The organism is Ructibacterium gallinarum, from assembly GCF_014982785.1.
GTDB lineage: Bacteria > Bacillota > Clostridia > Monoglobales > Monoglobaceae > Ructibacterium > Ructibacterium gallinarum.
This window is the reverse complement of record NZ_JADCKB010000016.1, coordinates 1-57,671: the sequence shown is the minus strand read 5'-3', so window position 1 is coordinate 57,671 and position 57,671 is coordinate 1. Positions and strand designations below refer to the sequence as shown.

The following is a 57,671-nucleotide window of genomic DNA, read 5'->3' as shown; positions in this document are numbered from 1 at the left end:
ATGCGTTGGAAAAACAAATAATCCGCCATTGCTCATAGATACCAGCATCATCATAACATAATCATACGACATAGCACCTTCTTCTGTTCCGTCTTCCTGATGCCGTTGTTTCCTATATGTTAGCGCAGTTTCGTAACGATGGTGTCCATCTGCAATGAAAATCTGCTTTTTTTCAAATAAAGCCGAAAGCTCAGCATTCACCGATTCATCCTTAATTACCCAAATATTCTGAGTAATATTTTCGCTGGATACAAAAGTAATATCCGGCTCGCCGTCGCTTTGGCTCTCAATCAACTCAGCAATCGTCTTATCTTCATCCATATACAAAGAATATACTTGACTCAAATTTGCCGCCGTAGCCTGCATCAATTTCAATCTGTCTTCCTTTGCACTGCTAATTGTTTCTTCATGCGGTAAAATAATATTTTTTGAAAACTCCTCCAATTGTACCAGACCAATAACTCCCTTTAAAGAATGGGACGGATCTTCAGAACCCAAGGAAAAAATCTGCTCATAAATATAAAAAGCAGGCTTATCCTCAAACACCAATGTCTGATCTTCTATCCATTTATTTAAATATGCAGCGCTTCGGGTATAGCGATTGTTGGTGTCATCATCACTCACAAAATCCATACCATAATCCAAGCGTATTACATTATATTCATCTTTATTGTACAATTCCTGCTGCTGCGCAGGAGAGATAATGTCGTAAGGAGGCGCTGTTACTGCGTCTAAATCCTTAAACTTATCAGGGTTATAGCGGAGTCCTCGAAACGGGATTACCTTTGCCATAATAACCTTCCTTTCAATCTTTTTCAATTTTCAACATTTATAAAAGGTAAAATATGTAAATTGTTTGATACTAACCACCACAATTAGCGTATCATGAATTATCATACACCAAAAAAAGTCCCGCGTCAAGGCGTTTTTCTCCAGTTTGATGTAAATAATTGTTAGTAAAAACGCTGAATTTTTATCACGGTTTTACAAATAATAGTTTTGATATTAAAAAAGGAGGCAAAACACTATGGGAAAATTTTCAACAGGACTGCTTGCAGGTACCATGCTAGGGATTGGTATGATGATGATGGATAAGCGCACCATCAAAAAAGCAAAAAAAATGATGCATAAGCTTCCACATCATGCCGCCTGGCTTTAAAAAATTTTTTGGACACAGTTTTTACTGTGTCCTTTTCGTTATCTACATAAAGAAAGAAGATTGACTTTTTTCATCACCCAGGTATAATATATAGTAACAAAACTTGTTTTCAAGGGGGAATCTTTATGTTTCAACAATTGAATTTGGGAATGCGCGGTCATGATATTGCCTGCACCTCCCCGGAACAGTTGGCCGATACTCTAGCCCAAGCTGGCGCTTCCCATGTCCAACTTGCACTAAAAAAATCTTTTCCATGGATTACTGGGCCTTCCAGCCTTACACCAGCTTTCGGAAGATACTTAAATAAACTATTTGACAGCCGCGGGATTCATGTTTCTGTCCTGGGTTGTTATATCAACCCAGTAGACGCGGATGAACAAAACCGTCGTGGTCAATTGGAATGGTTCAAGGCCAATCTGGAATTTTCAAAATATTTGGGAGCGGATATGGTAGGAACAGAAACCGGCTGTTATATTGACCAAGGCCACACACATACAGAAGAAAATTACCAACGTTTTCTTTCCTCTATGAAGGAACTGACCACATATGCTGAAGCTACTGGAACGGTTTTGGGTGTGGAATCAGTGACTGTACATACCCTGTCTAATGCTTCAATGATGCACCGTTTTTTACAGGATATCGATTCTCCCAGTATTTCTGTTATTTTTGACCCAGTCAATATGCTGCCCAGCACCGACCTTGCAATCCAGCATAAATTAATTGACGATATGTATGCACTTTGCGGAGAACGTATCCGTGTACTTCACCTAAAAGACTACCGCATGGAAGGCGAGAAACGTTTTTCCCTGCTTTCCTGCGCTCCTAACGGGTATCTGGATCACGCATATCTTTTTGACACTGTGCTACGCCACAGTCCCTGCATCGATGCCATCACCGAAGAAACCTCTGAAACTGACTTTCCCAATATTTCCTCTAAGCTCCGCCGGCATTGGACGGAAGCGGTACAGCGGTATGAAACAAAATAAAACTTTTTTACGTCATTTATCTCATATTAATATTCGCCCCAAAAGCTAAATATTTGGGGCGAATATTAATATACTCTTTACATTTGATGAATTTAAAAGATATTACACATTCTATGCTCTAAAATTATATCCACAATTATGGCAATAATAGATTTTTTTCTTGCCAGAAAACCATTTCTTTGATTGCCACACATGCCCTTTATTATTTACCTTATGTACGATTGCCATCCACCAATGAAAATTAAAAATGCGAATATATCATCTTTGATTTAATTCCCCGGCGGAAATGATGCGACGTAGTGCCTGTCAACTTTTTGAAAGCACGAATATAGATATTTACGTTATGATATCCAATCATACCTGCAATTACTTCCAAAGATAAAGTTTGCAAAAGCAGTTTCTTTGATGCATTAATACGACGCCGAGTCAAAAATTCATGGGGCATCTCCCCGGTTCCTTGTTTAGAAATACGAATAAAATGATACTGGCTAAAATTCATAGATGCAGCCAGCTTGGCTACGGAAACATCTTCCTTGTAATGGTCAGCAAAGTACTGCGCCGCCTACCGCACCGCCGCATTAGCAACTTCCTGCCTCTCTTCTATAGCCGCTTTGGCAACAACATCCAGAAACTCATGAATAAAAAGGATAAGTTTCAGTTCATGCGCCACACTGTATTCCGGACGCATCGCAAACAAACGGTCAAAAATCTCTTTCAATCCATCACCTCCAAATAAAACAAAAAATCTTGATTCAAACATGGTCCGGTAATAAAGCAAAACACCGCTTCCATTAAGATGCACCCAATAAAATTTCCATCTTCCACCTGTCCCGGTTCGATAAATCTGATACTGGCTACAGTGAATCATCGCAGCAGTACCAGACCGCAATAAAAAGCGCTTGCCTTCATAATCCAGTTCTCCTTCGCAGGCCACAGTATACAAAATAAGAAAATTATCCATAATCGTTCCGTATAATATTTCCTTCCCGCCTTAAAATAGGAATACCAAAGCAGGCAAAACGGCAAGCTTGTTTCAAACTCTGATGGCACCCGCTCCCTTCCTCCGACTGGAGCCGCATCCATAACGCCATCTCCATTTTTATATATTTTTATTTCTTTCAAAGAGGTTTATTATGACCAACAGAGAACGTATTTCTGCTATTTTGTATTATCAGCCCTATGATAAATGCCAATTGTACATTTTATTTTCTGGGCGGAAACCATTGACAGATGGGTTCAGGAAGGATATGTATTGCCCGAGCCGGGAAAGTACATAACTGACGATTTCCCAAATGAAACAGCAATCGCAAAAAATTGTGTTTTGACATGAACTGGAATAGCAGTATTGCATCCGAAAATGCACTTTTCCCTAAATTAAAAACGAAAAATACTGGAAACACGAGAGGGCGGGTCTCCTATTGTACGCATTCAATATGGCGTGATGGAATTAGAAAAACCAGCATAGTCTCTATCCCTTCCGCAATTGGCCACACCTTGGTAGACCGAACATCCCGGGAAAAAGAATATGGAGTTGATATTGTTTCTTTGGACTGTGATGGCCTGATCAATACATTGATCCCAACTTGGATTGAAAACGGTGTTAATACCATGTTCCCCATCGTAGCCGGCACTGGAATGCCAGCATCGCACCCTGGAGAGAAAAATACGGACAAGAACTGCGGGGCGTGGTTGGTATGAACGAAGGCATTCGCTCGGGATTATGCCGTCATTGACCAGAAAATTGAACGATGAAAGCCTTTAATTGCACTGGTGGTTACATTCCCTGCCCGGATCATCGAATTGCGCCGGATGCAAAATGGGAAAATGTACAGTATTACCGTGAACAAATTTACAAGCTCTGCGACTAGCCTAAAAAGGGACTGCCATAAAAAGCAGCCCCTTTCAGACTGTCGAAAAAGTCGTTATACCGCAAGCGTAATGAAAAATAATATACCCTTCTTTTTCATCAAAACTTATACTTTGACAAAAAAATGACGCCTGATTCATCGAGAAACCGGCGTCATTACTTGCTTTTTCCGCAATCGCTCTCTGCCGTACCTTTGTACGCCGACGAAAGCGATTACGAAAAATATAACTTCCTTTTTCAACATCTGTCAGCGTGTCGATACTTTATCGACACGCTGAAAGGAACTGCCATAAAAAGTAGTCCCTTTTTTACCTGTTTCTTTTAAAAACCGTAAATATTAAAATCCATTTTTTAACACTTTATCTCAGCCGAACCAGGTCATTGCTTTCACAAAGCGTGCTTATTCCATACAGCATCAAAACACGGTCATAGTTCTGTTGTTGTTCCAGTTCGCTTACCGAATCCGTATAATATCTCAAATCCACCATATCGATCTGAGAAAAATGCTGTGCCAGAAATGGTACAAGGCAGTGCGCATAAGAATCCTTGAGCACCAACAACTTCCCCATCTCTGCTTTGGGATTGACAATACGCACCAAGCTGTGATTGCCATCTAAAAAAACAGAATACATATCCTCCGTTTCTAAATGCTCTTTAAAAAACATACTGTCCTGTTTTCGGCTTTCCTTATATGCACTGTCTATGATTTCTGTTTGCGCATCCGCAGGCGGGAAATAAATTTCAAGCGTATCCGGTGGCATTTCCCACAGCCCGCTTTTCGCATATCCCGTTCCATAAAATCCCGGATAAGAGGTCACAGAAAATACACTTTCGGGTAATGGATTCTGACCAAAAGACGCCATATAAACACAATATGCTAGATAGGCTCCAAACGAAGTCCAATGATGGTCAGTTTTATAAAAAACTGGTTTTTCTGCATCTTTCAGCGTATCGGACAATGGAACCATAGTAAGTACTGGATTTAGATATGCTTCAAACTCTGTCTGAATCACTTCTTCGTCTTGATACGCATCGTGATTATAGGGTAATTTATCTGAAAGAATACTGCCCGCGCTGGGAACAATCATCATCGTACAAGGAATATCTAAATCTTTTGCAAAGTGATAAATAGCCTCCCGATTGGCCGCAATCTTTTTTAAATCCTGTTTTACCGGAACCGGGATCAAATATCCGTCCTTTCCTGCATACACGCCTTTAGCCCCATTGTTTCCGGTATAGAGCTGTGCATGCGCTTCCAAAGAAACAAACTGTTTCCGAAACGGGAAATGATCTGCAAGGTAATTTTCCGTCTGCTTTTCAAAGCTTCCGTTCCAAACCGTTTCCAGAGAAAACTGCGGCAGTTTTGCTAACACTCTTTTTTCTGTCACTGACATTTCCGCCTTTGGAAAAATAAGAAAACCCAATAATAGTAAAAAAAGAAAGGAACAAAAAAAGATGATTAAAATCCAGTTTACTTTTGTATTTTTCTTCATTTTATATGTATTATATCATTATTCTAAAGGTATGCATAATGATATGTATTCTCCTTTTTTAAATACTACTTCTATTAATTTAACTTTACTAAATAAAAACTATCCGTCGCTTGTTATCCATTTTTTCAACTATCATTTTACAATTCTAATTTTTTTCGGTTCACCTCCCCAAACTTTCCAATCTGGACACACCCCTGTAAGTGTGTCATCAAAGATACCTACAGTCTAACTTAAACATAAATTCTTCCCTACGGCTTAATTTACAAATTAATTTTTCTGTCTTTATTATACTGCAATTCATCTTGGATTTTTCACGTTCCAACCTCAACTGCTCTTATCATTAGTTTTCCTGCCTCAATTTTATTTTTCCGCGTTTTTTTATTTTATTACATTTTTTCAATTTCGTCAATGACAAATATATGAAATCTATAAAACAAGGGATTCATGCACAACCGATGCAAAATCAGTTGATTCATGAACCCCTTGCATGCATCTGCGGTTGTTCCCGCAGAAGGAGATTGGAGGATTTGTGTTATTGTCTTAATCTTTGATTTTAATTTTAAAAATTGCCTTTTTTACCTTTACCGGTCCATTCACTTGTACTGCCGTACGGTGTGCATCCACTGGATAACATAGTAGAAAATCACCTTGATTCAAAACCGCATGCCCATTCGCTTCTCCATCCAAAGGCAGAAAATCATCTTTTTCAACAAACTCCTTCTGTTCCATGCGGTCTATAAATCCGGTATCAATTCGCTCTGTTCCAGACAGCATCAAATGAAGATCCAAATAATAGCGATGTGCCTCCCAGAACCGGTTTTCCGGCGTTGTTGTCTCATATTCCACAATATTAACAAACAACTGATCGCCGTCAATGGTATGCGTCCCTTTCTCCAAGGTTACCAGATCATGCTCCTTGGCATAATTAAAACACTGCTGCACTTCTTCTTCCAAATTATCATAATATTTCATGTCTTTGATATTTCCAAATACCATAAGCTTCTTCCTTTCCTCTGCTGTGTTTTTGCCACATCATTAAAATTCCTCCATCAGCATTATCCGGCTTCCATATTTTTGCAATTGAACCTGCTTTTGAAACAAAAGCCAAATTGATGTGTCAGCTCTTATAAATCGTTGTATTGGGATCTGGTACATTTTTCACGCCTTTTACCTTACTCCAAATAATGCTGGCCGGAATACCTACTACCAACGAAACCACAATCGATATGATGGAATACGACCAAATTGAAACCGCATCGGCGGGAACAAAATATTTCACATACACCATCACGCAGGAAGCCGCAATAAAAGCAAGGGTTGCGCCGAAAGTATTGGCTACTTTAGTAAATACACCTAAAATGAAGGTTCCAATTAAAATACCCAAAACCAGACCCATAAATCCGTTAAACCACTCATAAGCAGATTTTACGCCACCGTTTGCCAATACCATGGCAACAACGATGGAAAAAATTCCAACAATTAAAGATACATACTGCCCAATTTTTGTCTGCGTTTCAAAACTCAGCTTCTTTTTAGACAATCTCTCCTGGATATCCAGCGTCCAGCTGGAAGCAACCGAATTTAACCCAGTGGACAGCGTAGACTGTGCCGCCGCATAAATAGCCGCTAACAGCAATCCGGTAATACCCACAGGCAGTTCAAACGCAATCCAGGATGCAAAAATCTGATCCTGCTGTGCCGCAGGCGGCAAAGGATGGCCCTGTACTTGGTAAAATACATACAAGCCGGTACCAATTAAATAAAATACTGTAGCAATAAAAATAGAAAGGCAGCCGTTAGTCAGCATCATTTTATTCAGCTTTTTGGTATCGGTTGTCGTAGTAAACCGCTGCACAATATCCTGACTGGAAACATAGGAGCCCATGGTATTAAAGCCGGCGCCCACAATCAAAAGAAATACACTATTATGCAGCAGATTGGGGTCAAAAATAGGCTCATTATCAGCCAGGAATTTCCCTCCATTGGTAAACTCATTAAAAATAGAACCAATTCCGCCATCCAAATTGGAAAGTAAGAAAATTAATCCAAAAGTCACACCAAGCAACAAAACAGACCCTTGGATAAAATCAGTCCAAAGCACTGATTTTAAACCTCCGGTATAGGAGTAAATAATCGCAATCACTCCCATAATAATAATCAAAATATTAACATTGACATTCATCAGCGAGGACAATACCATACAAGGAAGATACATGATAATTGACATTCGTCCAACCTGATAAATAATAAACATTACAGCTCCCAAAACCCGCAGACCTTTGCTGTGAAACCGCAATTCAAGATAATGATATGCGGTATCAATATCCAGCTTACTGTAAATGGGCAGGAAAAACCGTATGGTCAACGGAATTCCCAAAAGCATTCCCAACTGCGCAAACCACATAATCCATGTTCCGGCATAGGAGTTTCCAGCCAGTGACAGAAAAGAGATGGGGCTAAGCAGTGTGGCAAAAATCGAAACAGAAGTAACCCACCACGGGACCGTGCCGTCTCCTTTAAAATATTCCTTTCCCTTCATTTCTTTTTTTGCAAAATGCAGCCCGGCAAACAAAACTGCAAGCAGATATACGATCAAAACGGCTAGATCAATGTAGGTAAAACCTTGCATAACTATCTCTCCTTTATCTTATATTACATAGGATATTTAAAGATACTTGTCCTGCGCTTTACGAATCATTTCCGCAGCCTGGGCAGCAATTGCCTTATCTTCTTCATGAAGATTTTCAAGAGGCTCTCGAACGCCTCCGATATCCAAGTTCTCATTGATCCTCAAAATTTCCTTTGCAACGGCATACATATTCCCTTTACCTGCACACATCTGATAGATAATTGCATTAATATCATACTGCAATTCCATAGCCCGTTCGCATTCCCCGGATATAATCAGCGCATTCAGCTTTAAAAACAATTCCGGCATTACGCCATAGGTTCCACCAATCCCGCCGTCTGCACCGATTGCCCTACCTGCTACAAACTGCTCATCCGGGCCGTTAAATACCAAAAATTCGCCCCTTGCGGCAATACCATCTGCTTTAAACATCTGGATATCCTGCGTAGGCATAGAAGAATTTTTAACGGCTATCACTCTCGGATTTTTCAGCATTTCATGGAACAAACTCATAGTCAGCGCTGTCCCCGCCAGCTGTGGAATATTATAAATTACAAAATTCAGTTCCGGAGCAGCAGCACTGATTGCATTCCAGTAACCCGCAATGGAATATTCAGGAAGATGAAAATAAATGGGAGGAATAGATGCAATTGCATCAACCCCAACCTGTTGGGAATGCCGCGCCAATTCTACGCTATCACGTGTATTATTACATGCCACATGATTGATAACCGTCAATTTACCTTTTGCCTCTGCCATAACATTTTCAATTACCGTTTTCCGTTCTTCCACTCCCTGATAAATGCATTCACCGGAAGAACCATTAACATAAACGCCTTTTACGCCTTTCTTGACAAAATATCTGGTGAAGGCCCGTACACGTTCAGGACTGATCTCCCCTTTCTCATCATAACACGCATAAAATGCAGGTATGATTCCTTTGTACTTACTTAAATCACGCATTATAAAACACCTCCTGAAATTATTTGACCTTGATGCTCCTAAGGAACAGTCGGTCGATTCATATTTTTTATTTCTTTAAAATTTCATTCAGCATACGGTCCGTCATAATCAATGCACGCGGCACATGAAACGGCCCCTTAAAAGTACAGCCCTTACAGGGCGGCATAGTTGGTTTGCCATCACGCCTTAGATAGCCATACCATTCGCCGTATTCAGGATCCGCGAAATAGGTTTTGCAATATTGTGCCACCTTAAAAAACCACTCCAGATACTTTTCTCCGCCACCCACTTTGTACATCATTAGACTGGCGATCAATGCTTCATTATGCGGCCACCAAAGTTTCATATCATGCTCATAGGCCTCCGGCGGATAGCCCATACAGTCTATAAAATATAAAATTCCCTCATATTCTTTATCCCATCCATTCGCAATTGCCATATCAAAAATTTCCATTGCTTTTTTTTCAAGCTCCGTATTTTTTTCATATGCTGCTTCTTCCATAATAAACCAGGAACATTCAATATCATGACCAGGATTTACAAAACGCCCGGCAGAAATCTCAGACATAAACTCTCCATTCGGTCCAACCGTTTCCAGCGTACATCCGAGCTCTGGTTTATGATGATACTCAAAAATATCATGAACACATGCCTTCGCGCGTTCATCATACAAATCTTTTTGTTCGGGATCACATCGGCGCATTACCGCAGTAATATTAAGATAAATCATTGGATCCGCCAATGCCCGTCCAGTACGGGTTTCCGGAATTGTTTTGGCCCCCAGTCCTGTGGGATCTACAATTAAGCCATGATTTAACTGCCAGATCAACTCATAAGCTTCCCTGGCGCGCAAGAGACAATCTCTATCTCCGGTTACACCATAGTATTCCGCATTTGCTAATACATAAAAACCTTCCGAAAAACAATATCTGCGCTGCCGCAACGGCTTCCCGTCACCAGTCACCGTAAAATACATCCGGTTTCCAGCCTCACGATTAATACAATATTTCTCCATAAAGTCAAGGCAGCTTTTACTAGCCGCCAGCCATTCCTGTCTTGTACCGTAAACATGGCAAAGGTATGCATAGATCCATCCACAGCGTCCTTGCATCCAAACACTCTTATCTGTTGAAAATATCTTTCCTTCCCTCGTCAAACAAGTGTATACGCCGCCGTATTCAGGATCCATACCATATTTTAGCCAAAAATCTACACTGCGGGCTAATTCTTCCTGTATCCAGCTATGCACTTTTGATAATTTTTCACGGTCCATATAATATCAGCTCCTCTGTTTTATACTCTCCATATTTTAAATCATCAAACCATTTGTGCTATCTCACAGTATTTTTCCATATTTTACATCCTTTTTTGTTCTATTATACCATACTTTTATTAAATTGCAATACATATTTTAAGCAAATTAAACATAATTACATACCATATTTTAGAAGAAAACATGGTAATTATTCTAATGTGTATTCAAATATAAAACAGTTTTAAAAAACGGCCGTCTTAATTCAAAGACGGCCGCAATTCCTTCTTAAAGCAAAATGAGATCAGAAAATAAAATTGGCAGGCTGCATTATTCCAAAAACTTTGTCACAGCCACCGAACCCGCTGATTCTATTACCCGGCGGGGCAAATGGTGCTGCAAACATCAGGAAAGAACTTCCTCACTCTTTGCAGCAGACTCTTCCTCCAGCACCTCCTGATATTTTTTCAGAATGCTGCTGTGCAGAAGTTCACGAGTGTCTGCATTGATAGGATGCGCAATATCCTTAAACTCGCCTTCAGGCGTCTTCCGGCTGGGCATCGCGATAAATAACTTATCTTGACCTTCAATGACCTTGATGTCATGCACCACAAATGCATCATCAAAAGTAACCGACACTACTGCCTTCATCCTTCCCTCCGTGTTAATCTTTCTGACTCGAATGTCTGTAATCTGCATACGATTACCCTCCCTTTCACCAGTTGTCCGTTCTGGCTCGTTTGTATATAAATATAAATTCTTTTGCAAATATCAGGAAACCATTGAAAACTATTTCCATTTATGCTAAAATACAAGTAAACTCTATGAAAGAAGGTTTTTCGATGCATCAATTCAGCATGTCCCAACTTAAACCCGGGGCGCATATTCACATGATCGGTATCGGCGGCATCAGCATGAGTGCTCTTGCACACATGCTTCTGGATTTCGGCTACCAAATTTCCGGCTCTGATTCCAAGGCATCTGCTTTAACCGACAGTCTTTCCGCATTGGGTGCCTCCATTCAAATCGGTCAGTCTGCTGAAAATATCCAGAATCCGGATCTCGTATGCTATACTGCCGCTATTTCAGAATCCAATCCGGAACTTCGCAAGGCGCGCACCTTAAACATCCCCGTTATTGAACGGGCCGAACTTCTGGGTGCCCTAATGGAACTTTACAAGTACCCCATCGCAGTAGCAGGGACTCATGGGAAAACCACTACTACGTCCATGCTGTCTCTTGTACTTCTGGCAGCAGACACAGACCCCACCATTCTTGTTGGCGGTGAACTTCCGCAAATCGGAGGAAACTTCCGCTTGGGCAGCAAAAACTATCTCCCCTTTGAAGCCTGTGAATATGTAGAAAGTTTCTTGCACTTCAAGCCATTTTTGTCTATCATCACAAATGTTGAAGAAGACCATTTAGACTATTTTAGTGATATTAACCATATTATATCATCTTTTCAGAAATTTGCAAGACTTACTTCACCCAATGGATGCATAATTGTTTGTTCTGACGATAAAAACCTGCAAAAAGTTGTGCAAAATGTAGACAAAAAAATTATTTTTTACGGTCTTGACGACAAAAACACAGATTTTACTGCCCAAAATATTAAAATAAATCAGGACGGCTTTCCTGAATTTACAATTATAAAGCAAGGCCTGCCTCTGGTTGACATATCCCTTCGGGTAGCAGGTGAACATAACATTCTCAATTCCCTGGCGGTGACCGCCGCTGCAGATTTTCTTGGTCTCCCGATTTCTGCCGTCAAAGAAGGGCTGGAATCCTTTACAGGAACAAAACGCCGATTTGAACATATTGGTACTGTAAACGGCTGTGATATTGTAGATGACTATGCCCATCACCCTACCGAAATCAAAGTCACACTTCATGCCGCACAACAAATGCACTATAATGATATCTGGGTGGTATTTCAACCCCACACCTACAGCCGCACCAAAAGTCTTCTTCATGAATTTGCAGAAGCACTTCCTATAGCAGATCATGTGATAATTACGGACGTTTATCCCGCACGGGAGACTTATGACGGAACCATCCACGCTTGTGACTTAGCCGCTTTGATTCCCGGATCGATTTATATGAACGATATGGATGCTATTACACGGTATCTAAAACAAAATCTACAAAAAGGTGATCTAATCATTACCATGGGCGCAGGTGACGTCAATAAAATTGCCCAAAAACTAAAAGAAACTGAATTGCAATAGAAAAAGCAGCCGCAAAAAAGCGGCTGCTTCAAAATGTCGAAAAAGTCATTATACCGCAAGCAAAATGAAATAACAAAATGCTTTTCTTTTTCATAAACCTTAAATTTTTTACAGTAAATACGCCGAGTTCATCGAGAATTCGGCGTCATTTATTGCATTTTCAACATTAAAGAACTTTACGAAGAAATTCTCTGGTTCGTTCATTCTGTGGATGTTCAAAAATTTCCTCAGGTGTGCCCTCTTCCACAATGTGTCCACCATCCATAAACAACACACGATTCGCAACTTCACGGGCAAAACCCATTTCATGCGTTACTACAACCATGGTCATACCTGCTTTGGCCAAATCCGTCATAACTTCAAGGACTTCTCCTACCATCTCCGGATCCAATGCTGAAGTAGGCTCATCGAACAGCATAATCTCTGGTTCCATGGCCAAAGCCCGGGCAATAGCAATTCTTTGCTTCTGTCCGCCGGATAGCTGAGCAGGATAAGCATCCGCCTTTTCTAGTAACCCCACTCGCTTAAGTAATTCTTCCGCCTTTTTCTCCGCCTCAGCTTTACTCAGTTTTTTCAGAGTCATGGGTGCCATAGTAATATTACCCATAACTGTTTTATGCGGGAAAAGATTAAACTGTTGAAATACCATCCCCATTTTCTGCCGTATTCGATTCAAATCAATACCATGCTGGGTAATTTCTTCCCCATCTACCGTGATTTTACCCTTTGTTGGAATCTCAAGCATATTTAAACACCGCAAAAATGTACTTTTCCCAGAACCGGAGGGACCAATCACCGCCAGTTTCTCTCCCCGTGCAATGTGCTGATCAATTCCTTTCAGTACTTGAAGATCACCAAAATATTTATGTAGATTTTCAACGTATATCACTCTTACGCAGCCTCCTCTCCAACCGTCCAAAAATCTTGGACAAAGTAAATGTCATGGTAAAGTAAATCAAAGCTGCTGTAAGAAGAGGGAACCATGCATTAAAGGTACGGCTCGTGATCATGCTCGCCACTTTAGTTAAATCCTCCATTGCAATATAACCTGCAATAGATGTTTCTTTCAGCAAAACAATAAACTCGCTGGTATAGGTGGGCAGCGCAATCTTAACCGCCTGCGGAAGTACAATTTTCATCGTCGTCTGTAATTTTGAAAACCCCAAAGAGCGTCCGGCTTCCACCTGGCCATGATCAACCGATTCTACACCGCCGCGTACAATTTCCGCCACATACGCCGCACTGTTTAACCCAAAGGCCAAACCGGCAATGATCCACTTCGGCGCAGATACCGTTGCAAATACCCCCATATACATGATCAACAATTGCACTGTTGTCGGAGTTCCACGAATAATTTCAATGTATGCCTTCGCCGGAATGCTTAACCATTTCCAGTCAGACATTTTCATAAAAGCCAAAATAATCCCAAGCACAGTACCAATTACTATGGCCGCCAGCGTCAGCTGCAATGTAACCCCCAAACCACCGATAAGCTGTTTCCAGCGGTCAGCATAAATTAAGTTGGTATAAAAATCATTGCAGAAATTCGCCCAATGGGAGGATATCCATTCCATAATCAACACACCACCTATTTTCAACGGTTTAAAAATGTAAAACAGCTTGGCAGATTAGCATAGGATTCATAAGAACTCCAGTTAAATATTTGTTTTACCAGCGTCTGTCATTCCTTCTTTCCCTAAAATATGAAAGAAAGCGAGAGGAGTTTGACCTCTCGCTCCGCTTTTCTGCCGCAAGCTGTCGGAAAAACTATTCCTTCACAATAATTACCTGGGCGGCTTTATAATAACTGTCAGAGAAATCCACCTGCTGTTTTCTTTCCTCATCCACCGTCATGCCGGCAATAACCATATCCACTTTACCGCTGGAGAGCGCCGCAATCAAACTGTCAAAATTCATATTCTCAATTACCAGCTCGCGTCCCATTTTCCGCGCAATTTCCTTAGCAATCTCCACATCATAACCGGCAATTTCATTATTATCATCCATATATTCAAAAGGTGCAAATTCAGCATTGGTTCCCATAACCAACTTTTCATCCCCTGCAGGTGCCTCTTTGGCCTGCAGTTCCTGCATTGCAGCATCATCTTTATCAATAAATGCCTTACGAATAGTATCAATGGTACCATTTTCATTCATTTCCTTAATAGAGGAATTAATTCCGGCAAGCAGTTCTTCACTTCCTTTTTTTACCGCAATGGCATATTCCTCTTCGGTCAGATTACCAGGCAGGATTTTCAATCCATCAATCTCTGCTACCAAATCCTTTGCCACCTGGTCATCCACAACAACAGCATCGACCTTACCATTCTTCAAGTCCATACCGGCATCAACAACCCGTTTAAAACGAGAAATTTCTGCACCCTCAACTTCATCCGTCACATAGTTATCGCCTGTGGTTCCTTCCTGAACCGCAATCTTTGCTCCTGCCAGATCCGCAGCACTCGTAATCGTTTTTCCCTGCTCAGCAGAACTGGCACTGCTTCCGCTTTCTGCCGAATTCGTATTTCCGCAGCCGGACAGAGCACCTGCAGCAAGCACTACAGATACCGCTAAAGCAATCATTTTTTTAATCATTCTATTCCCTCCTAAAAATAAAAACTTTTACAGTTTAACGCCTTTTATTGTACACCACCAACCAGCGTTTGTCAACAAAAAAATCCCGGTTCAGACAAGTCCCGGGATTCCTTCACACAGAAAAATTTAACGATGCTTCACAAACGCCTCAATCCGCTCTAAAGCCAGATTGATACTCTCCACAGAATACGCGTAGGAACAGCGGATAAACCCTTCCCCGCTGTCTCCAAATGCAGTACCAGGCACCACTGCAACTTTTTTATCATACAGCAAAGCTTCACAAAACGCATTCGAATCCATTCCTGTACTCTTGATACATGGGAAGGTATAAAAAGCACCTTCTGGATTAAAGCAGGCAAGCCCCATATCATTAAATCCCTTCACCATCACCCTGCGGCGTCGGTCATATTCGTCGCGCATCATGGCAATATCGTCATCGCCATTTTGCAAGGCCTCAATAGCCGCATACTGCGCTGTTGTAGGCGCCGACATAATGGCAAACTGATGCACTTTGGTCATTGCTTTTATCAATTCAGGGTGTCCGCAAGCATACCCAAGTCTCCATCCAGTCATGGCATAAGCTTTGGAAAATCCACTTACCAAAACCGTTCGTTCATACATTCCGTCAATCGCTGCAATGGAAATATGCTTTTCATTTCCATAAGTAAGCTCAGCATAGATTTCATCTGCAAGAACTAAAATATCTGTTTCTTTTAAAACATCAGCCAGCGCTTCCAGATGTTCTTTCCGCATTACCGCACCCGTTGGATTATTGGGGAACGGAAGAACCAAAACCTTGGTTCTGGGCGTTATTGCAGCCCGCAGTTCATCCGGTGTCAGTCGAAAATGATTCTCCGCTTTTGTAACAATAGGAACAGGCACTCCGCCTGCCAAAGCGGCGATTGGCCGATAACACACAAAACTAGGCTCTGGAATGAGCACTTCATCTCCAGGCTTTATCACCGAACGCACGAATAAATCAATTGCTTCACTGCCTCCTACTGTTACCAAGGTCTGAGACAAAGGATCATATTTCAGGCCAAATCTACGTTCCAGATATGCACAAATGGCAACGCGCAATTCTTTCAAACCGGCATTGGAAGTATAGTAAGTCTTTCCTTTTTCCAAAGAATAAATTCCTTCATTGCGGATATGCCATGGCGTAACAAAATCCGGCTCGCCCACTCCCAGAGAAATCGCGTCCTCCATTTCTGCGGCAATATCAAAAAAGCGACGGATACCCGACGGCGGAATTTCCCGCACAACAGGGTTCAGCAAAGCACGCATATCCATACTCATAGGGAAATGACCTCCCTTTCATCTTTTTCCGGACGGGCACAGACTACACCATCGTATTTATAACGTTTTAGCACGAAATGCGTTGCCGTTCCAATAACGGATTCCATGGGGGCCAAATGTTCTGATACAAACCGTGCCACTTCACGAATATCTTTTCCCTCTACGGTAATTCCGAAATCATAGCTGCCACTCATCAAACTAACTGCCTTAACTTCCGGATATTGATAAATCCGCTCCGCAATCCTGTCATAACCCAAATCCCTCTGAGGCGTTACACGAAGTTCTATGTATGCAGTCACAACATCGCTTCCGTTTGCCTCATCCCAATTGATACGGGCACCATATCCTAAAATAACATTTTTCTTCTCCAGTTCATCAATAATACCCGCCACTTCGTCCACAGGGAGATTCAGCATAGTAGCCATTTGTTCCAGAGAACAGCGGCAGTCACGGTGCAGAAGTTCCAAAATCATTGCGGCCTTATCATCACGGCTTGACATCATATATTCCTCCTTATTCAGCGCTGTCGACTGCGCCTCTTTCCTAATATCATATCATTTTCTTTTCCGCAAGTCAACCTTTGTACTGTCATCTCAAAGCATTTGTGCAAAAAAAGCCGCAGTCATATCATCAAAATCCGGAAGATTTTCATGCCCGAAATCTGGGTAAAGAACCATTTTCTTTTCAGAAACAATTTTGTTATATATAGCAAATTGGGTAGAAGGCGGACAAACATTATCCATCAGCCCAGTCCCAAATAAGATTTTTGCTTGAATCCGGGGTGCCAGATGCTGTAAATCAATATATCCAAGCCGTGTAAAAACTTCTTCTTCCCGTTCATGTCTGGGATCAAAACGCCGGAAATAATCCTTCAGCTCCCCATACGCCCGCTCTGCCATATCCATTTCCCAAACACGCTTATAATCACTTAAAAACGGATAATACGGAGCCGCCATTTTCAGCTGTGGTGTCAAAGCAGCGCAGGCCACCGTAAGAGCTCCACCCTGAGAACCGCCGAATGCCACTACCCGTTCTTCATCAACTTCCTCTAAGTTCATCACAATCTTGGCCAAAAGTGCTGTATCCAAAAAGACCTGCCTAAAATACATATTATCCGGATCCGGATCATCCAGCCCACGTATAATATGCCCATTTAAGGTATTTCCCTCCACAGGATTTTTATCAATGGATTTTCCGCCTTGCCCGCGCGCATCCATCGCTGCAACCACAAACCCCATATTGATATATCCCATGTAGTTCATCCAGTCTCCCACAGAAGCAGAATATCCGTGAAAATACAGTGCGGCCGGTGCTTTTTCTCTGATTGTAGCAGGCTTTAATAATTTAGCATATACACGTCCGCCTCTGGTACCCGTAAAATACATATCAAAACATTCTACATTTGGTAACTGAAAAGAGCTTCTTGTGATTTCAACCTCAACATTTAAAGCCTCCATTTCCGCAAGAGCTCTGCCCCAGTATTCCTCAAAATCAGCAGGTCGCGGATTCCTTCCTTTGTAATTCTTGAGTTCCTCAACAGGCATATCTAAAATAGGCATATTTTCCCCTCCATATATAAAATAAATTTATTATACTCTTTTTTTATAAAAAGTCAATGCTAAAACATAAATTGTAAGTAATTCGTTAATAACTATAAAAATCCCGAAACCGCCTTTTCTTGACAGTTTCGGGATTTCCACTGCATAAGTTTATTCCGCATCATCTTTATGGGTAACATAGAAAGTGACCAGTTCTTCCAGAATTTCATCCCGCTCCAACTTGCGGATCAAACTTCTTGCACCGTTATACGAAGTAATATATGACGGATCGCCGGACAGAATATAACCAACAAGCTGGTTAATCGGATTATATCCTTTCTCCATTAAGGCATCGTGTACTTTTAAAAGAATTTCCCGCGGAGGCATAGGCCGCTCTGTCTTTACGTCAAATTTCATCGTATTCATCATATTGCTGTTGTTATCCATTCCGACCATCCTTTCTGAATATAATAGCTCATGGCAAATTGCCATTGTTTTCTTTTTATTTTGACGGTTTTTGTCAAAAATTTGTTCCGCAGAATTTTATCTAAGCTGCGCATTCAGTTCCTGTTTCAAATCTTTCAGAATCTGTTCCACCACCGCATTGACTTCCTGATCTGTCAGCGTCCTGTCTGCAGCCCGGAAGGTCAAAGCATAAGCGACACTCTTTTTCCCTTTTTCCACCTGCTCACCCTCATACACATCAAACAGCTGATAACTTTCCAAAATACTTTTACACTGTTTTTCGATAATCCGGTCAATATCACCTACGCAAATCCCGTTATCCACAAGAATCGCAAGGTCTCGGCTGGTAGCCGGGAATTTTGGTAATGCCGTATAGTGCTTATCTTCTGTGTAATGCAGGAGCAGTGTATTGAAATCCAGCATAGCCGCATAAACCTCTGCGTTTATTTTAAAGTTTCCTGCAACAGCAGGATACACCTGACCCAATACACCAATTTCTTCTCCGTGCACCAGCACCTTGGCACATCTTCCCGGATGGAAAGAAGGATTATCTAAGCACGGAGCAAAAGAATATTTCTTAATTTCCAAACGCTCCAGCAACTGTTCCGTAATACCCTTTATATCGTAGAAATCTCCGCTGCCATACATTCCCATTGCCACAATCTGCTTTTCTTCCGGCAGAACCTGGTCTTTTACAGGAAGATACACGGTTCCAATCTCAAACACAGCCGCTTCTGGATTTCTCCGGGTATAGTTAGTACGCAGCGTTTTCAAAATAGAAGAAAGCATATCCGTACGCATAACGCTGTTTTCTTCCCCCAGAGGATTGGATATTCGAACCATATTCCTTCTTTGGTCACTTTCCGGAATCCGAACCCAGTCATTTTCCTTTGGGTCTATAAAGGAATAGGTCATGGTCTCATACAAACCAGCCGAAGTCAATTCACTGCGAATAGCATCCTCCATCTTCTGTTTCCGGTTCTTTCCACCAACCACCACTTCGCTCTTCATCATAGTTGACGGAATTTTGTCATATCCGTAAATTCTCACAATTTCCTCGGCAATATCAGCCATGCCCTCCACATCGCCACGGAAAGTAGGCACATATACCTTTCCATCCTTTACTTGGAACTCCAACCGCTCCAAAATTTCAATCATCTCATTTTCCGGAATTTCCATTCCTAAAAACCGATTCATTTTCTGTGGTTCAAAAGGAAGTACAAGCTGTTTTTTCGGCACAGGATATAAATCAATCACACCCCCAACGACCTCACCTGCCCCAAGCTCCGCCATAAGCTGACAGGCGCGGTTAACCGCAGCCAAACAATTCTCCGGATCCAATCCTTTTTCAAACAAGGCTGACGCATCTGTGCGCATTCCCAATGCTTTGGCGCCGCGGCGCACCGCAACCGCCTGGAAATTGGCAGATTCAAACAACACCGTTACCGTATCTTCTGTTACTTCCGAGTTGGCGCCGCCCATAACGCCGGCCACCCCGATTGCCCGTTTTTCATCACTGATTGCAATCATAGAGGACTGCAGGGTTCTGGGCTGGTCGTCCAAAGTTTCAAGCTGTTCACCTTCGCCTGCATTACGAACAATAATTTTTCTGCCTTCTACATGATCCAAATCATAAGCATGCATGGGCTGTCCATATTCCAGTAAAATATAATTGGTAATGTCTACCACATTATTAATCGCACGAATTCCACAGGCCTTTAAGCGTTTTTGCATCCATTCCGGCGATGGCGCAATCCTAACATTTTTCACCACACGTGCAGTAAACCTGGCACAAAGTTCTGGATTCTGTATTTCCACTGTTGCATAGTCATTTACGTTTTCCTGATTTTCAGGCACCGTAACCTCTGGCACTGTAAAAGGCCGCTGAAACGTAGCAGCTGTTTCCCGGGCCAGTCCAATAATACTCATACAGTCCGGACGGTTGGAAGTAATTTCAAACTCTGCTACACTTTCATTCAAGCCTAAAACGTCAACGATATCTTTCCCAATTTCGGTTTCCTCCGGCAAAATCAAAATACCGGTAGCCCGTTCTTCGGAAATGCCCAGCTCATCTGTAGAACACATCATGCCCCAGCTTTCTACACCCCGAAGCTTTCCTTTCGTAATCTTGACACCGCCGGGCAGACAGCTCTTATGCTTGGCGACCGGTACAACAGCTCCTTCAAACACATTTTTTGCTCCAGTCACAATTTGAATAGGGGCGCCTTCTCCCACATCTACCTGACAAACCACCAGTTTGTCCGCATCCGGATGCGGCGAAATGCTGCATATTTTACCAGTAACAACATTTTTAAATTCCCTGGCAGGGTTTTCAATCCCCTCCACAATGGAACCAGACATGGTCATCATATGGGTATAAAGTTCCTCATCAATTCCATCTATATTGGTATAATCTTTCAGCCATGATAATGGTAATTTCATCCTATTTTCATCCTTTCCTGTCAGTTAAACTCAGAACTGCTGCAAAAACCGAACATCGTTTTCAAAATACAAACGCAGGTCATCAATATCATATCGGAACATGGTAATACGTTCCAGCCCTATTCCAAAAGCAAAGCCTGAATATTTGTCCGGATCAATCCCACAGTTACGCAGCACTCTCGGATGCACCATACCGCAGCCCAAAATCTCAATCCAACCTTCACCTTTGCAGATTCTGCATCCTTTTCCACCACAATTAAAACAGGAAATATCTACCTCCGCACTGGGTTCTGTGAAAGGGAAATGATGCGGCCGAAACCGAAGGCGGGTATCATCCCCGTACAACTTCTTGACAAAAACCTCAAGTGTTCCCTTCAAATCTGCCATGGTAATATTTTTATCTACCACCAATCCTTCTATCTGATGAAACACAGGGGAATGGGTAGCATCTACCGCATCGCTCCGATAAACCCGTCCCGGCGCAATAATCCGGATCGGAGGCTTTTGCTGTTCCATCGTTCGCACCTGTACCGGTGAAGTTTGTGACCGAAGCACCACATTATCATTAATATAAAAGGTATCCTGCGTATCCCGTGCGGGATGGTCTTTTGGTATGTTCAGCGCTTCAAAATTATAATAATCAAGCTCTACATCTGGGCCTTCTGCAATGGAAAAACCCATCCCGATAAATATGTCTTTTAAATCATCAAGCACTGTGGTAAGCGGGTGCTTTTTTCCCTTGGGCCGCCTTCTTCCAGGCATGGTAACATCAATGGTTTCTTGCTGGAGTTTCGCCGCCTCTGCCTCTGCTTCCAGAACTGACTTTCTCTCCTCCAAAGCCTGCTCAATTTCACTGCGCACTTCATTTGCAAGCTGGCCGATTACCGGCCGCTCTTCCGAAGAGAGTTTTCCCATTCCCTTCATAACCGCAGTCAATTCTCCTTTTTTCCCAAGGTATTGGATCCGCAGTTCTTCCAGCTGCGCCAATGTCTCGGCATGGTTTAATGCCTCTGCCGCAGCAGAACGAATTGCTGTTAATTGCTCTTTCATGATATGAAACCTCCAAACATCTTCTGCCAATTTCGTCATTTAAATTTATCATAACACAAATGTAACGGACTGGCAAGAAAAAACACAGATTTTTTTCATAATTTACCGTATATTTTCGATAAACCCATCAAAATTACTTATCTTCCAAGGTGCTTTCTTCTATAATATATCGAGGTCTTCGTTTGACTTCCTTATAAATTTTACCGATATATTCTCCTATCACACCCACCGATACTAACTGCACACCGCCCAGAAACCAGATAGAAATCATCAAAGAGGACCATCCTGTCACACTGACACCAAAGGCACGGGCACACAAAGTATAAACAGCGGCTGCCACTGCCAAGACGCAGACAAAAACACCCAGTCCCCAAACTAATCGGATGGGTTGAATACTAAATGAAGTAATTCCGTCAAACGCAAAAGATAACATTTTTTTTAGTGGGTATTTGCTTTCACCTGCAAAACGCTCCATCCGTTCATAATGTACTGTTCCGGTACGAAAGCCTACCAACCGCACCATACCCCGTAAAAACAAATTGACCTCAGGGAACTGTGCCAAAGCTTCAATAGCCCTCCGGCTCATAAGACGGTAGTCTGCGTGATTCTCTACCACATCCGCTCCCAAAAGTTTCATCAACTTGTAAAAGGCACGGGCGGTAAATCGTTTGAACCAACTGTCTGTTTCTCGTTTGCTCCGCACCCCGTAAACAATATCGCAGCCTTCATAAAATTTGGCCACAAATTCAGGAATTTTTTCAATATCATCCTGCAAATCTGCATCTACGGAAATACAACAGTCACAATATTCACAGATGCTCAGCAATCCGGCAAGTAACGCATTCTGATGCCCCGTATTCCGTGCAAGCTTGATTCCTTGAAAAAGCGGGTTTTTACGGGACAATTCTGCAATCATGCTCCAAGTCTTGTCCTTACTGCCATCATCCACAAAAACCGTTCGACTTTCTCTACTAACCATGCCTTTTTGTATCATACCAGAAAGCAAAGACTCTAAACGCTTTGCCGTTTCCGGGAGTACAGCCTCTTCATTATAACACGGAATCACAATATAAAGCTTTGCATCACGCATGGCTTTTCTCCTTTCCTGCCTTCTGTATCAATAGAAAAAAAGGGCGAACCACCGTCCGCCCTTCCTGTTTTTTGTGTCTTATTCTGCTGTCGCACTGGCTGCCGGAGCTGCACTGGCATCTGCTGCAGCACTTGCCTCAGGCGCCTCCGCATTGGCATCTGCACCTGCATCGGCTTCAGAAGCCGTATCAGCGTCAGCCGCTGTACCTGTTTCTGCATTTTCAGCCTCTGCCTGCTGCTGCGCAATCTGATCTGCAGTCATAATAATATTACCCTCAGCATCTACCATATTTCCGTTTTCATCCATGGTCAGCTGGGAAGTGGCATCTATTCCAGCAGCATCTGTTCCAGTTTCTTCAGTGGTTTGGGCCGCCTCATTTTCCGCATTGGTCTGATTATACACATTAATCGCCATTGCCGCAAAGGTAATAGAAGACACAATAAATAAAATTGCAACAACAGCTGTAAATTTCTTCAGCATAGCATCCACGGTTCTTCCCTTGTTTTTTCCAAAAAAGGTTTCTGCACCGCCTGCAATTGCACCGGATAATCCCTGCTGTTTACCGTGCTGCAAGAGCACAACTACAATAAGTGCCAGGGAAATAATTACATGGATAATGGTCAAAGCTATCATCATTTTTAAAAACTTCCTCCTCGTTTTCTGTATCAATCTCGAACCGTTCCTTAAAACATCTTACGTCCAGTATGTGCTATTGTATCATACACAAGAATATTTTTCAAGTATTTTTTTCAAAAAACTCAAAGTTTTTCAAAAAAACGTCCCAAAACCTAAACTCACGCTTTTTTTACCATCCCATCTTATGCTAAGTCCTGTATTAAAAAACCTGTTCGTAAGTTCACAAACTATTCACATATCTTTCACAAAATATTCACCCACATTTTTTTGAATCTGTTATACTATATTTGTAGCGGGAGAGAAACCGCTACAGAATGCAAATACATAACTCCCTCCCTTTGAAGACCGTTCCCCCAAGCGGTCTTCTTTTTTTGGCTGTACGAGTTCACAAACTATTCACATATCTTTCACAAAATATTCACCCACATTCTTCTGAATCTGTTATACTATACTTGTAGCGGGAGAGAAACCGCTGCAAAATGCAAATACATAACTCCCTCCCTTTGAAGACCGTTCCCCCAAGCGGTCTTCTTTCTTGTTTTTAGATAAACGGAAACATTTACCGTAACAGCTTTGTAAGTTGAAATTTTATGAAAGATATGCTATACTATTTTCTTGAGTTCTTTCATATAAATATATAAGCAATGAGGACAAAGTCTTCTATCTGTAAAAAGATTTTTTAAACTACCGCCAAACGGCGGACTGAAGGAGTGTTTACTTATGAAAAAGTATACGTTTTCCCTGCGCATGCTCATATTGTTTCTTTGTGCAGCGATTTCGATCCAGTTCTTCTGTGGACCGGACGGCGAAAATCAAGCGCAGGCCAAATGGAGTGAGATGCGCGGAGTGTGGGTCTCAACCGTAGCAAATATTGATTACCCTTCACAACAAACCACGGATGCAAACGTTTTAAGAAACGACCTGATTACCCTACTTGACAACTGTCAGGCAATGGGATTTAATACTATTTTCTTTCAGGTGCGTCCCGCCAGTGATGCATTATATGCGTCCTCCATTTTCCCTTGGTCACGGTATTTAACTGGTACCCAGGGAACTGCGCCGGATCAAAATTTTGATCCGCTGGCGTTTGCAGTTGAAGAAGCACATGCACGGAATATGGAACTTCACGCTTGGATCAATCCTTACCGGATCACCAACTCCTCGGCGGACAACGACAAACTCGCATCCAACAACCCCGCAGTACAACATCCTGAGTTGGTTATTTATGACAGTGACGGAAAAATGTACTACAATCCTGGAGACAGTGCATCCATCAATTTGATTGTGGATGGCGCAGTAGAAATTGTAAAGAATTACGACGTTGACGGTATTCATATGGATGATTATTTTTATCCCTCCGGAGATTTCAACGATGATACCACTTATTCTTTCTATAAAGATGAATACCCTGATAAGGGGGACTGGCGCCGGGCTATGGTAAATAAGCTGGTTCAGCAGATGGATGAAGCTGTACATGCAGAAAATCCAGATATTGAATTCGGTATTAGTCCCCGTGGCATTTGGGCAAATGCTTCTGAAATGCCGGAAGGCAGTGATACCAATGGCGGGGGGTCTTATAATCAAATCTATGCCGACTCCCGTGCATGGGTAAAAAATGGTTGGGTCGACTATATTATGCCTCAAATTTACTGGAATATTGGATACGAAATTGCTGACTATTCTGTGCTGACACAATGGTGGTCTGATGTGGTAGATGGTACGGATGTACGCCTCTACATCGGTGAAGGCGCTTACCGCACCACCTCTAGCACCCTACCGGCATGGACAGGAGATAATGGGACCAATGAGCTTCGCCAGCATGTTGCTTTAGGACGCAGCAATGATCTGATTTCCGGTTATTGTATGTTTACTTACCACACTTTTTTGGAAAATCGTGCGATATTTGATCTAATGACCGAACTGAACGCACAACCAGCAGTATCCCTGAGCAATGGAGAAGAACCGTCCGATCCGCAGACTCCGGAAACCACTCCGGAGCCTGCTCCCGAAACCGATTCTAATGCCGATTCCGAGCAATCTGATGTCCCTCTTGTAACGGACAAGCCCGAGGATGAAGCTTACGTGAACAAATTCCAGGATATGGATGATTATTGGTGGGCTATGGACGCAGTCAATGCACTTGCTTCTCAAGGAATCATCCGCGGCCGCAGCGAAACAGAATTTGACCCGGATTCTTATATCACCCGTGCAGACAATACAGTGCTTCTTCTGCGGATTTTAGGAAAACAAGCCGAATTTGAAGATAACTTTGATGACGTCTACCCGGGAACTTATTATTACAATGAAATTGGCATGGCCAAAACACTTGGAATTGCCCAAGGCTATGGTAACAACCTGTTTGACCCTGACAATTATATTAAACGGCAAGATATGGCAACTCTGGCATACCGTGTCCTACAGGAAGAAAATATACTAACTGCCATACCCAACACAGCCGACCTCAATGCCTTTTTAGACAAAGATAGTATTGATTTTTACGCAAGAGATGCAATGGCTGCCTGCGTGGGTGCAGGTTTAATGAGCGGTTATGGCGATGGCTGGATTAATCCTCAGGGCAATGCCACCCGAATTGAAGTTGCTTTATTTATGTACCGTATTCAAAATCTAATGCAAAATAGCCAAACTCTGACAGAATAAGTTTGAATGGACAAGCCATAGTATATTTTAAAAAATGCAGTCAAAGCCTACATGAATGTTGCAGGCTTTGGCTGTTTTTTTGTTTTAGAAGGCTTTTTATAAAGTATAATTTTTCTATTTGGGGAAATACTATCCGCAGGTGATAATATGGAAAAGAAAACTCCCATTACGGCGGAAATTCAAAAAAGTTTCGATTATATTAAAGAACGCTTTCAGGTCCCGCAAAATTTTGATTTTATTGTCCGCGAATTTCAAGTAAAATTTAACGATGGCTATGCGGACAGCTTTTTGATTTTTTATGATGGTATGGCTAATAAAAATTTTATTAACCGTGACCTAATGCGAAGTCTGCTGCAAAGTGGCGTTGATGCCTCTTTATCGGCTCCGCGGGAAGAAACGATATTTAAAAAAATGACTGCCTTAGGTCCGCTGACTATGGTACGTGATTTTGAAACCGTTGAAGAAACTGTAACCTTTGGAAACTGCCTGCTTTTTGTTGACGGATGCGCCTGCGCATTTGCTGCCGATGTCAAAGGCTGGAGCGCCCGCGGAGTTGGTCAGCCAATCCAGGAAGCCAGTCTTTCCGGTCCACAGGAAGCCTTTAATGAAATTATTATGACCAATCTTGCCTTGGTTCGTAAAATATTAAAAACAGCTGATTTGGTAGCCGAAAATATTAAGGTTGGTTCTGTCAGTAAAACTCCATGCGCACTCTTATATCTAAACGGCGTTACTAACGAAAATTTGGTGGCCGAAGTACGCCGTCGTCTAGAAGGAATTGATACTTCCTATATTTTTTCTGCCGGCGATGTAGAAATGATGATTGAAGACAACACTTATTTTCCCATGACACATATTCTAAAAACGGAACGCCCCGACCGTACGGCCGCTATGCTTGCAGAAGGGAAAGTGGCAGTCATTGTACAAGGCAGCCCTTTTGCCCTGATTCTTCCCACCACCGCCTCGGATCTGACCGAAGCTGCCGAAGACAGCTACGTTCGTGTTCCGGAAGCTAACTTTATGCGTCTTGTCAGATTGGCGGGTATGCTCCTCTCCGTTCTGCTTCCAGGGCTTTTTATTGCAATCATGCTGTATCATCACGAAATTTTGCCAACAGACCTTTTGCTTGCCATTGAAGAAAGCAGGGAAAAAGTCCCCTTTCCGTTGGTCGCAGAACTTATTTTAATGGAACTTGCCTTTGAACTGATCAAAGAGGCCTCCATCCGGGTCCCCAGCCCGGTTGGCTCCACCTTGGGTATTATCGGAGGCTTGATTTTAGGACAAGCCGCAGTGGAAGCACATATTGTAAGTCCAATCCTAATTATTATTGTATCCATTGCTGGGCTTGGAACCTTTGCCGCACCCACCTCTTCACTGGCGCGCTCGATGGCACTAATCCGATTTTTATTTATTATCTTTGGTGCCGCTTCCGGTCTGCTGGGATTTCTTTGCGCACTGTGCATTACCGCCGCACTACTTGCCGCCTCAGAATCCCTTGGTGTCCCCTTTCTCTCCCCTCTGGCGCCTAAAAACGGTGACTCCATCTGGGGTTCTCTCCTTATCCGTCCCATTTGGAAAAAAGAGCACCGCCCCCGCAGTCTACAGGCAAAAGATCCAATACGTCAGCCCCATATTAGCCGAAAATGGATGCACAACGGAAAAGGAGGTAACTCATAATGCATACACAGAGAAAATACCTGGGAAAGTGGGAGTTAGGCTGTATCGTTTTCAACTCATGCATATATAAGATATTTACAACTTATCCCCAAAATTTTGGTAAAATCAGCGGTTCTGCCGGCTGGCTGACCGCACTTTACACTGGCATCCTTTTTTTAGTGATATTGTTCCTTGTATTGACAATACTCCTTCGCCGTGAAAAACCTTACTCTCTCGGATCCAGTTCTGCCGCACACACCGCCGCTAATGGGATCCGGCTGCTCTTTTTCTTGGCCACTCTTGGTTCTGCCATCTATGCGCTGCGGGAATGTACTACCGTACTACAAACCGTTTCCTATGCACATTCTCCCTTATGGTTTTTAATGTTCTTTTTTATTCTGGCAGCAGTCTTTACTGCTGTGTGTGGCGCCCGCGCGGTTTATCGAATGCATTCTCTGTTGATTTTGCCGATTGGAATAGTTACATTGGCCATTGCCGCTTTAGGATTAAAATATGCTGATCCTCTTTATTTGGCACCCATTCTGGGAACCGGGCCAAGTCAAGTTTTCATTCGAGGTTTATCTACACTGTTTTTATACAGCGATATTATTTTCATTTTTTTACTTTTCCCCCACTGCCGGCCAGAAGTAAATATTCGGAAAACCGTAATGACAGGTGCAAGTGCGGCGGTTTTTGTCAATGTTTTTCTCATTACTGCCGCCGCTATGGCTGAGCCATTTGAAATGGGCGGCTCTTTCGGCGTGCCGGTGTATCCCTTGGCCAAAACCGCCTATTTTGGAAGTTTTTGGTCCAGGCTTGACGCTGCCTATTTGACAGTCCTTATCTTATCTTCGATTCTCTATTTAGCACTGACACTGCACCTGGCTGCTTTATGCGCACACGGTATTCGCCTTCATAAAAAAAAGAAAAGGGCACGGACATTTCCAAAAACTTTATGCATTTTCTTAATCTTTTTTATGATTTTTTCTCTCTCCGGCTGTTACGATGGCCGAGAGGTAGAAGCAGGTGCATACCTAATTGCCCTGGGCATTGATAAAGGAGAAGCCTCTGCTTATCGCTATACTTTCCAGCTTTCCAATCCTCTTAACATGGGGGCCATTACCGACACCTCCGGTATGGGTGGAGAAAATGAAGGTGAAGACCAGGAAAATACCTCTTCCAAAGAAACACCAGAAATTAATAAGACTGTCAACAACATAATAATCGAAGATGACGATTTTTATCTGGCATTAAATCAACTGAAAAGTCATCTAAGTAAAGAACCAGAACTTTCGCATTTAAAGGTGATTGCCTTTTCCACTGCATTAGCCGAAGAGGGATTAACAGATATTACATCTGTCTTGTTGAAAGAACGGGAAATACGTCCCAGCACCAATCTTTGCCTAGCCGATTCTGCCGAAGCATTGCTTACACAAGTAAAACCCACTCTGGAACAAAGTACTGCAAGATATTATGAACTTCTGTTTCAAAATCAAAATACCCCTTATGCGCCTGTAACCGAATTGCGGGAATTTGCAGCTTGCGCCGTAGATTCCGGCAAAGACCCTGTATTACCTATAGCAGATAAAGAAAAATTGATGGGCATGGGAATTTTTCAAAATGGTAGGCTTGTCTCCCGCGCTGATGCACAGGAGGCAATGCTTTACAAGTTGCTAAGCGGCACTGCTCATCATATTTCTATTCAAGCTGGCAATTCCCTTTTTGCTGTGACCAGTCAAGAAAAATCTAAAATTGAAATTCAGTTGGAAGGAAGTACAGCGCAAATTCAAATTCATCCTACATTGAAAGCCGATTTAATCCACGGTACGTTAGAAGATGCTCCGCTGCTTGCCGCAAAATTAGAAGAAGAAATGACTTCCTTTGTGCAAAAAACCTCCCGGCTTCCAGCAGATATAATCGGAGTGGGTAGAAAAGCACGCTTACAATTTTTGACAGAAACAGACTGGAAAAATATTGACTGGTATACAATTTTTTCAAATTCTACAATTTTTACCAAAAGTAACATAAAAATAGGATAAAATGTAGAATTTTTACAAAAATTTAAAAAATTTTCTATTTTTCTCTTGACTTTTCTCTTCCATAATGTTATGCTTATACCAGATCTTGAGTTAAATGAGAAAGGATGTGGCATATATGGCGATGAAATCAACAGGTATTGTAAGAAAAGTAGATGAATTAGGGAGAGTAGTACTGCCGAAAGAGCTAAGAAATACACTGCATATTGCACAGAAAGATCCTCTGGAAATTTATGTTGAAGGTGACACGATTATTTTAAAGAAATACGAACCAGCCTGTATTTTTTGCGGGAGCGCAAGCAATGTTATAAATTTTAAAGACAAAAAAGTCTGCACAGAATGCATTGCAGAAATGAATCAAAAATAATATTTTTTCAAAGGCTTAACTGCAGTTTATTGGTTTATATTAGAAAAAAATTTTTAGCACTTTCAATATAAAAATTCCTGTTTTGCATAATGCAAAACAGGAATTTTTTTGGGCAGTCACTTTCCAGTGCTGCCCAATCATTTATTTTCTATTCACTTACTGTCCGGACGAACTGCTGCTGGAACTGCTTCCGGATGAACTTGATGTTCCCTGCTGTTCAGCGTACTTGGTCTGGAAATCATTTGCCGCAGTTTCAATGGCCGTCAAAATATCCTTAACAGACATTTTCTCCATCATACTTTCGTTTACCTTAATCTTAGCCTGCTCTTTCCAATACCCTTCCAGCTCATATTTTCCAGGAATTCTCTTAATAATATGATATCCGTAAGATGTTTCAACCAAATCGCTGATTTCATTCAACTTCAGTTTAAACGCCGCTTCTTCAAAAGCAGGCATCATCTCCCCGGGGCCAAAAGTATAACCAGCTTCTGTCTCTCCGGTATCTTCATTAAATTCCTCCATCAGCGCATCAAAATCTTCTCCACTCTTTGCACGGTTTAAGATTTCTTCCGCTTTTGCTCTTTTATCTTCGGCAGGAGCCGCTTCTTCTCCTTCCGCTGCTTCCGTATCGTTTGATGCAGTATCATCCGTCTTAATTAAAATATGCTTCACGGAAGCTTTATCATCCGGTGTATATTGGTCTAATACCGAGGTATCTTCCGGATAATACTTGGAAGGATTTTTCTCCATATCGCTTTCCACAGCCTGAATATGCTCATACTGGACGATCTTTCTGTTATACTGCTTAATACTTTCCAGCCCTTGTGCTTTTGCATTCAATTCTACCAGCTCTTCTCCATACAAAGCAATCAGCTGCTGGTTCTGCGTTTGCGCAGACATTAACGCTTCTTCTTCATTCCATTCCACGCCATTTTTATCTCCAGCATTCATCAGTAATACTTCTCCGATCGCAGCATCCAACGCATTGTCTTTTACGATGTCTGAAGCTTTTTTCCCATCTTCACCAGTCTGATCCCAATCATACTCCGTAGGAGTGGTCGCACTGGTTGCAGTATCATTCTGGTAATATTCCATTGCTGCCTGATAGATATAATACTTCATATCCAGGTCTGTAATTTCTGTACCGTCTACTGAAGCAATTTTCTTGCCTTCCGGCATATTTTCAATCCATACTGGTATTCTCAGGCATAAAAACAATACCAACGCACCAACCACTGCTGTACCAATCAAAGACAGTACCAAGGAACTTACTGTCATAGTCACTTTCTTAGGTTCTTTGGGTGGTTCTATAAACGCCTCATCTGACCAGCTGTCATCTTCGCCCTCTGCCGGAATTTCCGACATTTCACCGTTTGCTTCATACCCTGCAAAAGTATCTCCGTCTTCCGTTTGTTCCTGGGATGCGGCGCTGTCAATCTCATCCTGAACTTCTGCTGCAGCCTCTGCCAGTTTTGCATCCAAGTCTTCGCGCACTTTATCCTGCATACTGTTTTCTTCAGGAGTGCCCTTTAGATCTTTGTTTTCATTCTCCACGTTCTACCTCTCCTTTATCTATACAATGCTGTCCGCAACATTCGGACAATTATTCATATTATACAATACTTTACTGAATATTTCCAGTGTTTTTTAAAATTTTATTCAAATGTTTACACTCCGTTCACAAACAGCGGCTTTTCACCGGATAAATGCCCCAAAATTTCGGCTATTGCGGCAAAATATTCTTTTTCTTTACCCGGTTCTGGTTTTTCCAATTTAAAATGAAGCCGCGGTTTATCAGGGTTCGGTAAAAAGATTGATTGGGAGCGCAGCGTAACAAGTTTCACCATTGCCGCTGGATCCGGCATATGCTTTTCGTCAAACTTAAAAATGACTTGCGTAAGATTTCCTATCATTTCCGTCACACCACACCGCTGAGCCATAGCTCTCAAAAGTGCACTTTCCATTAAATTAGCAACAACCTGCGGCACTGTTCCGTAGCGGTCCTCTATTTCATCATACGCATCATAAAGCTCTTCCTGGGTTTCTATAGAAGAAATCCGCTTATACGCCTGTATGCGCTGACTGTGGTTTTGGATATACTGCTCCGGAATATAAGCAGATACCGGCAAATCAATCAGGGTTTCCGTCTTCACTTCCTCTATCTCTCCCCGCTGTTCCCGCACTGCTTCTTCAAGCAACTGGCAATACATTTCATAACCGACCGCTTCCATATGCCCATGCTGCTGAGGACCAATCAAATTTCCTGTGCCCCGAATTTCTAAATCTCGCATAGCTATTTTAAATCCAGATCCAAATTCCGTAAACTCTTTGATAGCCAGCAATCGTTTTTCCGCTTCTGGCGTTAACACCTTATTTCTTCTAAAGGTCAAATAGGCATAAGCCAGCCGGTTGGATCGACCCACGCGGCCTCTGAGCTGATACAGCTGCGCAAGCCCTAAACGATCTGCATTTTCAATAATCAATGTGTTGACATTGGCAATATCAAGCCCCGTCTCAATGATAGTGGTGCAAACCAGAATATCCACCTCTCCATTTGCAACGTCCATCATAATTTCCTCTAATTCCCGCTCATGCATCTGTCCATGTGCTACCGCTACACGGGCCTCCGGCGCCATCTCCGCAATTTTATTTGCCGCCCGGTAGATTCCTTCCACACGGTTAAACAAATAATACACCTGCCCATTGCGGGCGAGTTCCCGCAAAATAGCTTCCCGAATCACATTCTCATCGTATTCCAGCACATAAGTTGCAACAGGCAGCCGATCTCCCGGCGGCTGGTTGATGACGCTCATGTCCCGAATGCCACTAAGGCTCATATAAAGCGTTCTGGGAATCGGAGTAGCAGACAAAGTTAGAACATCCACCTCCCGGCGGAGCTCTTTTAATTTTTCCTTATGTCCTACCCCGAACCGTTGTTCTTCATCAATCACTAAAAGCCCCAGCTTTCGGAATTTTACTGCCTTTCCCAAAAGCTTATGCGTGCCAATTACCACATCAATTTCCCCGCTTGCAAGTCCCTTAAGCACCTCTTTTTGATATGCTCCGGTTGCAAAACGCGAAAGCATACCCACTTGTATTGGATAATCCATCATCCGCTGTTTAAAATTATGGTAATGCTGGGATGCAAGAATGGTTGTAGGCACCAGATAGGCGACCTGATAACCGCTCATAACCGCCTTGAAAGCCGCCCGCATAGCCACTTCGGTTTTTCCGTATCCCACGTCACCGCACAAAAGGCGATCCATAGGATGCGGCTTTTCCATATCTGCCTTGACTTCTGCAATACTGCGGAGCTGATCCTCCGTTTCTTCATAGGGAAAGGCTGCTTCAAAATCATGCTGCCATTCAGTATCCGGCAAAAAAGAAATTCCTTTAAGCTTCGAACGCTGCGCATAAAGTGCGAGCAAACGCTCGGCCATCTCAGCTGCGGCTGCTTTCACACGCTGCCGGGTTTTTCCCCATTCTGTACCACCCAGCTTATTGACACGCACGTGAGCGGTATCTTTAACGGTATACTTAAACACCATATCCAGCTGATCTGCTGGAACATATAACACATCGCTTCCCCTGTACTGAATCTTAAGATAATCCTTTCGCACGCCCTCTACACACAGCTGTTCAATGCCGGTATACTGGCCAATCCCGTGATTCTGATGCACCACATAATCCCCAGGGGATAAATCCATAAAATTAGCAATCTTCTCACTATTCTTTGGCTTGACCCGGCGGCGTTTCTTTTTCATACCGCCAAATATTTCGCGATCGCCCAAGACAGCTACCCGGATCAATGGATATTCAAAACCTCTTTTTAAGCTTCCGCAGGTTACTGTAATTCCTCCTGGATTAGGCAATACCTCTAATGTTTCCTGATAGTTGCAGTGAATCCCTTCTTCCTCGATCTGACGAATCAGGTTTTTTGCTTTGCCCTCCGAACCTGCCAAAATCACCGTTTGATAAATGTTCTGCTGATAATAGCGCAATGCCTCACATAAAAACGAAAGCTTCCCCTGAAACCCCTGCAAGCTTTTTACAGTCAAGCTTTGGATTTGCGCTGGACGATAATCCGGCGTTCTCTGTGATACGCCGCTCATTCCTACTACCCTATACGCAAGCAAACGAGATACCGCCTTATGCCACGCAATACTATATTCCATATCTGGCTGAGCCAGAACCCCACGCTGTGCTAAATCACAAATTTCTTCTGCTTGCTGATTCGAAAGTAGTCCTGCTTTTTCACTGAGGTGCACCGGTTCATCAAAAAAGACAATCGTATCCGGTACAAGATAATCTAAAAGTGTAGGAAATGCCGAATAAATATAAGGAATATACTTATCTAAAGAAGGAAACAACATTCCCTGCTCCAGACGCTCAATGTCCCGGTGTAAAACGGATAATACTTTTTCTGTCCGCTCCTCACTAGGGTTCACCGTCCGACACACCGCTTGGAGAGTATCTATCAGTTTTGTACGCTGTAAGTCCGAGAGCAACAACTCCCGTACAGGATAAATCTCTGCCCTATTTAGCCGCTCTACTGTTCTCTGGCTTTCGGGATCAAACAACCGAATCGAATCCACTTCTGTATCAAAAAATTCAATACGGATAGCCCCATCTATTTCTCCATCGCATGGATAAACATCTAAAATACCGCCCCGCACACTAAATTGTCCAGGCCCTTCCACCATATCTTCACGATGGTATCCCAGTTCCGTCAGTCTGACAGCAAGTTCCTGTAAATCCGCTTCATCACCTTCGGATAGCTGAAATGCTTTTTCCCGGTAAACCGAAACTGGCACCGTCACGCTGGTCAACGCCCCTAGCGTTGTGACCACACAACACATTTCCGGCTTCTCCGTTAAATGCCGCAGGACACGAAGCCGCTCCTGCACCACATCCTGACCGCTGGCCTCCACATCATAAAACAACAAATCTTTCTCCGGAAAGAAAAATACATCTTCACCAAAAAAGAATTTTAAATCCTCGCAAAGATCTTTGGCCGCCGCAACTTCCGGTACCACAGCCAAAGCAGGAGCATTTAATTTTCTGCAGACAGAATAAATCAGGTGTGCCCTGACAGAGTCTGACACACCCGATAACTGTATCGGCGTTTTATTCGATTTTAAAGCACTGACCAAATCTGAAAATTCAGCCAGGTTATCCAGCATCTTTACATAAGCATCCATATTCTTACCTGCTTTAACCATTAAATTGATTCATGGCAGTCTGTGCCCCTTTTGCAATCCATGTCTCTGTTGCCTCAGCCGCACGAATCACGGTGGGAATTAAGATTTTTACTTCCTCTTTCGAAAACTTCCCCAACACATAATCCTTTACATCATATCCGGGATGTTCAGGCGCTCCAATACCCAGCTTAATCCGTGGGAAAACATCGGTTTCTAACTGATAAATGATATTTTTGACACCATTATGTCCGCCAGCACTGCCTTTTTCCCGCATACGCAGCTTACCCACCGGTAAAGAAATATCATCATAAATCACTAGAATGTGATTTTCTTCTATGTCATACCAATCCCGTATTTCCCGAACACTTTCGCCGCTAAGGTTCATAAAGGTCTGCGGTTTGGCAACCAAAACCTTTTCCCCTGCAATTCTTCCCTCGCCGCATACAGCACGGAATTTTTCCTTATTCATTTTAATATCAAATTTTGCACACAAGGTATCCACCGCTTCAAATCCGATATTATGCCTTGTCCCCACATAATTCCTGCCGGGGTTTCCCAATCCAACGATCAAATACATGAAACGTTAATCCTTCCTTCTGTTCTTTGTCACCCATCCATCTTTATTGACCTGCCGTGCTCTTGCAATTGCCAAGGCATCTTCCGGCACCTCATCTGTGATGGTTGAACCCGCCGCCGTATAAGCGCGTTTTCTGACTGTAACCGGAGATACCAGGTTACTGTTACAACCAATGAAGCAATCATCCTCAATCACAGTACGGTGCTTGGAAATGCCGTCATAATTGACCACAACCGTTCCGCAGCCGAAATTCACACGCTTGCCCACATCGGCATCACCCACATAGGTTAGATGCGCAATTTTAGTGCCATCGCCAATATTGGCGTTCTTTACTTCTACAAAATCACCAACCTTGTTGCCATTTCCAATGGAAGAACCCGGACGGATATAGGCAAAAGGCCCCACATGAGTCCCATTTCCTATCCGGCTGTCCATAGCGACTGAATATTGAATATCTGTGTCATTTCCGATCACACAGTTTGAAAGCCTGGTATTGGGTCCCACTACACAGTTTTCACCAATCACGGTGTTTCCCTCCAGAATGGTTCCCGGATAAATCACGGTATCCCGTCCCACCTGCACATCAGCGTCCACCCGCACGGATTCAGGACTGAAAACACAAACTCCATCTGTCATCAATTCCTGTACCTTGCGTTCATTTAAGATTTTATCCGCCTGTGCAAGCTGGATCCGGTCATTTACTCCAAGAGTTTCCTTCATATCCGCGGCAAAAGCATCCACGCTTTCGCCGGATTCCAGCAAAATGGCAATCACATCTGTCAAGTAATATTCCCCCTGGGCATTATCATTATTCAGCTTTCCCAAGGCATAAACCAGTTTTTGAATATCAAACAAATACATGCCTGCATTAATTTCCGTAATCGCTTTTTCTGCTTCTGATGCGTCCTTCTGTTCCACAATACGGACGACAGCATCGTTTTCACGCACAATCCGGCCATATCCATAAGGATCTGGCGCAATCGCAGTAATCACGGTTGCCGCTCTGCCCTCCTCCTGATGAGCGTCAAAAGCCGCCCGAAGAGTTTTAGCTGTAATCAACGGCGTGTCCCCGCAAAGCACCATCACAGTACCTTCCTGGTCTTTTATAGGGGCAATCCCCTGCATAACCGCATGACCCGTTCCCAACTGTTCATATTGATATGTATAGGTTACCCGATCTTTCAGATAACTTTCCATTTCTTCTGCATTATGGCCGATTACCACAATATTTTCGTCTGCACCCGCGGCTTCTGAAGCATCAAGGACCCAGTCAATCAGCGCCTTACCGCCGGCTTTCTGCAACGGCTTAGCGTGTGCGGATTTCATCCTCTTTCCCTCGCCAGCCGCCAGGATCATACTGTATAATGCCATGATTCATTCCTCCAGTTTTAAATTCTCATTTCATTCCTACATTTTTATGGAAACTTTCTATATTATAGCACAGTTTTTTAAAAAATCAACACCCACAAGGCAGTACATGAAGTGCATAATTGATATTTCATTCTTCTACTATGGCACGAATAATCTCTCCAGCCATAACCAGGCCGGCCACAGAAGGCACAAAGCTAATGCTTCCCACTGTCCGTTTTCCTGATGCATCTTGCGGCACCACGCAGGGTTCTTCCCGGGAAAACACCGCCTTGACTCCTGTAATTCCTTCTTTTCTTAATGCCGTCCGCACCAGTTTTGCCAAAGGACAAACCGATGTCTTTTCCAAATCCGCAACTTCAAAACGGGTAGGATCCAGTTTATTTCCCGCACCCATACAAGAAATCACCGGAATACCAGCTTGACGGGCGCGGCGGATCAGCAGCAACTTGGAACGGATCGAATCAATGGCATCGGCCACATAGTCCACATCGGAAAAATCCACCTGCTTTTCTGTTTTTTCCTCATAAAACAAGGTCATCGGCTGCACATGAATGCGGGGGTCAATATCCCCAATCCGCTCTGCCATGACCTCCGCTTTTGCACGGCCTAAGGTACTGTGCAATGCCAATAGCTGACGATTCAGGTTGCTCTTGGCCACAGTATCACCGTCAATCAAAGTGAGCCGTCCCACACCGGCACGGGCCAGGGCTTCCGCGGTATAAGACCCCACACCGCCCAAACCAAACAGCATCACATGCGCTTCCCGAAGCCGCCGTATTCCCTCTTTGCCAACCAGCAACTCTGTCCTGCTATCTTGCTCTTCCATATTTTTCTCCTTTATACCAGTTTTAAAAAGGCTTTTTCAGTTTCATGTTTTTTATCCCGCTCCATCAAATGAAGCACGGCCTCTTCCGCTTTCATACCTTCAAACAAAACCTTATATGCTTCCTGTACGATAGGCATTTCCACATGCAGTTTTCTTGAAAGTGCATAGGCCGCGCGACAGGTTTTAACACCTTCTACTACCATTTTTACCTCATCCTGTGCCTGCTGCAGCGTTTTTCCCTGGCCGATCAAAATACCAGCACGGCGATTTCTTGAATGCATACTGGTACAGGTTACAATCAAATCCCCAATACCGGACAAACCGTTAAAGGTTTCAGCCTTGGCTCCCATTGCGACCCCAAGCCGTGACATTTCCACGATACCACGAGTCATCAGCGCCGCCTTTGTATTATCTCCAAGGCCCATGCCGTCAAGAATTCCCGCACACAGCGCAATTACATTTTTGAGGGCTCCACCCAGTTCTACCCCGAGTACATCTGGATTGGTATAAACCCGGAAATTAGGATTCATCATAATATCCTGAATTAGGTTGGCTGTTGCCTCAGATTCTGCCGCAACCACATTGGTGGTGGGAACACGCCTAGAAACCTCCTCCGCATGACTGGGACCGGACATAACAGCAATCTCGCTTTCTGGCAATTCAGAGCGCAGTACCTGCGAAAGGGTCAGATAGGTATTCTCCTCCAGTCCCTTTGAAATATTTAAAATCCGCTGCCCTTTCTTTATTGATGGTGCCATTTGCCTTGCAACATTCCGTATTGTATGAGAAGGAGAAGCCATAATCACCAAATCCGTATCAGCGCATACACCTATGTCCGATGTGAACCGTACACTTTCTGGAATCTTCACTCCAGGCAAAAATGGTATGTTTTCATGTGATTGCTTTAAATTCTCACTTTCTTCCGGAAAATATGACCAAAGAGTCACCTGATGACCGTTTTCCGCCAGCATAATTGCCACAGCTGTTCCCCAGCCGCCGGAACCCATAATAGTAATTTTTGCCATTTTATGCCTCCTTCTGCGGCTTTGCACCGCCATTTTGCTGTTTGTTTTGTCCCAGTTTATTTTCTGTACCCATAAGCAAACGCTTAATATTTCCACGATGCATAATAATCACCAATCCTGCCAGCAAAACTGTAAAGCACAGATAAGCCCAATCTCCCCAACGGAAAATACAACCCAAAATCACCAAAGTAACCGCCCCAAGCACACTTCCCAACGAAACATATCGGCTCACCGCCATAATCAGAAGGGCAATGGCAACCACAGCCAATCCAATTTTCCAGTCCGCAAACAAAATTGCGACCATAGAAACCAGCACGCCCTTACCACCGCGGAATCTAAAGTATACTGGAAAATTATGTCCTAATACTGCCCCAAAACTGGCAGCATAAACAGCAATACTTTGATATTCTCTACCAATAGAGGAAAGCCGGAAAATCAGCAGGGCCAACAAAATTGCTACAACCGCTTTCAGACAATCTCCCAGCACCACCATGGCAGCCGCTTTTTTTCCATAGGTACGAAGTGCATTTGTAGCTCCGGCATTGCCGCTTCCGTGGCTGCGGATATCATCACCAGACAGTACTTTTCCTACCAGAATCGCCGTACTGATACTTCCAATTAGATAAGCCGCGGCAAATATCACCACCAAATAAATCCATTCCATTTTGTTACTCCCTTTCTACCTGTCTCTTTTCTTTTCCCGTACAATAAACTTAATGGGGGTACCTTCAAAACCAAACTTACCTCTGAGTTGATTTTCCAAATACCGAACATAGGAATAATGAGCCAGGTCTGCCTGATTAACAAACAACACAAAGGTAGGCGGACAAACGCCTGCCTGGGTTGCGTAATAAATTTTCAGGCGCTTTCCTTTATCAGAAGGAGGCTGAACCATAGCAATCGCCTCATTAATCACGTCATTAAGTACGCCTGTGGAAATTCTGCGACGGTTTTGTTCCCGAACCTGATGGATCATCTCAAAAAGACTGTCTACTCTCTGCCCCGTCAGCGCGGAAATGTACACAGAGGGCGCGTACATCATAAAATTCAATCCCTCTTTCACATGATTGCGAAAATTTTTCATGGTATTGGTTTCCTTTTCAACCAGATCCCATTTATTCACCACCACAATAGCTGCTTTTCCCTGTTCATGGACATAACCCGCAATTTTGCTATCCTGTTCCGTAATTCCCTGCTGGGCATCAATCATAATCAGGCACACATCGGCACGATCTACAGCCGAAAGGGCACGCACCACACTGTATCGCTCTACATTTTCATCAATTTTCCCCCGTTTCCGCATACCGGCAGTATCAATAAATACATACTTTTGTCCGTCTTTTTCATAAACACTGTCAATCGCATCCCGGGTAGTGCCAGCTACTTCGCTGACAATGACTCGGTTTTCGCCCAAAATCCGGTTAACTAGCGAGGATTTCCCTGCATTTGGCTTACCCACCACCGCCACACGGATCACATCTTCCTCGTCTTCTTCCGTCTGCGCCGGCGGAAAATACGCAACCACCTCATCTAACAGATCTCCCAGTCCGAGTCCATGGGTAGAGGAAACCGGATAGGGATCGCCCATACCCAAATTATAAAATTCATACATAGCCATAGGCGGTGAACCCGGATTATCCACCTTATTGCACACCAGAAGCACTGGCTTTCCACATTTTTGCAACATTGCCGCCACCTCGCTGTCGGCCGCTGTCATGCCATCCCGGACATTGACCATAAACAAGATCACGTCTGCCATATCAATAGCCAAAGATGCCTGCTCCCGCATTTGAGAAAGAATCACATCTCCGCCAGATGGCTCAATACCGCCAGTATCAATCAAGGTAAATTCCCTGCCATTCCACTCCGCATCAGCATAAATTCTGTCCCGGGTAATGCCCGGCGTATCCTCTACAATGGCAATCCGCTGTCCAGCTATTTTGTTAAACAGTGTAGATTTTCCCACGTTAGGGCGTCCCACCACCGCTACAATTGGTTTCATGTTTTCCTCCTTCCCGCCCAACACGGGCGGTTTATCTTTATTGTAAAAGCGCTTCTAACAGCGCATAACCATCGTTTGGCACAGCTCGAACCGGAACTCCAAGTGCACGCTCTACCTCTTCCACCGTCATGTCATCTAAAAAAATCGGATTCTCATGTTGAAGCATAGCTTCAGAAATCAGCACCTCTTCGCCCAGCTTCCTGTCTTGCAGCTGCTGCACCAAATCACCGCCAGTAATCAATCCTGTTACTGTAATATTTTCCCCAAAAAAGCGATTTTCAACAGGTACAACATCAATTTTATTTCCTTCCAGCATTCCAATCAGATGCTCTATGAATTTGCAAGCGATCTTCCCGGTTGCCACAGTTTTACTTTTTGCCGGCAACCGACTTTTGGTTTCTTTCAGCGCCTGGCAGTATTCATATTCCAAAGAAGCACAAAGGCCAACCCCGTTTTCTATCTGAGGAAAATCCTCATAAGCTTCATATTCCGGCAGGGGCATTTGAGCCATAATGTAAAACTCATCCCCCAGATACACCAGCCTGGTTCCCCGCTCCTTTAAAAATTTTTCCTGCCATAACGTCACCTGCTCAATCACATCCCGAGCGGAACTGCGATCAAACCGCTTCAGGTCTGCAAGCCCTTCCCGATGGTCGGAAAGCCCTACCGGTACAATCGAAACACTTTCCATACAATCTCCCAAACTTCCCAAATCTCCAATGGTTTTATCAAGAGCTGCACCATCATTAACACCGGGGCACAGTACAATTTGAGCATTAAGATTAATGCCTCCGTCCACAAAACGCCGTAAATATGAAAGCACCTCTCCTGCCCGGCGGTTGTGCAGCATATACTCCCGAAGCTGGGGGTCAGTCGTATGCACCGAAACATTCAGCCGTGGCAGATGATACCTTAGGATCCTTTCTACGTCCGCATCCTTCATATTCGTCATACTAACATAGTTTCCCTGCAGAAATGACAGCCTATAGTCATCATCTTTAAAATAACAAGTTTGTCTCATATTACGCGGAAGCTGATCAATAAAACAAAAAATACATTTATTATGACAAGATTTGGGGGCATCGATCAAAAGTGTCGAAAATTCCATACCCAAAGGCAGATAATCTTCATTAAAAATCCGTACGGTTCTATTTTCCAGTTTCACCTCGGCCTCTTCCTGGCAGGAAGCATACATATAATCCAAATAATCCACAATAGGAATGCCGTTAATCTCCAGCACAGTTTCACCGGTCTTTATTCCAGACTTTTCCGCTGGGCTCCCCATTACAATCCCTGTTATTTTTGCTGCCATTTTGTTCAACCTCTTTCAAAGACAAGTTTCCAAAGTTAGTATACCATACTTTTCCTATCCATACAAGCAAAAAAATTGCGGGTTTTGTCTACAAACCCGCAATTTCATAAATATTAAATATCCCGTTTCTGATAAATACTGCAAGCAATTCGAAATCCTGCCCATTGGCACAACGCTCCCAAAAGTAAAAATACACCGATAAGCAATCCGCTGTTCGGCAGCCTGCCGCCAATCAATCCTCCAGCGGTTCCTACGCCAATCACCACTCCAGCAAAAATCATGGCACTAATCAAGGCAGCCATGATCCGTCCACGGTTACTTCCATATTTATAGGATATGGGAATGGAAATGAGGTTCATAACAGAAACGCAAAGGAAAGACAGCGCAATCCCCAACGGCTCCGGCACAGGATATAGTATCGCATCAAGAAGTGCCAAATTTATCCATGCCAATACCGCATAAACAAGAATCCCTATCAGAAAAAACAGGTCAGCTAACAAGAACTTTTCCGCAATGACCGCAGACCTTCGTAAGGGTAAAATTCCCAAAAAATTGTCAATTCGGTTTTTCTCATCATACTGGATCGATCCTATAGCCGCAATATATACTGCCAGAGTAATAGTCAACACATAAGCTCCCTGACCCATAAAGGATTGAAAACTGATGCCGAACAACACCAGGTAGGCCAATGCCCAAACCATGGTTTTACGATAGGATAGCCAGTCTTTTTTTAACAGATTAATCACGCTCATGTTCAATCCCCCTGACATAATAAGTCATTATTTGCTCAATATTTGGTCTCTCCGGTGCAAAATCCCTGTACTGCAAAAACCTTTCTTTTTTTACCAGCGCCTCAAACCCGAATTGGTTCTGCTTCCAGCCCACCAAAAACTCCCGGCTGATTTTAGCTAATTCCTCCGTGCCGCCGCGTATGACGGCATGCGCCTCTAAAAGCTCATCTTTGGGTTGCTGAAATACAATCCTTCCCTGTTCAATCAAAACAATATAGTCTGCCACTTTGTCTAAATCTGAAGTAATATGGGTTGAAAATAACACCGTCTTTTTTTCATCCTGGATTAATTCCATAAACAAATCCAATATTTCCTCCCGAATTATGGGATCAAGTCCCGATGTGGGTTCATCCAATAAAAACAGCTCCGCTTCATGAGAAAGCGCCACCGCCAATGCCAACTTTACCCGCATTCCCCGCGAAAGCTCTGACACCTTCTTATCCATGGATACACCAAACTTTTCTGCTAAGACCCCAAAGATATCATCTCTCCATCTGCTGTAAAATAAACGGATAATCTGGATCAACCGTGCCACAGGAATATCCTCAATAAAACCGTCTTCACTAAGCACAGCGCCAATCCGATTTTTAATCTCCTGCTCATGCCGGCGGTTATCCATGCCCAAGACCTGGATCTTTCCATCAAATTGTATCATATTTAAAACCGCCTTTAAGGTAGTGGTCTTTCCCGCTCCATTCCGTCCCACAAAACCGGTAATATACCCCTGCGGAATAGACAGGTTCAAATTCTCTATTGCAAACTCTTTATATACCTTAGTAAGACCGGTAATACGAACCGCCGCATCTGTTAACATATCAAATTCCTCCTTGCTAATATCCATCTATTCCTCATAATCCTCGTACAAAAACCGCAGAATCTCTTCTACTTCATCCCGCGAGACATGCATATCTCGCGCCGTCTTCAACGCCCCAGATAACGCATCCTCAACCTTTTTCAAACGGATTTCCTTTAATACCTCCTGATTCTGTGGAGCCACGTAGGACCCTTTCCCCTGAGCACTGACAATCATGCCTTCTTCTTCTAGCATTTCATAAGCCTTTTTGGTAGTAATCACGCTGATTTTCAATTCCTTCGCCAGAGCGCGAATGGATGGCAAAGCAGTGCCTTCCAGTAGTTCACCACAAAGCACCGCATTTTTGATTTGCATAGCAATCTGTTGATAAATCGGCTGTTCCGATTGATATGATATTACAATTTTCAAGCCATCCCTTCTTTCTGTCTAACTGTATATATATGATATATACAGTATATACTATATATTACACTTTGTCAATAGGAAAAATATATTAAGAATATTTTTAATTCATTGAAAATTTAATAAAAAAGCTGTAATAGCACAAATTCTTTTTATACAACGAAAGGCATGTATCCATTAAAAACGAATACATGCCTCAGACTGTCAAAAAAGTCGTTATACCGCAAGCGTAATAAAAAATAAAGTACCTTTCTTTTTCATCAAAACTTAAACTTCGGCAAAAAAATGACGCCGGATTCATCGAGAAACCGGCGTCATTGCTTGCTTTTTCCGCAATCGCTCTCTACCGTACTTTTGTACGCCGACGAAAGCGATTACGAAAAATCTCACTTCCTTTTTCAACATCTATCAGCGTGTCGATACTTTATCGACACGCTGAGGCATGTATCCATTAAAAACGAATACATGCCTTTTTAGTAGTCTAAAAACTATTTTTAAAATTAAATGATATTTTCCGCTTCATGTTCTTCCAAATTCAGCGGTTCTGTAACATTTCCTCCGGCAGGATAAACTTCAATATTATTATACCGTGCCAAGCCTGTACCGGCAGGTACCAATTTACCAATAATAACATTTTCCTTTAAGCCTATCAAAGGATCCTTTTTACCTTTAATTGCAGCATCCGTAAGAACACGTGTTGTTTCCTGGAAAGAGGCCGCAGAAAGGAAGGATTCCGTAGCCAAGGCAGCTTTTGTGATTCCCATCAATACATCAGACACCTGCGCTGGCCGTTTTCCTTCTTCTTCCATTTTACGGTTAATATCTTCGATTTCATACATACTTACCAGCGAACCCGTCAGCAAATCTGTATCTCCTGCATCTTCCACTTTTACCTTATGCATCATCTGCCGCACAATGACTTCTATATGCTTATCATTGATATCAACACCCTGCAGACGATACACACGCTGCACTTCCTGGATAAAGTAGTTTTGTACTGCGGTTGCTCCCAGAATGCTCAAAATATCATGGGGATTAATAGAGCCTTCTGTCAACGGCTCCCCGGCAGAAATCTCCTGTTCCTCACGAACCTTAATCCTGGATCCAAAAGGAATCAAGTACGTAGCTGCCTCACCGGTTTCTTCGTTCATAACCGTGATTTCCCTCTTGTTATTTATTTCGCTGATTCTTACACGTCCACTGATTTCCGAAACAATAGCAACACCCTTCGGTTTCCGGGCTTCAAACAATTCTTCCACACGAGGTAGACCCTGCGTAATGTCATCACCTGCTACACCACCGGCATGGAAGGTACGCATCGTCAGCTGAGTACCCGGCTCACCAATGGACTGAGCCGCTATAATACCAACTGTTTCACCAACATCAACTGGTCTGCCCGAAGCAAGGTTATGACCATAACATTTGGCACAAACGCCAATCTTACTACGACATTTTACTACCGAGCGGATTTTCACTTCTTCAATGCCTGCATCTACAATCTTCCTGGTTTGCTCTGCTGTCAGCATTTCATTTTCATGGGCAATAATTTCACCGGTTCTGGGATCAATGACATCATCAGTTACCGTTCTGCCTTCAAGACGGTCTGCCAACGGTTCAATAATTTCATTACCATCACGGATATCGCGCACCACAATACCATCGCGAGTTCCGCAATCTTCTTCACGCACAATCACGTCCTGAGATACATCTACCAAACGGCGTGTCAGATAACCGGAGTCTGCAGTACGCAGTGCGGTATCCGTCAAACCTTTACGGGCACCATGGGTAGAAATAAAGTATTCCAATACTGTCAGACCTTCACGGAAATTCGATTTAATCGGAATTTCTATTGTCCGGCCCGATGTATCCGCCATCAAGCCACGCATTGCAGCCAACTGCCGGATTTGGTTCACACTACCACGGGCTCCGGAATTTGCCATCATATAAATAGGATTCAACTGACTCAGGTTTGCCATCAATGCATCTGTTACTTTATTAGAAATTTCCGACCAAATACTAATGACATGACGATAACGTTCTTCATCTGTTAAAAGGCCGCGTCGATATTTGCGCATCACCTGATCAATGCGTTCCTCTGCCTCAGCCAAATATTCCTTTTTGGCTTCCGGTATCTGCATATCATCTACACAGACCGTAATAGCACCAATTGTGGAATACTTATAGCCCATGGCCTTAATATCATCCAAAAGCGTAGCTGTTTCAGTAATTCCATGAATTTTAATACTTGCATTGATGATCTTTCCAAGCAGCTTTTTATCCACACCTGGTTCAACATTATCATCAATCTTTGCTTTCACAGCAGGACGCTTAAGCACATTGTCCCCAATTTCTAAATCCAGCTCATGTTCTGGATCAGAACGGTCAACAAACCCCAAATCCTGCGGTATTTTTTCGTTAAAAATCAGACGTCCCACCGTAGCATCGATCAATCCTGTTTTTTCTACACCATTTATTTTCCGGGTCACTTCCACCCGAACCGGTGCGTGAAGGCCTACAGCTCCGTTATTGTAAGCCAAAACCGCTTCATTAAAGGAAGAAAAGACTTTTCCGCTCCCGATTTCACTATCATCTTTTAAGGTCAGATAATAACTCCCCAAAACCATATCCTGTGTAGGCACCGTAACTGGCTTTCCGTCCTGGGGTTTAATCAGGTTGTTTGCAGACAGCATCAGGAATCTGGCTTCTGCCTGTGCCTCTGCCGAAAGCGGCAGATGGACTGCCATTTGGTCACCATCAAAGTCTGCATTAAATGCAGTACATACCAACGGATGCAATTTTAAAGCTTTTCCTTCTACCAAAACCGGCTCAAATGCCTGGATTCCCAAACGGTGCAGCGTTGGTGCACGATTCAGCAAAACGGGGTGCTCAGAAATGACATCTTCCAGTACATCCCACACCTCAGGACGAACACGTTCTACCATTCTCTTCGCCGATTTAATATTATGCGCCAATCCGTCAGCTACCAATTTTTTCATAACAAAAGGCTTAAACAATTCCAGCGCCATCTTTTTAGGCAAACCACACTGATAAATCTTCAGTTCTGGTCCGACAACAATAACTGAACGTCCTGAATAATCGACACGTTTTCCCAACAGATTCTGACGGAAGCGGCCCTGCTTTCCTTTCAGCATATCCGAAAGGGATTTTAAAGGACGGTTTCCGGGGCCTGTTACAGGTCTACCACGGCGGCCATTGTCGATTAAAGCATCCACGGCTTCCTGAAGCATTCTCTTTTCATTTCTAACAATAATTTCAGGCGCACCTAAATCAAGCAACCTTTTTAACCGGTTATTTCGATTAATCACACGGCGGTATAAGTCGTTCAGGTCGGAAGTAGCAAATCTGCCGCCGTCTAACTGCACCATAGGCCGGATTTCCGGTGGAATAACAGGCAATACGGTTAGTACCATCCATTCCGGCTTATTACCGGACTTCCGAAACGCTTCTACTACTTCAAGGCGGCGGACAGTACGTATCTTTTTCTGTCCTTTTGCCCCTTCCAAATCACTCTTCAATTCCTGATATAATTCTTCAAGATCAATGCTGCGAAGCATTTCAAGGATTGCTTCTGCACCCATGCCAGCCCGAAACATATCCCCATACTTCTCATAATTTTCACGATATTCTTTTTCGGTCAAAATCTGATTTTTCATCAAAGAAGTCCTACCCGGATCAATCACCACATATGCCGCAAAGTACAGCACTTTCTCAAGGGCTCTCGGAGACATGTCAAGAATCAAGCCCATGCGGCTGGGGATTCCTTTAAAATACCAGATATGAGAAACCGGGACTGCCAATTCAATATGTCCCATCCGTTCCCGCCGAACCTTGGAACGCGTTACTTCTACGCCACAGCGGTCACAGACCACGCCTTTGTAACGAACACGTTTATATTTACCGCAGTGACATTCCCAGTCCTTTTGCGGCCCGAAAATTCTTTCACAGAACAAGCCGTCTTTTTCCGGCTTCAGCGTTCTATAATTAATGGTCTCAGGCTTCTTGACCTCGCCTCTGGACCATTCCCTGATTTTCTCAGGTGAAGCAAGCCCAATCTGGATCGCTTCAAAATTTTGATATTCGCTCATAACGACCATGCCTTTCCAACTCACAAATTTCGATCCGCTGTCTGCCGTGAGTTTGGCAGACAGCGCTTATTGCCATTTTACATGAAAACAGCATCAGAATAATACGTCGTCATCAAAATCATCATCAAAATCTTCTTCTTCGGCCATCAAATCCAGAGATTCCATATCATCTGTATCCATATAATCGCCTTTCATACGGTTTTCTCTGCTCTTTAAAATGGCATCCAGATTTTCGGGGACCTTGATCTCGTCATCCTCATCCTCATCTTCATCCTCATCCTCAACAGGTGAAACCTCACCTTCGTCCTCATCATCACCAAGAATATCAGAAACATCGCCAAGCAGATCGTCGTCAAAATCGCCCTCCGGTTCAGACAAAAACTCCTCATCCTCCATTCCGGCAATGTTAACCGGTAAATCCTCAGGCTCATCATCAATAGATTCCCGCAGAATAATTTCATTGTCATCCTTATCAAGAACCTTAATATCAAGTGCCAAACTCTGTAATTCTTTGACCAAAACCTTAAAGGATTCCGGCACACCGGGTTCGGGTACATTATCGCCCTTTACAATAGATTCATATGTCTTGACACGTCCCACAACATCATCTGATTTCACTGTCAAGATCTCCTGCAAAGTATATGCAGCACCATAAGCCTCCAGTGCCCACACTTCCATTTCACCGAAACGCTGACCACCGAACTGTGCTTTACCTCCCAACGGTTGCTGCGTAACCAAAGAATAAGGGCCTGTAGAACGCGCATGAATTTTATCATCAACCAAATGCGCAAGTTTTAAATAATGCATATAACCCACAGTAACAGGATTGTCGAAGGGTTCACCAGTACGGCCATCATAAAGAATGGTCTTGCCGTTACGGTTATATCCCGCCATTTCAAGCGCATCCATAATATCTTCTTCGGTTGCACCATCAAATACCGGAGTTGCTATCTTCCAGCCCAGCGCTTTTGCTGCATAGCCAAGATGCACTTCAAGCACCTGACCAATATTCATACGCGAAGGTACACCTAGTGGATTTAATACAATCTGAAGCGGTGTACCATCAGGCAGGAAAGGCATATCTTCTTCCGGCAAAATACGCGAAATAACGCCCTTATTACCATGGCGTCCCGCCATCTTATCACCAACAGATATTTTACGTTTCTGTGCAATATAACACCGTACAACCTGATTGACACCGGGCGGCAATTCGTCTCCGTTAGCACGGGTAAACACTTTTACATCAACAATAATGCCGTATTCGCCGTGAGGAACACGCAAAGATGTGTCCCGCACTTCTCTTGCCTTTTCACCGAAAATAGCGCGCAGTAACCGTTCTTCTGCCGTCAATTCCGTTTCACCCTTAGGCGTTACTTTACCAACGAGAATATCACCGCTCTCTACTTCCGCACCAACCCGGATAATACCACGTTCGTCCAGATCCCGCAACGCATCTTCCCCTACATTGGGAATATCACGGGTAATTTCTTCCGGACCTAACTTTGTATCCCGGGCTTCTACCTCATATTCCTCAATATGAATAGATGTAAAGACATCTTCCTTTACCAAAGTTTCATTAATTAAGATAGCATCCTCATAGTTATAACCTTCCCAGGTCATAAAACCAATTAGAATATTTCTTCCAAGGCCGATTTCTCCATTCTTAGTAGACGGTCCGTCAGCAATGATTTCCCCTTTTTCTACTCGGTCACCATAATTCACAATAGGTCGCTGGTTGATGCAAGTTCCCTGGTTGGAACGGGTAAATTTAATCAGCTTGTACCGGTCAAGGCCATGATTATCATTGCGTATCACAATTTCATCTGCTGAAACCTTTTCGACCACACCGGCTTCCTTTGCCAAGATACAAACACCAGAATCACGCGCCGCCTTATATTCCATACCAGTCCCTACAATTGGAGATTCCGGAACCAACAGCGGTACCGCCTGACGCTGCATGTTAGAACCCATCAAAGCACGGTTAGCATCATCGTTTTCCAAAAATGGAATCATCGCTGTTGCAATAGACATAACCTGACGGGGAGAAACATCCATATAATCTACCCGTTTCGGAGAAACTTCCAGGAATTCATCTTTATACCGTGTTACAATTTTCTTGTTAATAAAATGCCCTTCTTCATCCAGCGGTTCGGTCGCCTGCGCAACATAGAAACCTTCTTCGGCATCCGCCGTCATGTAGATCACATCATCAGTTACTGTATTGGTCTCTTTGTCTACCCGGCGATAAGGGGTTTCGATAAAACCATATTCATTCACCTTTGCAAAACCGCTGAGCGAGTTAATCAAACCAATGTTCGGACCTTCTGGTGTTTCGATCGGACACATACGTCCATAATGCGAATGATGCACATCACGTACTTCAAAGCCTGCGCGTTCACGTGACAAACCACCAGGGCCCAGAGCAGACAAACGCCGTTTATGTGTCAGCTCACCAAGCGGATTGATCTGATCCATAAACTGGGACAGCTGTGAAGAACAGAAAAACTCCTTGATGGCAGAAGTCACCGGACGAATATTAATTAAAGTCTGGGGTGTAATCACATCCAAATCCTGAATGGTCATCCGCTCACGGACTACACGTTCCATACGGGAAAGTCCAATACGGAACTGATTCTGCAGCAATTCACCCACACTGCGCAGACGACGGTTGCCCAAATGATCAATATCGTCTACACAACCAACACCATGTGCCAAATTGCCAATATAGGAAATAGAGGCAATAATATCATCAATCAAAATATGTCTGGGAATCAGCTCGTCCTTCCGTTCCCGCAAAGCATTTTTAAATTCATCAGAATTTACATCCGGGTACTGCTCTAAAATTTCATGCAGAACAATGCTCCGTACGGTTTCAGTAATGCCATAATCCCGCGGATTATAATCCACATAATTTTTCAAGTCAACCATGTTGTTGGAAATAACCTTGGTACGGTTTCCATCTATATCAAGAACAATATCGTTTATTTCAGCCGCTTCCAAAGCCAAACCAATTTCTTTGGTGATTACATCGCCTTCTGCAACAATAACCTCGCCCGTTTTGGGGTCAGCAACAGTCTGTCCCGAAACAAAGCCTACTACTCTATCAAGCAGACGCAGTTTCTTATTAAATTTATACCGGCCCACCCTCGCAAGGTCATACCGCTTCGGATCAAAAAACAAATTTGTAATCAGCGATTGTGCACTGTCCACCGTAGGCGGCTCACCAGGACGCAACTTTCTGTAAACCTCAAGTAAGCCCTCTTCTTCCGTAGAGGTAGTATCCTTTTCCATAGTGGCCAAAAGCCGTGTATCTTCTCCGAACAGTTCTGTAATTTGTGCATCTGTTCCAAATCCTAGCGCACGGATCAGCACAGTCACCGGAATTTTCCGATTTCTGTCAATACGAACATAATAAATATCATTGCTATCTGTTTCATATTCTAGCCATGCACCGCGGTTAGGAATCACCTGAGAAGAATACAGCTTCTTCCCGACTTTATCAAACTCCTGTGTATAATACACACTTGGTGCACGAACCAACTGAGAAACAATAACACGCTCTGCACCGTTGATAATAAAAGTACCTGACGGCGTCATCAGAGGGAAATCTCCCATAAAGATTTCCTGTTCCTTTACCTCTCCGGTTTCTTTGTTGATCAGCCGCACTTTGACGCGCAGGGGCGCCGCGTACGTCGCATCCCGTTCTTTGCATTCCTCGATATCGTATTTGGTGGTATTTTCCAACCGATAATCAATGAATTCCAGAATCAGGTTTCCTGTATAGTCTGTAATGGGCGATACGTCATGAAAGACCTCTTTAAGTCCTTCGTTCAAAAACCAATCGTACGAGTTTTTCTGAATCTCGATCAAATTGGGCATTTCGAGAACCTCTCGGATCTTACCGTAACTCATACGGGTGTTTTTGCCTAACTTCACAGGATGTACCATAAAACCGATCACCTCGTTAAAAAATTTATTAAAAACCCGGCTGAAGCATAAAAGCCTGTTTTCTTCCAAAAAACGGCTGATTTGCACCGGGCGGTCCCTATCTTTTTGATGGATTTAAAAAGTCTTTTTGAAAAAAGTCTTGATAAATCCAAAAAAATGTGCTATACTACCCATTGTTGTGTTGTTTGGAACAAATCATATAAAAGAAATACGCAAAAAATCTCATTTTAAACAGATAATAATTATATCATGTGCCGTTAAGGTTGTCAAGGGATTTTTATGCCATAAATTTGTCTGAAAAAAAATTATTTTCCGGCACATTTTTAGGCGGATTGTGTATCTTGACTTACAATTTGCAGTTTACCGCTCAGCACAGCTGAAATTACGGCAGAAGGGAATGACTTGATGAGTTTAAAAAAGCCGCATTTTATAAGTTTAAAAACCAATTTCATAATTAAGTTCACAGCGGCGCTTACGGCGCTTTTTGTTTTTTCTGCGCCATTTTGTACCTATGCTGATGTACTAGGCACGCTAACCTCGCAGCAAGCAACGCAGTTTGCTCAAGGCACTGTGTTTTACACCTCTACCTTTGAAGACGCCAGCGTAGGACAGCAAACAGAACATTATGTTGCCTACACTCCAAACAGTGATGTAGTTCCGATTTTGACCAACGGTGCATCCATTTACGGGAAACGCACGCTAACGCAAGCCAATAGTTATTTAAACGATTATGGGATTTACAGTGCTATGGGAATGAACGCAGATTTCTTTTCTTTCCAAACCGGTGTGCCTATGAGCAATGTTGTAATCGACGGCCGGATTGTTTCAAAAGATTCTGACTGGCGGCCCGCCATCGGCTTTCGGGAAGACGGCAGTGCTTTCATGGGCATGCTTCCCATAGCGACAACGATAACGACAGAAGCAGGTTCTGCCACAATTGAGTGCATCAATAAATACCGCCAACCCTATGCATTATACTTATATACCAAAGATTTTGCAGACAATACCCACGCACCTGGAACGGGTATCAATGTGGTTTTGGGTTCTCTCAGCGGAGATATCACATTAAATAGCAGTATTACAGCCGTGGTGGAGGCGATTAGTGAAGACGATGGCTCGGTTCCCATTCCGGATGACAAGCTGATTCTCAGCGTCGACAGTTCAGCATCACAGGAACTCAAAGACCGGCTTAATATTCTGCAACCAGGTATGACTGTTACGATCAACACTTCAGAAGCTACGGGAGATGCGCGTTGGAATACCGCAAAATACGCTTTAGGCTGCCTTGGTGGTAAACTAATTACCAACGGCCAACTGGATTATGAAGATGAAAGCGCTGCCCCTAGAAGCGCAATAGGTATTCGGGCAGACGGTACCGTTATTTTCTACACCATTGACGGCCGCCAGAGCGGATACAGCTACGGGGTTCGTAAAGAAACATTAGCACGACGGCTACTGGAATTGGGGTGCGTGGAAGCGATGAACTTGGACGGCGGCGGCTCGACCTCCATTGGTGGTGTTTTACCAGGCACCACAGACTTTACCATAATGAACTCTCCTTCCGATGGCGGATTGCGAAGCTGTGCGAATTTCTTTTTCCTGAAAAAAAATAATGCCCCATCCGGCATTCCTTATGTTCTGAATCTGTCTGACTGGGGCAAACCCGTATTGTCCGGTTCCTCCATCCAGCTTCGGATTGAAAGCGCCTATGACAGTTCTTACGGTCCCGCCCAGGTACCTTCTGATGCAGTTTTTTATCTTGAGCAAGATGCCATGACTCCATCACCCGACGGAGTTGGCACCGGGGTTTACGAAAACGGCTATGTGACTGTCCGCGGCAACGGGGATGTATATGTTGCAGCCAAAAGCGGTGATGCCTATGGCAGTACCATGCTTCGTGCAGTCGCCACTCCAGACGAAATTAAAATTTATAATGCCTCTACCGGCGAAGAAGTTCAGGAGTTGGTCATGAATCCCGGCGATACGATTGCACTTTCAGCCACTGCTTATTGGGGTGGGCAGGCTATGGTTGTAGATAACAGCAGTTTTACCTGGCGTGTCGTCAGCAATGATGATAGTGTAGGCAACATTACAGATGATGGATTTTTCACCACCTCTGATCAAAATGGCGCTTCTGGCATTGTGGCAGTCAATGCAGGCTTGTGCACACGCGAAATTCCAGTCAGAATTCGCGAAACCGGAGAAATGCCGCCTCCGGAATACTATCCATTGATTCAGGGTGAAATAGGAGAAAACAGTTTTACCGCACGTCTGACAAGCCAAAATGGTACAATTTCTGCGAATGAAATTCATCTTACCATAGACGGCACACCAGCAACATATCAATATGATGCAACTTCCGGCATTTTAACCTATCTGTATCCTGAAAATTTTGATGAAAACTATCATCGAATCACCCTCATCGTTACGGATACAGCAGGCGCAAGTGCACTCGCTGCTTTCGACTTGGGTAATGTCAGCCAAAATAAAAATAAATTTCCCGATACGGTCGGGCACTGGGCTGATTCCTATATCAGCTACATGGCAGAACATCAAGTAGTCAACGGCAGTGATGACGGTATGTTTCACCCGAACAGCAGTATGACACGTACAGAATTTGCTATCATGCTCTGCAATTATCTCAAAATTAACCCCGAAGACTATGCAGATACCACCCTGCCTTTTATTGATGCAGGAGATATTCCATGGTGGGCTGTGAACTATGTCAAAGCCATATATTCACTGGGCATTATGCAAGGTCAATTAAACGACTACGGTGTAGCCTTCTGTCCAAACGATAATATTCAGAGACTGGAATATGCCATATCTGTGGAACGGCTGTTACCATCCGGTTTGGCTACAGCTCCTATCACTGCCACCGATGAAGCAGATATTCCATTTTGGGGAAAAGAAAGTATGAAAATTGCTACTGCACAAGGAATTTTAAATGGTTATCCAGATGGTACACTTCGTCCACGCCAAAGTGTAACTCGTGCCGAAGCAGTTAAAATTTTATTTACAATTTTTGGTGCAGGAAAATAATTACAGATATTGCACTATCTATTCTTGATAAATAGATCAAATTTTTTACTGTGAAATAAATTTTATAGCATTATCTGAAATAAAACAATTACTTCAATTAAGGAGCTATTTGACAATAGAAACAGCCGTTTCGGATTTTTTCCGATATGGCTGTTATTTTATGACAGATTCTTTCCATTCTAATTTTAAATATAAAAAAAGAACGGTTTCTTTACATCAAAACAACCGTTCCAACTGCTTAAAGTAAACAATATAGATGCCACATATTTTTCATCACTTGTTATTTATCACAGTGTTAGTTATAACGGATACCATTGTTCCAACACAAGAACCTACGGGAAAAGATATTAGAGCATAGATAATTGTATCAAATTCCTCCATTGGATATAATAATCCAAATGATATAAATTCACCACAACATACACAGACTATATAAAGCAGTAAATATGTACAAGAGCTAATAAATAGTATTAATATTAAAAATTTAATTCTTGTATATCTCAAAAGAAATATTGGTACAACAGTTGCAAGTATTCCACATAAAACATTTACTGTACAAAACGAAATTCCATTAATTATATCATTTATTTCTGATTTTCCAATATAGGATTCCCCACTTAAAATTATATAATGTAAAAAACAAGTAAATATAGTGAGTAACAAAAAACTTATACTACCCAATCGCAAACCTTGGGTAACTGTACTTTTCCATGTGGTTATTTTATTTTTCATATTCTCACCTCAATCAGATTATACTATAAATAAAAGTTTTCCACAAGAAGAATTTTTACATATAAAAAGAGACAAACATCATTATAACTATGTTATAAAAAATGTTTGTCTCTTTTGGTGGACCTTCAGGGACTCGAACCCCGGACCGACCGGTTATGAGCCGGTTGCTCTAACCAACTGAGCTAAAGGTCCAAATATATCTGTTAACATCACTTAAAAATATAGAGGGATTTATAATAACTATAAGCAACAGCATTTGCAGCTGTTGCTTATATCATTATGGTGACTCCGAGGGGAATTGAACCCCTGTTACCGCCGTGAAAGGGCGGTGTCTTAACCTCTTGACCACGGAGCCATGGCTCCTCCAGTTGGACTCGAACCAACGACCCTGCGGTTAACAGCCGCATGCTCTACCAACTGAGCTATAGAGGAATATAAAATTAATTTTTTGTTTAAGAGCAGAATAAACTGCTCTTAAACTAAGATCTGGCAGCGACATATGTTCCCGGGCGGTCGCCCGCCAAGTATTTTCAGCGCAGGGAAGCTTAACTACTGTGTTCGGAATGGGAACAGGTGTGACCTTCCCGCTATAGCCACCAGATAAGCGTAACCGCTTAACCAACTGCCGGGCAGACTCTGATAAAATGATTTACCATCATCGCCGAGCCGGTTTCTGCTTTATCACTTTTACTCTCTCGAGCGTAACCGCTTAACCAACTGCTGTGCTTTGAATTTAAATAAAGAGAAAAGCTTGAGTTCCTTACTCACTCTTTTGAGGTCAAGCCCTCGACCTATTAGTATCGGTCAGCTCAATGTGTTACCACACTTACACCTCCGACCTATCAACCACATAGTCTACGTGGGGTCTTACCTGTTTAAAACAGTGGGAAATCTTATCTTAGGGGGGACTTCACGCTTAGATGCCTTCAGCGTTTATTCCTTCCGTACTTAGCTACCCAGCCATGCCTTTGGCAAGACAACTGGTGCACCAGTGGTACGTCCATCCCGGTCCTCTCGTACTAAGGACAGCTCCCTTCAAATTTCCTGCGCCCGCGACAGATAGGGACCGAACTGTCTCGCGACGTTCTGAACCCAGCTCGCGTACCGCTTTAA

General features: G+C 43.1%; 43 protein-coding genes, 3 tRNA genes, 2 rRNA genes and 1 pseudogene (1 of these 49 running past the window's edge). 10 read left to right on the top strand and 39 right to left on the bottom strand.

What is annotated here, in order from left to right; all coding sequences use genetic code 11:
• Positions 1-792: the 5' portion of a DUF1015 domain-containing protein gene (locus INF28_RS08415; RefSeq protein WP_226393021.1), read on the bottom strand. 531 nt of this gene lie to the left of the window's left edge; only the first 792 of its 1,323 coding nucleotides appear in the window; the start codon lies at positions 790-792; the stop codon falls past the left edge of the window.
• A gap of 235 nt (positions 793-1,027) precedes the next feature.
• On the opposite strand from INF28_RS08415, the gene INF28_RS12865 reads away from it, so the two are divergent.
• Complete coding sequence (locus tag INF28_RS12865; protein WP_264175732.1) at positions 1,028-1,159, top strand: hypothetical protein; 132 nt, start codon at positions 1,028-1,030, stop codon at positions 1,157-1,159.
• A gap of 125 nt (positions 1,160-1,284) precedes the next feature.
• Complete coding sequence (locus INF28_RS08410; RefSeq protein ID WP_226393020.1) at positions 1,285-2,145, top strand: sugar phosphate isomerase/epimerase family protein; 861 nt, start codon at positions 1,285-1,287, stop codon at positions 2,143-2,145.
• 241 nt (positions 2,146-2,386) lie between these two features.
• Here the strand turns inward: INF28_RS08410 and INF28_RS08405 are convergent, their stop codons facing one another.
• Both INF28_RS08405 and INF28_RS08400 read right to left on the bottom strand, forming a co-directional pair.
• On the bottom strand, positions 2,387-2,644 hold the full coding sequence (locus tag INF28_RS08405) for a helix-turn-helix domain-containing protein (RefSeq protein ID WP_226393019.1): 258 nt from the start codon (positions 2,642-2,644) through the stop codon (positions 2,387-2,389).
• 63 nt (positions 2,645-2,707) lie between these two features.
• Positions 2,708-3,106, bottom strand: a complete 399-nt coding sequence (locus INF28_RS08400; protein WP_226393018.1) for an AraC family ligand binding domain-containing protein — start codon at positions 3,104-3,106, stop codon at positions 2,708-2,710.
• 225 nt (positions 3,107-3,331) lie between these two features.
• Here INF28_RS08400 and INF28_RS08395 point away from each other — a divergent pair, with 225 nt between their 5' ends.
• Both INF28_RS08395 and INF28_RS08390 read left to right on the top strand, forming a co-directional pair.
• Positions 3,332-3,475 (top strand): hypothetical protein, encoded by a 144-nt coding sequence (locus tag INF28_RS08395; RefSeq protein ID WP_226393017.1) that lies wholly within the window; start codon positions 3,332-3,334, stop codon positions 3,473-3,475.
• A complete protein-coding gene (locus INF28_RS08390) occupies positions 3,472-3,843 on the top strand; it encodes a hypothetical protein (protein WP_226393016.1) in 372 nt (123 codons plus the stop codon). Before INF28_RS08395 ends, INF28_RS08390 begins: the two co-directional genes overlap by 4 nt.
• Positions 3,844-4,371: 528 nt before the next feature.
• Here INF28_RS08390 and INF28_RS08385 read toward each other — a convergent pair.
• From INF28_RS08385 to spoVG, 6 genes are all read right to left on the bottom strand, one after another.
• Positions 4,372-5,400 carry a DHHW family protein gene (locus INF28_RS08385; protein ID WP_226393015.1) on the bottom strand — a complete coding sequence of 343 codons (1,029 nt, stop codon included), beginning with the start codon at positions 5,398-5,400 and terminating at the stop codon, positions 4,372-4,374.
• A gap of 645 nt (positions 5,401-6,045) precedes the next feature.
• Positions 6,046-6,501, bottom strand: coding sequence for a YhcH/YjgK/YiaL family protein (locus INF28_RS08380; RefSeq protein ID WP_226393014.1), 456 nt, complete (start codon positions 6,499-6,501; stop codon positions 6,046-6,048).
• A gap of 121 nt (positions 6,502-6,622) precedes the next feature.
• A complete protein-coding gene (locus INF28_RS08375) occupies positions 6,623-8,134 on the bottom strand; it encodes a sodium:solute symporter (protein WP_226393013.1) in 1,512 nt (503 codons plus the stop codon).
• Between the two features lie 36 nt (positions 8,135-8,170).
• Complete coding sequence (locus INF28_RS08370; RefSeq protein WP_226393012.1) at positions 8,171-9,097, bottom strand: dihydrodipicolinate synthase family protein; 927 nt, start codon at positions 9,095-9,097, stop codon at positions 8,171-8,173.
• Positions 9,098-9,164: 67 nt separating this feature from the next.
• The gene (locus tag INF28_RS08365; RefSeq protein ID WP_226393011.1) at positions 9,165-10,370 is read right to left on the bottom strand and encodes an AGE family epimerase/isomerase; all 1,206 of its coding nucleotides are present in this window, start codon (positions 10,368-10,370) and stop codon (positions 9,165-9,167) included.
• A gap of 384 nt (positions 10,371-10,754) precedes the next feature.
• Positions 10,755-11,048 carry a septation regulator SpoVG gene (gene spoVG / locus INF28_RS08360; RefSeq protein WP_226393010.1) on the bottom strand — a complete coding sequence of 98 codons (294 nt, stop codon included), beginning with the start codon at positions 11,046-11,048 and terminating at the stop codon, positions 10,755-10,757.
• A 143-nt stretch (positions 11,049-11,191) separates the two neighbouring features.
• On the opposite strand from spoVG, the gene murC reads away from it, so the two are divergent.
• Positions 11,192-12,577, top strand: coding sequence for a UDP-N-acetylmuramate--L-alanine ligase (murC, locus tag INF28_RS08355; protein ID WP_226393009.1), 1,386 nt, complete (start codon positions 11,192-11,194; stop codon positions 12,575-12,577).
• A gap of 166 nt (positions 12,578-12,743) precedes the next feature.
• Here the strand turns inward: murC and INF28_RS08350 are convergent, their stop codons facing one another.
• From INF28_RS08350 to secG, 11 genes and pseudogenes are all read right to left on the bottom strand, one after another.
• Positions 12,744-13,466: an amino acid ABC transporter ATP-binding protein gene (locus tag INF28_RS08350; protein ID WP_226393008.1), complete on the bottom strand. Its 723-nt coding sequence runs from the start codon at positions 13,464-13,466 to the stop codon at positions 12,744-12,746.
• On the bottom strand, positions 13,453-14,151 hold the full coding sequence (locus tag INF28_RS08345; RefSeq protein ID WP_226393007.1) for an amino acid ABC transporter permease: 699 nt from the start codon (positions 14,149-14,151) through the stop codon (positions 13,453-13,455). Before INF28_RS08345 ends, INF28_RS08350 begins: the two co-directional genes overlap by 14 nt.
• Before the next feature lie 193 nt (positions 14,152-14,344).
• Positions 14,345-15,172: a transporter substrate-binding domain-containing protein gene (locus tag INF28_RS08340; RefSeq protein WP_226393006.1), complete on the bottom strand. Its 828-nt coding sequence runs from the start codon at positions 15,170-15,172 to the stop codon at positions 14,345-14,347.
• Positions 15,173-15,298: 126 nt separating this feature from the next.
• Positions 15,299-16,465, bottom strand: coding sequence for an aminotransferase class I/II-fold pyridoxal phosphate-dependent enzyme (locus tag INF28_RS08335; protein WP_318961747.1), 1,167 nt, complete (start codon positions 16,463-16,465; stop codon positions 15,299-15,301).
• Between the two features lie 2 nt (positions 16,466-16,467).
• Complete coding sequence (locus INF28_RS08330) at positions 16,468-16,974, bottom strand: Lrp/AsnC family transcriptional regulator (protein WP_226393005.1); 507 nt, start codon at positions 16,972-16,974, stop codon at positions 16,468-16,470.
• A gap of 90 nt (positions 16,975-17,064) precedes the next feature.
• Entirely contained in the window at positions 17,065-18,030 is a 966-nt protein-coding gene (locus INF28_RS08325) for an acetylxylan esterase (RefSeq protein WP_226393004.1), read from the bottom strand.
• Positions 18,031-18,180: 150 nt separating this feature from the next.
• Entirely contained in the window at positions 18,181-18,456 is a 276-nt protein-coding gene (locus INF28_RS08320; protein WP_404815154.1) for an IreB family regulatory phosphoprotein, read from the bottom strand.
• 96 nt (positions 18,457-18,552) lie between these two features.
• Entirely contained in the window at positions 18,553-20,916 is a 2,364-nt protein-coding gene (gene pheT / locus INF28_RS08315; RefSeq protein WP_226393003.1) for a phenylalanine--tRNA ligase subunit beta, read from the bottom strand.
• A 30-nt stretch (positions 20,917-20,946) separates the two neighbouring features.
• Positions 20,947-21,966 carry a phenylalanine--tRNA ligase subunit alpha gene (gene pheS, locus INF28_RS08310; protein ID WP_226393002.1) on the bottom strand — a complete coding sequence of 340 codons (1,020 nt, stop codon included), beginning with the start codon at positions 21,964-21,966 and terminating at the stop codon, positions 20,947-20,949.
• A 133-nt stretch (positions 21,967-22,099) separates the two neighbouring features.
• The gene (locus INF28_RS08305) at positions 22,100-23,056 is read right to left on the bottom strand and encodes a glycosyltransferase family 2 protein (protein ID WP_226393001.1); all 957 of its coding nucleotides are present in this window, start codon (positions 23,054-23,056) and stop codon (positions 22,100-22,102) included.
• Positions 23,057-23,467: 411 nt separating this feature from the next.
• A pseudogene (gene secG / locus INF28_RS08300) lies at positions 23,468-23,692 on the bottom strand (preprotein translocase subunit SecG); the annotation flags it as partial.
• 720 nt (positions 23,693-24,412) lie between these two features.
• Here secG and INF28_RS08295 point away from each other — a divergent pair.
• The 4 genes from INF28_RS08295 (at position 24,413) to INF28_RS08280 (ending at position 30,409) form a co-directional block, all read left to right on the top strand.
• Positions 24,413-26,350 (top strand): family 10 glycosylhydrolase, encoded by a 1,938-nt coding sequence (locus INF28_RS08295; RefSeq protein WP_226393000.1) that lies wholly within the window; start codon positions 24,413-24,415, stop codon positions 26,348-26,350.
• 147 nt (positions 26,351-26,497) lie between these two features.
• On the top strand, positions 26,498-28,027 hold the full coding sequence (locus INF28_RS08290) for a spore germination protein (protein WP_226392999.1): 1,530 nt from the start codon (positions 26,498-26,500) through the stop codon (positions 28,025-28,027).
• Positions 28,027-30,045, top strand: coding sequence for a GerAB/ArcD/ProY family transporter (locus INF28_RS08285; protein WP_226392998.1), 2,019 nt, complete (start codon positions 28,027-28,029; stop codon positions 30,043-30,045). The genes INF28_RS08290 and INF28_RS08285 overlap by 1 nt, the downstream gene beginning before the upstream one ends.
• A gap of 121 nt (positions 30,046-30,166) precedes the next feature.
• The gene (locus INF28_RS08280; RefSeq protein WP_318961743.1) at positions 30,167-30,409 is read left to right on the top strand and encodes an AbrB/MazE/SpoVT family DNA-binding domain-containing protein; all 243 of its coding nucleotides are present in this window, start codon (positions 30,167-30,169) and stop codon (positions 30,407-30,409) included.
• A gap of 156 nt (positions 30,410-30,565) precedes the next feature.
• Here INF28_RS08280 and INF28_RS13005 read toward each other — a convergent pair whose 3' ends face one another.
• The 14 genes from INF28_RS13005 to rpoB form a co-directional block, all read right to left on the bottom strand.
• Positions 30,566-31,963 (bottom strand): peptidylprolyl isomerase, encoded by a 1,398-nt coding sequence (locus tag INF28_RS13005; RefSeq protein WP_226392996.1) that lies wholly within the window; start codon positions 31,961-31,963, stop codon positions 30,566-30,568.
• A 113-nt stretch (positions 31,964-32,076) separates the two neighbouring features.
• Positions 32,077-35,610 (bottom strand): transcription-repair coupling factor, encoded by a 3,534-nt coding sequence (gene mfd / locus INF28_RS08270; protein ID WP_226392995.1) that lies wholly within the window; start codon positions 35,608-35,610, stop codon positions 32,077-32,079.
• Positions 35,611-35,623: 13 nt separating this feature from the next.
• Positions 35,624-36,187 (bottom strand): aminoacyl-tRNA hydrolase, encoded by a 564-nt coding sequence (gene pth / locus INF28_RS08265; RefSeq protein WP_226392994.1) that lies wholly within the window; start codon positions 36,185-36,187, stop codon positions 35,624-35,626.
• 6 nt (positions 36,188-36,193) lie between these two features.
• A complete protein-coding gene (glmU, locus tag INF28_RS08260; protein WP_264175729.1) occupies positions 36,194-37,558 on the bottom strand; it encodes a bifunctional UDP-N-acetylglucosamine diphosphorylase/glucosamine-1-phosphate N-acetyltransferase GlmU in 1,365 nt (454 codons plus the stop codon).
• A gap of 127 nt (positions 37,559-37,685) precedes the next feature.
• Entirely contained in the window at positions 37,686-38,384 is a 699-nt protein-coding gene (locus INF28_RS08255) for a tRNA threonylcarbamoyladenosine dehydratase (protein ID WP_226392993.1), read from the bottom strand.
• Positions 38,385-38,395: 11 nt separating this feature from the next.
• Positions 38,396-39,409: an NAD(P)H-dependent glycerol-3-phosphate dehydrogenase gene (locus INF28_RS08250; protein ID WP_226392992.1), complete on the bottom strand. Its 1,014-nt coding sequence runs from the start codon at positions 39,407-39,409 to the stop codon at positions 38,396-38,398.
• 1 nt (position 39,410) lies between these two features.
• Positions 39,411-40,073 carry a glycerol-3-phosphate 1-O-acyltransferase PlsY gene (gene plsY, locus INF28_RS08245; protein ID WP_226392991.1) on the bottom strand — a complete coding sequence of 221 codons (663 nt, stop codon included), beginning with the start codon at positions 40,071-40,073 and terminating at the stop codon, positions 39,411-39,413.
• 15 nt (positions 40,074-40,088) lie between these two features.
• Entirely contained in the window at positions 40,089-41,411 is a 1,323-nt protein-coding gene (der, locus tag INF28_RS08240; protein ID WP_226392990.1) for a ribosome biogenesis GTPase Der, read from the bottom strand.
• A gap of 37 nt (positions 41,412-41,448) precedes the next feature.
• Entirely contained in the window at positions 41,449-42,723 is a 1,275-nt protein-coding gene (locus INF28_RS08235) for a DUF512 domain-containing protein (protein ID WP_226392989.1), read from the bottom strand.
• 113 nt (positions 42,724-42,836) lie between these two features.
• Positions 42,837-43,475 carry an ABC-2 transporter permease gene (locus INF28_RS08230; RefSeq protein WP_226392988.1) on the bottom strand — a complete coding sequence of 213 codons (639 nt, stop codon included), beginning with the start codon at positions 43,473-43,475 and terminating at the stop codon, positions 42,837-42,839.
• Positions 43,462-44,355, bottom strand: a complete 894-nt coding sequence (locus INF28_RS08225) for an ABC transporter ATP-binding protein (protein ID WP_226392987.1) — start codon at positions 44,353-44,355, stop codon at positions 43,462-43,464. Before INF28_RS08225 ends, INF28_RS08230 begins: the two co-directional genes overlap by 14 nt.
• Positions 44,356-44,736 carry a GntR family transcriptional regulator gene (locus INF28_RS08220; RefSeq protein WP_226392986.1) on the bottom strand — a complete coding sequence of 127 codons (381 nt, stop codon included), beginning with the start codon at positions 44,734-44,736 and terminating at the stop codon, positions 44,356-44,358.
• Positions 44,737-45,230: 494 nt separating this feature from the next.
• Positions 45,231-48,836, bottom strand: coding sequence for a DNA-directed RNA polymerase subunit beta' (gene rpoC / locus INF28_RS08215; protein WP_226393040.1), 3,606 nt, complete (start codon positions 48,834-48,836; stop codon positions 45,231-45,233).
• Between the two features lie 93 nt (positions 48,837-48,929).
• Entirely contained in the window at positions 48,930-52,784 is a 3,855-nt protein-coding gene (gene rpoB, locus INF28_RS08210) for a DNA-directed RNA polymerase subunit beta (RefSeq protein WP_226392985.1), read from the bottom strand.
• A 405-nt stretch (positions 52,785-53,189) separates the two neighbouring features.
• Between rpoB and INF28_RS08205 the strand changes: the two genes are divergently transcribed.
• Positions 53,190-55,826, top strand: a complete 2,637-nt coding sequence (locus INF28_RS08205) for an S-layer homology domain-containing protein (RefSeq protein WP_226392984.1) — start codon at positions 53,190-53,192, stop codon at positions 55,824-55,826.
• A gap of 847 nt (positions 55,827-56,673) precedes the next feature.
• On the opposite strand, the gene INF28_RS08200 is transcribed toward INF28_RS08205, so the two are convergent.
• The 5 genes from INF28_RS08200 to INF28_RS08180 form a co-directional block, all read right to left on the bottom strand.
• Positions 56,674-56,750, bottom strand: a tRNA-Ile gene (locus INF28_RS08200).
• A gap of 88 nt (positions 56,751-56,838) precedes the next feature.
• A tRNA-Glu gene (locus tag INF28_RS08195) sits at positions 56,839-56,913 on the bottom strand.
• A 1-nt stretch (position 56,914) separates the two neighbouring features.
• A tRNA-Asn gene (locus tag INF28_RS08190) sits at positions 56,915-56,990 on the bottom strand.
• A gap of 52 nt (positions 56,991-57,042) precedes the next feature.
• Positions 57,043-57,159: ribosomal RNA gene (gene rrf, locus INF28_RS08185) — 5S ribosomal RNA — on the bottom strand.
• A gap of 173 nt (positions 57,160-57,332) precedes the next feature.
• Positions 57,333-57,671 (bottom strand): 23S ribosomal RNA (locus tag INF28_RS08180); the annotation flags it as partial.

Bases quoted from the DNA above. Each gene is read 5' to 3' on its own strand.
- INF28_RS12865 (WP_264175732.1), top strand. From the start codon at position 1,028: ATGGGAAAATTTTCAACAGGACTGCTTGCAGGTACCATGCTAGGGATT.
- INF28_RS08410 (WP_226393020.1), top strand. From the start codon at position 1,285: ATGTTTCAACAATTGAATTTGGGAATGCGCGGTCATGATATTGCCTGC.
- INF28_RS08405 (WP_226393019.1), bottom strand. From the start codon at position 2,644: ATGAATTTTAGCCAGTATCATTTTATTCGTATTTCTAAACAAGGAACC.
- INF28_RS08400 (WP_226393018.1), bottom strand. From the start codon at position 3,106: ATGGATAATTTTCTTATTTTGTATACTGTGGCCTGCGAAGGAGAACTG.
- INF28_RS08395 (WP_226393017.1), top strand. From the start codon at position 3,332: ATGCCAATTGTACATTTTATTTTCTGGGCGGAAACCATTGACAGATGG.
- INF28_RS08390 (WP_226393016.1), top strand. From the start codon at position 3,472: ATGAACTGGAATAGCAGTATTGCATCCGAAAATGCACTTTTCCCTAAA.
- INF28_RS08380 (WP_226393014.1), bottom strand. From the start codon at position 6,501: ATGGTATTTGGAAATATCAAAGACATGAAATATTATGATAATTTGGAA.
- INF28_RS08375 (WP_226393013.1), bottom strand. From the start codon at position 8,134: ATGCAAGGTTTTACCTACATTGATCTAGCCGTTTTGATCGTATATCTG.
- INF28_RS08370 (WP_226393012.1), bottom strand. From the start codon at position 9,097: ATGCGTGATTTAAGTAAGTACAAAGGAATCATACCTGCATTTTATGCG.
- INF28_RS08365 (WP_226393011.1), bottom strand. From the start codon at position 10,370: ATGGACCGTGAAAAATTATCAAAAGTGCATAGCTGGATACAGGAAGAA.
- spoVG (WP_226393010.1), bottom strand. From the start codon at position 11,048: ATGCAGATTACAGACATTCGAGTCAGAAAGATTAACACGGAGGGAAGG.
- murC (WP_226393009.1), top strand. From the start codon at position 11,192: ATGCATCAATTCAGCATGTCCCAACTTAAACCCGGGGCGCATATTCAC.
- INF28_RS08345 (WP_226393007.1), bottom strand. From the start codon at position 14,151: ATGGAATGGATATCCTCCCATTGGGCGAATTTCTGCAATGATTTTTAT.
- INF28_RS08340 (WP_226393006.1), bottom strand. From the start codon at position 15,172: ATGATTAAAAAAATGATTGCTTTAGCGGTATCTGTAGTGCTTGCTGCA.
- INF28_RS08335 (WP_318961747.1), bottom strand. From the start codon at position 16,465: ATGGATATGCGTGCTTTGCTGAACCCTGTTGTGCGGGAAATTCCGCCG.
- INF28_RS08330 (WP_226393005.1), bottom strand. From the start codon at position 16,974: ATGATGTCAAGCCGTGATGATAAGGCCGCAATGATTTTGGAACTTCTG.
- INF28_RS08325 (WP_226393004.1), bottom strand. From the start codon at position 18,030: ATGCCTATTTTAGATATGCCTGTTGAGGAACTCAAGAATTACAAAGGA.
- INF28_RS08320 (WP_404815154.1), bottom strand. From the start codon at position 18,456: ATGGATAACAACAGCAATATGATGAATACGATGAAATTTGACGTAAAG.
- pheT (WP_226393003.1), bottom strand. From the start codon at position 20,916: ATGAAATTACCATTATCATGGCTGAAAGATTATACCAATATAGATGGA.
- pheS (WP_226393002.1), bottom strand. From the start codon at position 21,966: ATGAAAGAGCAATTAACAGCAATTCGTTCTGCTGCGGCAGAGGCATTA.
- INF28_RS08305 (WP_226393001.1), bottom strand. From the start codon at position 23,056: ATGCGTGATGCAAAGCTTTATATTGTGATTCCGTGTTATAATGAAGAG.
- INF28_RS08295 (WP_226393000.1), top strand. From the start codon at position 24,413: ATGAAAAAGTATACGTTTTCCCTGCGCATGCTCATATTGTTTCTTTGT.
- INF28_RS08290 (WP_226392999.1), top strand. From the start codon at position 26,498: ATGGAAAAGAAAACTCCCATTACGGCGGAAATTCAAAAAAGTTTCGAT.
- INF28_RS08285 (WP_226392998.1), top strand. From the start codon at position 28,027: ATGCATACACAGAGAAAATACCTGGGAAAGTGGGAGTTAGGCTGTATC.
- INF28_RS08280 (WP_318961743.1), top strand. From the start codon at position 30,167: ATGAAATCAACAGGTATTGTAAGAAAAGTAGATGAATTAGGGAGAGTA.
- mfd (WP_226392995.1), bottom strand. From the start codon at position 35,610: ATGGATGCTTATGTAAAGATGCTGGATAACCTGGCTGAATTTTCAGAT.
- pth (WP_226392994.1), bottom strand. From the start codon at position 36,187: ATGTATTTGATCGTTGGATTGGGAAACCCCGGCAGGAATTATGTGGGG.
- glmU (WP_264175729.1), bottom strand. From the start codon at position 37,558: ATGGCATTATACAGTATGATCCTGGCGGCTGGCGAGGGAAAGAGGATG.
- INF28_RS08255 (WP_226392993.1), bottom strand. From the start codon at position 38,384: ATGGAAGAGCAAGATAGCAGGACAGAGTTGCTGGTTGGCAAAGAGGGA.
- INF28_RS08250 (WP_226392992.1), bottom strand. From the start codon at position 39,409: ATGGCAAAAATTACTATTATGGGTTCCGGCGGCTGGGGAACAGCTGTG.
- plsY (WP_226392991.1), bottom strand. From the start codon at position 40,073: ATGGAATGGATTTATTTGGTGGTGATATTTGCCGCGGCTTATCTAATT.
- der (WP_226392990.1), bottom strand. From the start codon at position 41,411: ATGAAACCAATTGTAGCGGTGGTGGGACGCCCTAACGTGGGAAAATCT.
- INF28_RS08235 (WP_226392989.1), bottom strand. From the start codon at position 42,723: ATGGCAGCAAAAATAACAGGGATTGTAATGGGGAGCCCAGCGGAAAAG.
- INF28_RS08230 (WP_226392988.1), bottom strand. From the start codon at position 43,475: ATGAGCGTGATTAATCTGTTAAAAAAAGACTGGCTATCCTATCGTAAA.
- INF28_RS08225 (WP_226392987.1), bottom strand. From the start codon at position 44,355: ATGGATATTAGCAAGGAGGAATTTGATATGTTAACAGATGCGGCGGTT.
- rpoC (WP_226393040.1), bottom strand. From the start codon at position 48,836: ATGAGCGAATATCAAAATTTTGAAGCGATCCAGATTGGGCTTGCTTCA.
- rpoB (WP_226392985.1), bottom strand. From the start codon at position 52,784: ATGGTACATCCTGTGAAGTTAGGCAAAAACACCCGTATGAGTTACGGT.
- INF28_RS08205 (WP_226392984.1), top strand. From the start codon at position 53,190: ATGAGTTTAAAAAAGCCGCATTTTATAAGTTTAAAAACCAATTTCATA.